Here is a 43582-nt window from a genome sequence, read left to right as displayed (position 1 = left end):
TCCTGGGCGTATCTGCCGCTGGTCGCCGCGGTGGGGCGGGTGCCGGTGCCCGCGCCGGGGAGACCGTGCACCGCGGGGGCCTCCTGCAGCGTGCCGACGACCTCCTCCGGCCGGCCGCCCGCGGAGGGGAGCCCGAAGGTGCGCACCACCACCGTGCGGACGACCCGTCCGTCCTCCCGGACCACGCGCAGCAGCGACTCCGACGCGGTGCCCTCGGCTATCGCCAGGGCGACCGCCGCCGCCATGTCCACGTAGTCGGAGGCGTGGTAACGGGCCCGGGTCACCCCCGAATGGACCTTCTGCGGCTGGGGCGGAAGCCCTATCAGCCCGGCGCTCACGGCGTCGAGCTCCACCATGTCGGTGGCGCTGTCCCAGCGCCAGACGCCCGTGCCCAGCGCGGCCAGCACGTCCTCGATGCGCATTCGCATAGTTTATGGTTTTCCGCGGCTTTCATACGAATGGGGTCGGGCGCGCGTACCCCCGTAGACTGGGGAGGCCTCATCCCCGAAATCAGACGACTTGGATGAACGATGCATCGGTACCGGTCCCACACCTGCGGTGAGCTGCGCGCCACCGACGTAGACGCGGAAGTGCGCCTGAGTGGTTGGCTGCACAATCGCCGGGATCTGGGCGGCATCCTGTTCGTCGATCTCCGGGACCACTACGGGGTGGTCCAGCTCGTCGCCCGTCCGGGCTCGCCCGCGTACGAGGCCCTGAGCCACCAGTCCAAGGAGTCGGTGCTCCGCGTCGACGGACGCGTCGTCGCCCGTTCGGGGGAGAACGTCAACCCCGACCTGCCCACCGGCGAGGTCGAGGTCGAGGTCACCGAGCTGGAGGTGCTCGGCGCCGCCGACCAGCTGCCGTTCCCGGTCTTCCCGGAGGACAACGCGAACGAGGAGATGCGGCTCACCAACCGCTTCCTCGACCTGCGCCGCGCCCGCATGCACCGCAACATCATGCTGCGCACCCAGGTGATCAGCTTCCTGCGCCGCGAGATGACGGCGCTGGGCTTCAACGAGCTGGCCACCCCCATCCTCTCCGCGACCTCGCCCGAGGGCGCCCGCGACTTCCTCGTGCCCTCCCGCGTGCACCCCGGCACGTTCTACGCGCTGCCGCAGGCCCCGCAGCAGTTCAAGCAGCTGCTGATGATCGCGGGCTTCGACCGCTACTTCCAGATCGCGCCCTGCTTCCGCGACGAGGACAGCCGCGCCGACCGCTCGCCCGGCGAGTTCTACCAGCTCGACGTCGAGATGAGCTTCGTCGAGCAGGAGGACGTCTTCGGGGTCATCGAGAAGGTCATGACCGACCTCTTCGAGGAGTTCGGCGGCGGCCGCCACGTGACCTCGCCCTTCCCGCGGATCCCGTTCCGCGAGTCGATGGTCAAGTACGGCAACGACAAGCCGGACCTGCGCGCCCGCCTGGAGTTGGTCGACGTCTCGTCGGTCTTCGCGGACTCCGGCTTCAAGGCCTTCGCCGGCAAGCACGTCCGCGCCCTGCCGGTGCCGGACACCGCCGAGCAGCCGCGCAAGTTCTTCGACAACCTCGGCGACTACGCCGTCGAGCAGGGCGCCAAGGGCCTGGCCTGGGTCCGGGTCGGCGACGACCTCACCCTCACCGGCCCGATCGCCAAGTTCCTCACCGAGGACGACGTCAAGGCGCTGCTCGCCGCCGTCGACGCCAAGCCCGGCCACGCGGTCTTCTTCGGCGCGGGCGAGTTCGACGAGGTCTCCAAGATCATGGGCGCCGTCCGGGTCGAGGCCGCGAAGCGGGCCGGCCAGTTCGAGGAGGACGTCTTCCGCTTCTGCTGGATCGTCGACTTCCCGATGTTCGAGAAGAACGAGGACACCGGCCAGGTCGAGTTCTCCCACAACCCGTTCTCCATGCCGCAGGGCGGCCTGGAGGCGCTGGAGACCAAGGACCCGCTGGACATCCTCGCCTGGCAGTACGACATCGTCTGCAACGGTGTCGAGCTGTCCTCCGGCGCCATCCGGAACCACGAGCCCGCGATCATGTACAAGGCCTTCGAGATCGCCGGCTACGACCGCGACACCGTCGAGCACGAGTTCGGCGGCATGCTCCGCGCCTTCCACTTCGGCGCCCCGCCGCACGGCGGCATCGCCCCGGGCGTCGACCGCATGGTCATGCTGCTCGCGGACGAGCCCAACATCCGCGAGACCATCGCCTTCCCGCTCAACCAGAACGCCCAGGACCTCCTGATGGGCGCTCCGAGCACGGTCGACGAGGCGCGGCTGAAGGAGCTCCACCTCGCGCTGCGGCTGCCGCCGGAGAAGAAGGCCTGACGGCCCGCACCACGCCGTGACGCCGGAGGGCCCGGAACCGTACGGTTCCGGGCCCTCCGGCGTGCTCGGTCGGTACGGGCCCCTTCGTGCGTCCGCCGAAGGAGGCGGCGCGCGGCCGGACGCTCAGCCGTCCAGGGCGACGAGGGCGACCACCGGGTGGGCCGGGTCGCTGTCGTCGACGGCGACACCGCGGCTGTAGGCGCCGTGGTCCGCGCCGGCTGGCACGTGGTCGCCGGCGTAGCGGGCGTGCGTGAGGCCACCGGCGGCGCGGCGGCAGGGGTCGGCGGGGGGCTCGCCGACCCGCAGGGCCTGCACGTCGGGGCCGAGCGCGCCGAAGCCGGAGGCGGACAGGAACCGCTCCAGGCCTGTGGCGGTGGTGCGGAAGCTCAGTTCGAGGTCGTGCGCGCCGGACAGCCCGCCGCCCTGCGCGAGGTAGTGCACGTCCTGCGGGTCGTCGGGCAGTCGCAGGCCGAAGCGCCCGGCGGCCTCCGCCAGCGTGACGTTGCTGCCGCGGCACGCCCCGTCCCGGCCCGGGGCGGCACCGGAGCGGCGGTCGCCCGAGCCGGTCAGCGAGACCGCGAGGATCACCCCGGCCACCACCAGCACCAGGGTCAGGCCCACCGCCAGGATCAGCACCAGCGGGGACCTGTCCCTGACCGTGGTCGGCATCAGACCGCCTCCGGCTCCCCGCCGAAGCGCTCGCGGTAGGCGTCCAGGTCCTCCTCGGTGATCTTCGCGAAGAGCACCGGCGGGACGGTGAAGGCCGTCCCGGCCGGGACGGCGGCCAGCGCGCGGGCCTCCTCGGGGGCGACCCAGGCCGCGGTGTCGTCCGTCAGGGCGAAGGCACCGCGCATGGCGGCGGCCGTGGCCGGGATGAAGGGCTCGGAGACGACCGCGTAGAGGTGGATCAGGTTCATCGCGGTGCGCAGGGTCAGGGCGGCGCCGTCGGCGTCCGTCTTGATCTCCAGCCAGGGGGCCTTCTCCTCCAGGTAGGAGTTTCCGGCGCTCCACAGGGCGCGCAGCGCCTGCGCGGCCTTGCGGAACTGCAGGTCCTCCATGTGCCGCTCGTACTCGGCGAGGAGCTCGGCGATCTGCGCGCCCAGGCGCTCCTCGGCCTCCCCGGCCTCCCTGCCCGCGGGCACCTCGTCGCCGAAGCGCTTGCGGGAGAAGGACAGCACGCGGTTGACGAAGTTGCCGAGGGTGTCGGCGAGGTCCTTGTTGACCGAGGCCGCGAAGTGCTCCCAGGTGAAGGAGGTGTCGTCGGACTCCGGCGCGTTCGCGATCAGGAAGTAGCGCCAGTAGTCGGCGGGCAGGATCTCCAGGGCGGCGTCGGTGAAGATGCCGCGCCGCTGCGAGGTGGAGAACTTGCCGCCGTAGTAGGTCAGCCAGTTGAAGGCCTTGACGTAGTCGACCTTCTTCCACTTGTCGCGGGTGCCCAGCAGGGTCGCCGGGAACATCACCGTGTGGAAGGGGACGTTGTCCTTGGCCATGAACTCGGTGTAGCGCACGTCGGTGTCGACGTCGTACCACCAGGAGCGCCAGTCGCGGGTCTCGCCGTCGCCCGCGGCGTCCGACCACTCCTTGGTGGCGCCGATGTACTCGATCGGCGCGTCGAACCAGACGTAGAAGACCTTGCCCTCGGCCGCCAGGTCCGGCCAGGTGTCGGCCGGCACCGGCACGCCCCAGTCGAGGTCGCGGGTGATGGCGCGGTCCTGCAGGCCCTCGGTCAGCCACTTGCGGGCGATGGAGGAGGCGAGCGTCGGCCAGTCCTTGCCGTGCTCGTCGACCCAGGCCTCGACCTCGTGGGAGAGCTTGGACTGCAGCAGGAAGAGGTGCTTGGTCTCGCGGACCTCCAGCCGGCTGCTGCCGCTGATCGCGGAGCGCGGCTCGATCAGGTCGGTCGGGTCCAGCACACGGGTGCAGTTCTCGCACTGGTCGCCGCGTGCCTTGTCGTAGCCGCAGTGCGGGCAGGTGCCGACGATGTAGCGGTCGGGCAGGAAGCGCTCGTCGTCCAGGGAGTAGACCTGGCGGATGGCGCGCTCCTCGATGAAGCCGTTCTCCTTCAGCTCCCGCGCGATGGCCTGGGTGATCTCGCGGTTCTGCTGCGAGGAGCTGCGGCCGAAGTAGTCGAAGGAGAGCGCGAAGCCGTCGTAGACCGCCTTCTGCGCGTCGTGCTGCTGCGCGCAGAACGCGTCGACCGGCAGGCCGGCCTCCTGCGCTGCGAGCTCGGCCGGGGTGCCGTGCTCGTCGGTGGCGCAGATGTAGAGCACCTCGTGGCCGCGCTGGCGCAGGTACCGGGAGTAGACGTCGGCCGGGAGCATGGACCCCACCATGTTGCCCAGGTGCTTGATCCCGTTGATGTACGGAAGGGCGCTGGTGATGAGGTGTCGAGCCATTGCCGGCTGCTCCCAAGTCGCTACTGTGGGTGAGGATTTCCTCTACGGACCGTCAATATCGTATCCGACCGGGAAGGTCCACCCGTTCGCCCTTTCCGGCATGCGGACACGGCCGGGGCCGTGATCGGCTGGCCGGGTGGACGCGCCCCTTCTGCCGGCCTCCGCGCGACGGACGGCCGCGTGGTGCGGCGTCGTGCTGCTGGTGGCCGGTGTGGGCGCGCTCGTCGTCTGGCTGGTCGTCACCTTCGCGGCGGTCGTCACCCCCGTCCTGCTGGCCCTGCTGGGCAGCGCCCTGCTGGGCCCGCTGTACCGGCGGCTGCGGGCCGTCAAGGTGCAGCGGTCTGCGGCGGCGGCGCTGACCTGCGTGGCGCTGGTGGTCTTCGTCGCGGCCGCGGGGTTCGTGGTCGTCCACAGCCTGGTGGAGACCGGGGACGAGATCGTGGCCTCGCTCAAGGACGCGGCCCGGAAACTGCTGCCACGCCTGGGCGCGTCGGGGACCTCGCTGAACGACACCATCGACAGCCTCAAGTCCTTCGCCACCAAGTACGGCGCCCGCGCCGCCTCCGGGGTGGTGTCCGGCATCAGCATCGTGGGACAGCTCATCGCGACCGCCGTGCTGGCGCTGCTGCTGACCTTCTTCTTCCTGCGCGACGGCGCCCGGTTCCCCGTGCTGCTGCGCGAGGCCGCCCCGCGCGGCACCGGTCCCCTGCTGGAGCGGATCGCCCACCGCGCCTTCGCGGCGGTCCAGGGCTTCATGCGGGGCACGACGGTGATCGCGCTGATCGACGCCACGCTCATCGGCATCGGCCTGCTGATCCTGCGGGTGCCGGGGGCGCCGGGCTTGGCCGCGCTGGTCTTCATCGGCGCCTACATCCCGTACCTGGGGGCGTTCATCTCCGGCGCGGTGGCGGTGCTCGTCGCCCTCGCCGACCGGGGGTGGGTGATCGGCGTGTGGGCCCTGGGGGTGGTGCTGGCGGTGCAGGTGCTGGAGGGGCACGTACTGCAGCCGATCGTGCAGAGCCGCACGGTGCACATGCACCCCGCGCTGGTGCTGCTGGCGATCACCGCGGGGGCGAGCCTGGCGGGCATCCTCGGGATGCTGCTGGCGGTGCCGATCGCGGCCGCCGCCTTCGGGGCCCTGGACGAACTCCGGCGCCATGAGCCGGACGTTCCTCCAGAAGTCGAAGGCCCTCCGTCACATCCGACCGGATAGGGGTTGTTTTTATTACCCGCGGGTAGCATCATTACCGACTGGTAAGTGATAAAGCTGCGAGGACTGCGAACCCTTCCCGCCGTCCGACCGACCCCGACGGAGCCGTCGCCATGGGCCACTACAAGTCAAACCTTCGCGACATCGAGTTCAACCTCTTCGAGGTCCTCGGACGCGACAAGCTGTACGGGACCGGCCCGTTCGCCGAGATGGACGTCGAGACCGCCAAGGACATCCTGTCCGAGGTCGCACGCCTCGCGGAGAACGAGCTCGCCGACTCCTTCGCCGACGCCGACCGCAACCCGCCGGTCTTCGACCCGGAGACCAACACCGCCCCCGTGCCGGACTCCTTCAAGAAGAGCTACAAGACCTTCATGGACTCCGAGTACTGGCGCCTGGGCCTGCCGGAGGGCATCGGCGGCACCACCGCCCCGCCGTCCCTGATCTGGTCGTACGCGGAGCTGATCCTCGGCTCCAACCCGGCGATATGGATGTACTCCTCCGGCCCGGCCTTCGCCCGCATCCTCTTCGAGGAGGGCAACGAGGTCCAGAAGAAGATCGCCGGGATCGCGGTCGAGAAGACCTGGGGCTCCACGATGGTCCTCACCGAGCCGGACGCAGGATCGGACGTGGGCGCCGGCCGCACGAAGGCCGTCGAGCAGGAGGACGGCTCCTGGCACATCGAGGGCGTGAAGCGCTTCATCACCTCCGGCGAGCACGACATGGAGGAGAACATCCTCCACTACGTCCTCGCCCGCCCCGAGGGCGCCGGCCCCGGCACCAAGGGCCTGTCCCTCTTCCTCGTCCCGAAGTACCTCTTCGACTTCGAGACCGGCGAGCTGGGCGAGCGCAACGGCGTCTACGCCACGAACGTCGAGCACAAGATGGGCCTGAAGGCCTCCAACACCTGCGAGATGACCTTCGGCGACCAGCACCCCGCCAAGGGCTGGCTCATCGGCGACAAGCACGACGGCATCCGCCAGATGTTCCGCATCATCGAGTTCGCCCGCATGATGGTCGGCACGAAGGCGATCTCCACCCTCTCCACCGGCTACCTCAACGCGCTGGAGTACGCCAAGGAGCGCGTGCAGGGCCCGGACCTCGCGCAGTTCATGGACAAGAGCGCGCCCAAGGTCACCATCACCCACCACCCCGACGTGCGCCGCTCCCTGCTGACGCAGAAGGCCTACGCCGAGGGCATGCGCGCCCTGGTCCTCCACACCGCCTCCGTCCAGGACGCGATCGCCGTCGCCGAGGCGGCCGGCGAGGAGGCCAAGGCCCTCGAGGCGCTCAACGACCTGCTCCTGCCGATCGTCAAGGGCTACGGCTCCGAGAAGGGCTACGAGCAGCTCGCCCAGTCCCTGCAGATCTTCGGCGGCTCCGGCTTCCTGCAGGAGTACCCGATCGAGCAGTACATCCGCGACGCCAAGATCGACACCCTCTACGAGGGCACCACGGCGATCCAGGGCCAGGACTACTTCTTCCGGAAGATCGTCCGCAACCAGGGCGCCGCGCTGACCACCCTCTCCGAGGAGATCAAGAAGTTCCTCGCCGAGGCCACCGGTGGCGACGAGCTGGCCGCCGCCCGCGAGCAGCTCGCCAAGGCCGCCGTGGACCTGGAGGCCATCGTCGGCAAGATGCTCACCGACCTCGCCGCCACCGAGCAGGACGTGAAGTCCATCTACAAGGTGGGCCTGAACACCACCCGCCTGCTGCTCGCCTCCGGCGACGTCGTCGTCGGCTACCTGCTGCTCAAGGGCGCCGCCGTCGCCGCCGGGAAGCTGGCCGCCGGCGCCTCCGCCAAGGACACCGCCTTCTACACCGGCAAGATCGCCGCCGCGAAGCACTTCGCCGCCGAAATCCTGCCGCAGGTCTCCGTCGCGCGGTCCGTCGCCGACGGCGTCACCCTCGACGTCATGGACCTGCCGGAAGAGGCGTTCTGACCCGGTCCTGACCGGTTCCGGCCGGGACCGATACGGCAACGACGGCCCGCTCCTCCCACGAGGAGCGGGCCGTCGCGCCTCCTTATGCTTGAAGCATGAACCCTCAGCCCCACTTCGGCCGCGGCCACACCGACGACCTCGCAGCCTTCCTCACCGCCAGCCCGTCCCAGTACCACGCGGTCGCGAGCGCCGCCGAGCGCCTGGAGAAGGCCGGATTCCAGCAGGTGGCCGAGACCGAGGCGTGGGGCGCCGGGGCGGGCGGCAAGTACGTGCTGCGGGGTGGCGCGATCATCGCCTGGTACGTGCCCGAGGGGGCCGGACCCGCCACCCCCTACCGGGTGGTCGGCACCCACACCGACTCCACCAACCTGCGCGTCAAGCCCCGTCCCGACTCGGGCTCCTTCGGGTGGCGCCAGATCGCCGTCGAGATCTACGGCGGCGCCCTACTCAACACCTGGCTCGACCGCGACCTGGGCCTGTCCGGCCGGCTGGTGCTGCGCGACGGCACGACGACGCTGGTCCACGTCGACCGGCCGCTGCTGCGGGTGCCGCAGCTCGCCGTCCACCTCGACCGCGCCGTCAACACCGAGGGCCTCAAGCTCGACAAGCAGCGCCACATGCAGCCCGTCTGGGGCCTCGGCGAGGTCGACGAGGGCGCCCTGATCGCGTTCCTCGCGGAGGAGAGCGGCGTGGCCGCCGCCGACGTCGTCGGCTGGGACCTGATGACCCACGACGTCCAGCCGCCCGCCTACCTCGGCCGCGACCGCGAGTTCCTGGCCGCGGGCCGGCTCGACAACCTGCTCTCCGTGCACGCCGGCACCGCCGCCCTGGCGGCCGTCGCCGGGGCCGACCTGCCGTACATCCCCGTGCTGGCCGCCTTCGACCACGAGGAGACCGGCAGCGAGTCCGACACCGGCGCCGTCGGCCCGCTGCTCGGCAACGTCCTGGAGCGCTCCGTCTTCGCCCGCGGCGGCAGCTACGAGGACCGCGCCCGCGCCTTCGCCGGCACCGTGTGCGCCTCCTCCGACACCGGCCACGCCGTCCACCCCAACTACGCGGAGAAGCACGACCCGACGCACCGCCCGATGCCCAACGGCGGCCCGATCCTCAAGGTCAACGTCAGCCAGCGCTACGCCACCGACGGCACCGGCCGCGGCATCTTCGCCGCCGCCTGCGAGCGGGCCGGCGTGCCCTGGCAGGCCTTCGTCTCCAACAACGCCATGCCCTGCGGCACCACCATCGGCCCCATCACCGCCGCCCGGCACGGCATCACGACCGTGGACGTCGGCGTGCCGATCCTCTCGATGCACTCCGCGCGCGAACTGTGCGGCGCCGACGACCCGTACCTGCTGGCCAGCGCCCTGAAGGCGTTCCTGGAGGGCTGATCCGCGGCCCCGCCGGTGAAGTCCGCCCGCCGGGAGCGGACTTCACCGGCGGGGACCGGTCATGAGACGTCCGCCCCGGGGTACACGGGTTCTACGAGTCCGTAGTGCCAACCCAGTTCGGAGGCGGACATCATGGGCATCGGCGGTTGCATCGGTCTGATCGCGGTGGGGGCCATCCTCACCTTCGCGACCGACTGGCACATGGCGGGGGTCAACCTTGACCTGGTCGGACTGATCATGATGGCGGTCGGCGTCATCGGCCTGGCCGCGTACGTCAGCATCTTCAAGAAGCGCCGGGTCGTGGAACCGATGCCGGTGATGGACGAGCGCGCCCGCAACTACCCGCACGTGTGACGGACGTGCGGGGGCGTCAGGCGTCCATCCCCGCGAGCACCAGGGCGAGCCGGGTGTCCCCCTCGGCCGTCAGCCGGACGGGGACACCCCAGTCCTGCTGGTGCACGTGGCAGGCCGGGAACTCGTTGTCCGGGTCGTCGTCGCACGACGCGGCCATCGCCGACACGTGGAGCACCCCCTCGCCGACGTCCCCGTTCAGGACGACGTCCCGGAAGAGGTCCGTGCCCTTGCCGGCCCCCTCCAGCAGCAGCTCCGGCGGCGTCGCGCTGACCAGCAGCCGCGTCGAGGGGCCGTAGCGCTCGTCGAGCTTCTGGCCGGCCGGGGCGGAGAACACCACGTCCAGCCGCAGCGGCCCCGGCGCCACGTCCGTCGCGGGCCGCTGCGTACGGTGCGCCGCACCCTCGACCCGCGCCGCCTCCTCCGGCAGGCGCAGCCGCGTCAGCCGGTGACGGGCGGACTCCACCACCACGATCTCCGCGCCGTCCACCACCGCGCCCGACGGCTCCCGCAGGTCCGTCGCGAGCGTGCCGACCTCACCGGTCGCCGGATCGAAGCGGCGCAGCGCGTGGTTGTACGTGTCGCTGACCGCGACCGACCCGTCCGGCAGCGCGGTCACCCCCAGCGGATGCTGCAGCAGCGCCTGCTCCGCGGCACCGTCCCGGTGACCGAAGTCGAACAGCCCCGTGCCGACGGCGGTGCGCACCACGTACCCCGCGCCGTCACCGGCCCGCTCCACCCAGCGCAGCGCGCTCGTCTCGGAGTCCGCGACCCACAGCCGCTCGCCGGCCGCCGCCAGGCCCGACGGCTGCGCGAACCACGCCTGCTCCGCCGGCCCGTCGACCAGCCCCTCGTTCGTCGTCCCGGCCGCCACGGCGACCGTCCCGTCCGCCGGGTCGTACGTCCACAGCTGGTGGACGCCCGCCATGGCGATCCACACCTTGCCGTCCCACCACGCCACGTCCCACGGCGAGGACAGGTCGGTCCCCAGCGCCGGGCCCGAGGTCGCCGACCCCTGCCACCACTGCCTCCCGGTGCCGGCCACCGTCTCCAGGGCCCCGCCCGCCGGGTCGAACGTCCGCAGCCGGTGGTTCACGGTGTCCGCGACGACCACCGTGCCGTCCGGCAGCAGCGTCAGCCCCTGCGGCTCGCTCAAGTCCCCCGGCCCGCCGATCCGCCGCACGACGGTCTCCCCGTCCGGCTCCATCTCCACCAGCTGGTGCCGGGTCGAGTCCGACACCAGCAGGTTCCCCGACGGCAGCCGCAGCGCCTTCCCCGGGAACCGCAGGTCCGTCGCCACCGGCTCCGGCGGCACGTACGGCCCGTCCCCGCGGCGCAGCGTCCCCTTCGCCGCGTGCTCCGCCTCCAGCTCGGTGACCAGCGCCTCCAGCGCGTGGGCGTGCCCCTCCCCGGAGTGCTGGGCCACGACGTAGCCCTCCGGGTCGATCACGGTCAGCGTCGGCCACGCCCGCACGGCGTACTGCTTCCAGGTGGCCAGCTCCGGATCGTCCAGCACCGGGTGGTGCACCCCGTAGCGCTCCACGGCGTCCACGACCGACTGGTGTTCCGCCTCGTGCACGAACTTCGGCGAGTGGACGCCGACGATCACCACGGTGTCGCGGTGCTTCTCCTCCAGCTCGCGCAGCTCGTCGAGGACGTGCAGGCAGTTGATGCAGCAGAAGGTCCAGAAATCGAGGATCACGATCGATCCCCGCAGGTCGGAAAGATCCAGCTGCTTGCCGCCGGTGTTGAGCCAGCCGCCCTTCCCGACCAGCTCGGGGGCACGGACACGGGCACGGCGGGGCTTGGGGGAGGAGGCGGAGGCCGAATCGTTCATGCTGCAAGGGTGCCACCCCGCGCGAGGGGCGATCACGGCCGTGGGCCCGGTACAACCTTTTCCCGTGGTGGACCGTCTCTCCTGTACCGACCGTCCCTCGTGCCACGGCACGACCAGGGGCACCGCAGCGTTCGGCCGCGTCGTGCTCCCCCGTCCGGACGGCCGATCCAGACCGGCGCGGGCCGCCGAAAGGCCCCGCACGCAGCAGGAGCTCGTATGCCCACGCGCAAGAACCTCCGCCTGGTCGCCGCGACGGCCGCAGCCGTCGCACTGACCGGAGGGCTGCTCACCGTCTCGGCGGGGACCGCAGCCGCCGCACCCGCCAAGTACGCCGACGACTTCAACGGCGACGGCTACCGCGACTTCGCCACCGGCGGCAGCGGTTCGGTCACCGTCACGTACGGGACCGCCAGCGGTCCCGGAACCAAGGTCAAGACCTTCACCCAGAGCAGCGCCGGCATCCCCGGCACGGCGGGCGACAGCGGAGGCTACGCCGACATGTTCGGCGACTCCCTGGCGACCGCCGACTTCAACCGCGACGGGTACGCCGACCTCGCGGTCGGCGACGGCTCCGAGAAGGTGGGCAGCCGCGCCGCCGCGGGCGCGGTCACCGTCGTCTGGGGCTCCAAGTCGGGGCTGTCGTCCACCGCCACCCGCATACCGCTCAAGTCCCCCCACGCCGGGTACGAGTTCGGCGCCTCACTCGCGACCGGCGACTTCAACGGCGACGGCAAGATCGATCTGGCCGTCACGGACGTCGAGTCCGTGTACATCTACCGGGGCGGCTTCGCCAAGTCCGGCACCACGGGCAAGGTCACCCGCCACACCCCGGCCCCGGGCGCGGGCAACATGCTCGAACCTGCCGGGCTCGTCGCCGGGAAGGTCACCAAGGACGCCGCCACCGACCTGTACGTCCTCGGCCAGGGCTACCGGAACAACCGGGCCACCTCGGTCGCCTGGTTCCTGCGCGGCGGTTCCACCGTCAAGGCGGGCAAGTTCACCACGTACAACACCTCGTCCCCGAACTACGGCCCCTCGGGCGTGATCGCGGACTTCGACAAGAACGGCTACGGCGACCTCGCGGTCGGCGACCACCCGTACAACAAGGGCGCCGGGGCCGTCTTCGTGCTGCGCGGCGGCTCCAGCGGCCCCACCACCGGCTACCGCCTCACCCAGGCCACCGCCGGTGTCGTCACCGGCGCCACCGGCGGCGACGCGTTCGGCTCCACGGTCTCCGCGGGTGACACGAACCGCGACGGCTACCCGGACCTCGCGGTCGGTGTGCCCGGGGAGAAGATCGGCACCGCCAAGCACGCGGGCGGCGTGCACGTCCTGCGCGGCGGCAAGAAGGGTCTGACGGGTACCGGCTCCCAGTGGTTCAACCTGCAGACCGCGGGCGTCCCCGGCGATGCCACGGAGTACTCCGGGTTCGGCTGGTTCATCCGTCTGCGCGACCTCGACCGGGACGGCGACGCCGACCTCCTGGCCTCCGGGGGCAGCTACGAACAGTCGGGCGTGCTGCTGCCCGGCGGCACCAAGGGCATCACCGCGGCCTCCGCCCGGGTGATCCCGCTGCTCGCCGCGTTCCCGCAGTAGCGGGGGCGGGTTCGACGGCGGAAGGGCCCGGGCAGCCGCTTGCCCGGGCCCTTCCCCGTGACGCCCGCCCCGGACGGCGGGGTCCGCCGCGAGGTCCGGCGGTGCGGGGCTCAGGGGCGCAGGTCGCTCACGACGTCCGTGGTGGCGACGAGGCCGGAGTGGATGGTGGGGGCGAGACTGGAGCCGGCGAGGCAGAAGCCGAGGAGGACGCAGAGGATCGCGTGGGAGACCTTCAGCGACTTCGCCCGGAGCAGGATGAGCGTGATCACGATCAGGAGCAGGACCACGGAGATGGATACCGCCATGGCCGTATGACGTCACAGATCGCCACCGGGGTGGGGGCGACACGCGCGGGAAGGGCCCGGACGCACAAATGTCCGGGCCCTTCCCGTTGCCGTGCCCGGGGCCGATCAGGCCCAGGTGATCAGGCGCTTGGGGTACTCCAGGACCGCCGCGACGTCGGCGAGGACCTTGGAGCCGAGCTCGCCGTCGACCAGGCGGTGGTCGAAGGAGAGCGCGAGCGTGGTGACCTGGCGGGGCTTGACCTTGCCCTTGTGGACCCAGGGCAGCTCCTTGACCGCGCCGAAGGCGAGGATCGCGGACTCCCCGGGGTTGAGGATGGGCGTGCCGGTGTCGATGCCGAAGACGCCGACGTTGGTGATGGTGACCGTGCCGCCCTGCATGTCGGCCGGTGAGGTCTTGCCCTCACGGGCCGTGGCGACCAGGTCACCGAGGGCGGACGCCAGTTCGGGCAGGGTCTTGCCCTGGGCGTCCTTGATGTTGGGGACGATCAGCCCGCGCGGGGTGGCGGCGGCGATGCCCAGGTTGACGTAGCCCTTGTGGACGATCTCCTGGTTGGCCTCGTCCCAGGCGGCGTTGACCTCCGGGTTGCGGCGGATCGCGACCAGCAGGGCCTTGGCGACCAGCAGGAGCGGGCTGACCTTGAGCCCGGCGAAGGCCGGGTCGGTCTTGAGCTCCTGCACGAGCCGCATGGTCCGGGTGATGTCGAAGGTGACGAACTCGGTCACGTGCGGCGCGGTGAAGGCGCTGGCGACCATGGCCGCGGCCGTCGCCTTCCGGACGCCCTTGATCGGGACGCGGGTCTCCAGCGCGCCCGCGGCGGGTGCCAGGGCGGGAGCCGGTACCGCCACCGGGGCGGCGGTGACCTGCGCGGGGGCGACCGGCGCGGCGGTGGGGGCCGCCGCCTTCTGGACGTCCTCACGGGTGATCGTGCCCTGCGGCCCGGTCGGGGTGACCGCGGCCAGGTCCACGCCCAGGTCCTTGGCGAGCTTGCGCACCGGCGGCTTGGCCAGCGGGCGGACCTCGGCGGGGGCGAACCCGGCGTGAGCCGCCGGGGCCGGGGCTGCGGCGGCCGGCGCCGGGGCGTGGCCGTTGAGCTCGCCCTGGACGGCCTGTTGCGCCCCGGTCTGCGCCGGCACGGCGGGCTGCTTGCGCGCCCGGCGCTTGGTCGACGAGGCGGCGACGCCGTAGCCGACCAGCACGGGCTGGCGCTTCTGCGCCGGCTCCGCGGCGGGGGCCGGCGCGGCGGCCGGCTCCGGTGCGGCCACGGCGGCCGGTTCGCCGCCCTCGCCCTCACCGGTGTCGACGGCGATGATCACGGTGCCGACGTCGACGGTCTCGCCCTCGGGGAAGCGCAGCTCGTGCACCACCCCGTCGAACGGGATCGGAAGCTCGACCGCGGCCTTGGCGGTCTCCACCTCGCAGACCACCTGGCCGTCGGTGACGGTGTCGCCGGGCTTGACGTACCACTTGAGGATCTCGGCCTCGGTGAGTCCCTCGCCGACGTCCGGCATCTTGAACTCACGGAAGCGCTGCGGTGCTGCCACTGTCGTCACAACCCTCTCCTCAGAACGCCAGCGATCGGTCGACGGCGTCCAGCACCCGGTCCAGGCCGGGCAGGTACTCCTCCTCCACCCGGGCCGGCGGGTACGGGGCGTGGAAGCCGCCGACCCTCAGCACCGGGGCCTCCAGGTGGTAGAAGCACCGCTCGGTGATGCGGGCCGCGATCTCCGCGCCCATGCCGAGCTGCACCGGCGCCTCGTGCACGACGACCAGGCGGCGGGTCTTCTCCACCGACGCCTGGACGGCGTCGAAGTCGAGCGGGGACAGCGACCGCAGGTCCACGACCTCCAGGCTACGGCCCTCCTCGGCGGCCGCGGCGGCCGCCTCCAGGCAGACCTTCACCATGGGGCCGTACGCGGCCAGGGTGAGGTCGGTGCCCTCCCGGGCGGTACGGGCCTTGTGCAGCGGCGCGGGGATGCCGTCGGTGTCGACCTCGCCCTTGTCCCAGTAACGGCGCTTGGGCTCGAGGAAGATCACCGGGTCGTCGGAGTCGATCGCCTGCTGCAGCATCCAGTAGGCGTCCTGCGGGGTCGACGGGGAGACGACCTTGAGCCCGGCGGTGTGCGCGAAGTACGCCTCGGGCGACTCGCTGTGGTGCTCGACGGCGCCGATGCCACCGCCGTAGGGGATGCGGATGACGACCGGGAGCTTGATCTTGCCCAGGGCGCGCGCGTGCATCTTGGCGAGCTGGGTGACGATCTGGTCGTACGCGGGGAAGACGAAGCCGTCGAACTGGATCTCCACGACGGGGCGGTAGCCGCGCAGGGCCAGGCCGATCGCGGTGCCGACGATGCCGGACTCCGCGAGCGGGGTGTCGATCACCCGCTGCTCGCCGAAGTCCTTGTGCAGACCGTCGGTGATCCGGAAGACACCGCCGAGCTTGCCGATGTCCTCACCCATGAGGACGACCTTGGGGTCGGTCTCCAGGGACTTGCGCAGTGCCTCGTTGAGGGCCTTGGCGATGGTCATCGTTGCCATGGTCAGTGACCCTCCGTGCTGTCGGCGAAGGACGCCTGGTACTCCGCGAACTGGGCGCGCTCCTCGTCGACGAGGGCGTGGCCGTCGGCGTAGATGTTCTCGAAGATCGACATGGGGTCGGGGTCGGGCATGGCGCGCACGGCCTCGCGGACCCGCTTGCCGAGCGCCTCGCTCTCCTCCTCGACACCGGCGAAGAAGGCCTCGTCGGCGATGCCGTCCTTCTCCAGGTAGCTGCGCAGCCGCAGGATCGGGTCCTTGTGCTCCCACTGCTCCCGCTCCTCGTCGAGGCGGTAGCGGGTGGGGTCGTCGGACGTGGTGTGGGCGCCCATGCGGTAGGTGAAGGCCTCGACGAGCATCGGTCCCTGGCCGGAGCGGGCGTGCTCCAGGGCGGCACGGGTGACCGCGAGGACCGCGAGGACGTCGTTGCCGTCGACCCGCACGCCGGGGAAGCCGAAGCCGGCGGCGCGCTGGTAGATCGGGACGCGGCTCTGCTTCTCGGTGGGCTCGGAGATCGCCCACTGGTTGTTCTGGCAGAAGAAGACCACGGGGGCGTTGTAGACGGCGGCGAAGGTGAAGGCCTCCGCGACGTCGCCCTGGCTGGAGGCACCGTCGCCGAAGTAGGCGATGACGGCGGAATCCGCGCCGTCCTTGCTGATGCCCATCGCGTAGCCGGTCGCGTGCAGCGTCTGGGAGCCGATCACGATCGTGTACAGGTGGAAGTTGTTCTCGTTCGGGTCCCAGCCGCCGTGGTTCACCCCGCGGAACATGCCGAGCAGGTTGACCGGGTCCACCCCGCGGCACCAGGCGACGCCGTGCTCGCGGTAGGTGGGGAAGACGTAGTCGTCCGGCCTGGTGGCCCGCCCGGAGCCGATCTGTGCGGCCTCCTGGCCCAGCAGCGACGCCCACAGACCCAGCTCGCCCTGCCGCTGCAGGGAGGTGGCCTCCGCGTCGAACCGGCGGGTCAGGACCATGTCCCGGTACAGACCGCGCAGCTCTTCGGGGCTCAGGTCGATGGAGTACTCACTGTGCTGGACGCGCTCGCCCTCGGGGGTCAGGAGCTGCACCAGCTCCGGCTCGCCCTCACGGCGCTTCGCTCCACCGCGCGTGCCCGTACGGGGCGTACGGGGCTTCGCGGCAGTGCTCTTCACGCTCACGCTTGCTCCTCCGTCTGTCCGGCCCCCGGGATCCGCCGGCGGCCAGTGCGGCTCCTGCCCGACTCGTCGCGGCGCACGGGGTGTGTGCGGCACGGCCGAGCCGGGAGTGTTGGTCGACCCGGCAGGCAGCCCTGCGAAGTGAACGTTACCCACACCTCCCGCTTTCGCGCGAAGGGTGTTCTACCTGCGGTTTTGTTTGGATTTCCTAGTAAATGGGCGTTCTCGCAGGCCACCGGGACAACGGCACGGTATCCCGAGGATCGATTCTTCGTAAGAGGTCGGCGCGGGTCGCGTGTGCAACGCTGAAGTTGTGACCGAAAAGTCGGTAATCACGGTGTTCCTACTGGACGACCACGAAGTCGTCCGGCGCGGGGTGCACGAGCTCCTCGCCGCCGAGGACGGGATCGAGGTCGTCGGCGAGGCCGGCACGGCCGCCGAGGCGCTGGCCAGGATCCCGGCCGTGCGGCCCGACGTGGCGGTGCTGGACGTCCGGCTGCCGGACGGCAGCGGCGTCGAGGTGTGCCGGGAGATCCGCTCCTCGCAGCCCGGCGTCGCGTGCCTGATGCTCACCTCCTACGCGGACGACGAGGCGCTCTTCGACGCGATCATGGCGGGCGCGTCGGGCTACGTGCTGAAGGACATCCGCGCCACCGACCTGGTCGGCGCCGTACGGGACGTCGCCGCCGGCCGGTCACTGCTGGACCCGGTCGCCACCGCCCGCGTCCTGGAGCGCCTGCGCGGCGGCGGGGAACGCCAGGAGGGCCGCCTCGCCGACCTGACCGACCAGGAGAAGCGGATCCTCGACCTCATCGGCGAGGGCCTCACCAACCGGCAGATCGGCGACCGGCTGCACCTCGCGGAGAAGACGGTCAAGAACTACGTCTCCTCCCTGCTCGCCAAGCTCGGGATGCAACGGCGCACCCAGGCCGCCGCCTACGTCGCCCGGCTGCGCAGCGGCGGCTCGCCGGGGCCGGACACGGGAGCGGGGACGGGCCCGGGTCGGTCCGGATCCTGACGGTCCGGATCCGGGCCCCGGCGACCCACGTACCAGTCCGTATGCCGGACGTGGGCTGCTGGCGCATACGTCTTGTATCTATGATGTGCGCATCATGACCCGGAGCCCCGTCGCGACCGCCGGCACCACCGCCGAGCCGGCCGCCAAGCAGCCGCCCGCCGCCGAGCGGGTCTACACGCACGTCAAACAGGCGGTCCTCGACCGCCGCTACGAGGGCGGCACCCTCCTGAGCGAGGGCGAGCTGGCCGAGGCCGTGGGCGTCTCGCGCACCCCGGTCCGCGAGGCGCTGCTGCGCCTGGAGGCCGAGGGCCTGCTGAAGCTCTACCCGAAGAAGGGCGCCCTGGTGCTGCCGGTCTCCGCGCAGGAGATCGCGGACGTCGTGGAGACCCGGCTGCTCGTGGAGCGCCACGCGGTGATGAAGGTGGTGCCTGCCCCACAGCGGCTGCTGACCCGCCTGGAGGAGCTGCTGGACGAGCAGCGCGGGCACGCAGCGACGGGCGACCTGGCCGCCTTCGCGGCGGCCGACCGCTGCTTCCACGCCGAGATCGTGCGCGCCGCGGGCAACCGCATCCTGGCGCACCTGTACGACCAGTTGAGGGACCGTCAACTGCGCATGGGGGTGGCGACGATGCACGCGGAGCCGGGCCGGATCGCCAAGAACGTCGCCGAACACACCGAGATCCTCCACGCGTTGCGCGCGGGGGACGCCGCCCTGGCGGCCACGCTGGTCGAACGGCACGTCAGCTGGGTGAAGCACCTGGCCAGGGGCGAGTGATGGCAGCGAGCGCCACCCCGGCCGGCGAACCGCCCGGCGGCACCAAGGCGGTCGCGGTCTGGAGCATCGGCACCCTCGTCTACACGGTCGCGGTCGTGCACCGCACCAGCCTCGGCGTCGCCGGGATCGACGCCGCGGAGCGCTTCCACATCGGCGCCTCGGCGCTGTCCACCTTCTCCATCCTGCAGGTGCTGGTCTACGCGGGCATGCAGATACCCGTGGGCCTGATGGTCGACCGCCTCGGCACCAAGAGGGTGCTGAGCATCGGCATCGTCCTGTTCACCCTGGGCCAGCTCGGCTTCGCCCTCTCCCACACCTACGGCACGGCCCTGGCCGCCCGCGCCGTGCTGGGCTGCGGCGACGCCATGACCTTCGTGAGCGTGCTGCGGCTGGGCTCGCGCTGGTTCCCGGCCCGCCGCGGGCCGATGATCGCGCAGGGTGCCGCGCTGTTCGGCGTGGCGGGCAACCTGCTGAGCACCGTGCTGCTCGCGCGGCTGCTGCACTCCGCGGGCTGGACCCCCACCTTCGTCGGCACGGCGCTGGGCGGCGCGCTCGTCCTCGTCCTGGTGCTGGCCTTCATGAAGGACCACCCCGAGGGCTTCGCGCCGGCGCCCGCGGAGCACCCCGGACGCGGTTACGTGAAGCGGCAGATCGCCGCCGCCTGGCGGGAGCCCGGCACCCGGCTGGGGATGTGGACGCACTTCACCACCCAGTTCTCCGGGATGGTCTTCCTGCTGCTGTGGGGCCTGCCGTACCTCGTCGAGGCCCAGGGACTGTCCCGCGAGACGGCCGGCACCCTGCTGACGGTCGTCGTGATCGCCAACATGGTCTTCGGGATGCTCTTCGGGCAGATCATCGGCCGCCACCACGGTGCCCGGATGCCGCTCACCCTGGGCGTCGTCGGGGCGACCGCGGTGATGTGGGCGGTGGTCCTGGTCTGGCCCGCGGACCACGCCCCGCTGTGGCTGCTCGTGCTGCTCTGCGTCGTGCTGGGCACCTGCGGCCCGGCGTCGATGATCGGCTTCGACTTCGCGCGCCCGGCAAACCCGCCCGAGCGCTTCGGCACGGCCTCCGGCATCGTCAACATCGGCGGGTTCACCGCCTCGATGGCCGCGCTGCTGGCCATCGGCGTCCTGCTGGACGCCAGCGGCGACGACTACCGGGTGGCGTGGAGCAGCGTGTTCGTCCTGCAGGCGCTGGGCCTGGTCCAGATCCTGCGGCTGCGCGGCCGGGCGGCGCGGCTGGAGCGGCAGCGCATCGCCGTCAGCCGCGTCGAGAGCGTCCACGTCCCCGCGGGGACATGAACGCTCCCCCCGGCGTCACTGTGTGACGGCGATGTTCGCCAGGATCGCGGCGGCCAGCGCCTGGTCGCCCTCGGTCTTCAGCCGGCCCTCCACCGCGTGCGCGCGCGTACGCCCGCAGCTCAGCCGGACGAAGGTCTCCCAGTCCAGGGTCAGCGTGACCGCGGGGCCGAGCGAGACGCTGCCGTCGATCGTGCCCTGGCCGTCGGTGTCGACCCGGACCGTCCGCATGAACTCCAGCTCGCCGTGGACGTCGAACACCACGGCGGAACCCGCCGGGGCGCCCGCGCGCTCGGCGACCACCTTGGGCAGCTCGGAGAGGATGTGGTCCCGGGCGACGACCGCGCCCGGGGAGTCGAGGTTGCCGGGCTCGCCCAGCGCCCGGCGCAGGTCCTGCTCGTGCACCCACACGTCGAAGACCCGCCACTGCAGCAGCCCCTCGAGGGTCATCTCCCTGCCCATGGGGCCGCGGACGGTGTCCTGCGCGCCACGGGTCTCGTTCCGCAGCTGCCGGGACCGGCGGATGATCGTGTAGTCGAGCTCGCCGACGACCTCGGGCGCGGTGTGGTGCCGTCGCTTGTCGACCGGCACCTCCACGTAACGGGCGTGCTCCGTGGTCATGTGCCGCAGGTCGCTGGGGAGCGTGTGGATCGGCCGGGGATCGCCGAGCAGCTCGCACTCGAACCCGATCACGTGCGACACGATGTCGCGCACGGACCAGTACGGGCACTCGGTCGGCCGGTTCCAGGCGCCCGCCGGAACGGGGCGGACCAACTCGGCTATGGATTCTATGGAGTGGGTCCAGGCGTCGATGTACGGCTGGATCTGGCTGTGGACGGTGCCGGTCACGGGACCCCTCGACGGTCGGGCGCGGTCGTGGTGTGCGCCTTAAATTACGCTGCGCAGTGACACCACGGGAGTGCTTTCGTGTGACGATCGTAGGCCCGCAAGAACATGCCGAACTCATGGGCGGTGGTACTGTGCGCGTTTCCCTGCTCCAGATCGACGTCGACCCCGGCGAAGCGGTGGACGCCCGGCGTGAACGGGTCGCGTCGCTCGTCCGCGGACAAGCCGGGTCGGACCTGGTCGTCCTGCCCGAACTGTGGCCGGTCGGCGCCTTCGCCGCCGATCTTTTCCAGCCAGAGGCCGAGCCGCTCCAGGGCCCCACCGCGCAGGTGATGAGCGCCGCCGCGCTCGACGCGGGCGTGTGGCTGCACGCGGGCTCGATCGTCGAGCGCGCCCCCGACGGCGCGCTGTACAACACCTCGCTGCTCTTCTCCCCCGACGGCGAACTGCGCGAGACCTACCGCAAGATCCACCGCTTCGGCTTCGACCAGGGCGAGGCCGTGCTCATGCACGGCGGCGACCGCGTCGTCACCACCGACGTCCAGGGCGTCCCCGTGGGCCTGGCCACCTGCTACGACCTGCGTTTCCCCGAGCAGTTCCGGCTGCTCGTCGACGCGGGCGCCACCGTCGTCCTGCTCCCGGCCGGCTGGCCCGCGCGGCGCCGCGAGCACTGGACCCTGCTGGCCCGTGCCCGCGCGATCGAGTCGCAGGCCTACGTGGTGGCCTGCGGCACCGCGGGCACCCACGCCGGGGTGGAGCTGGCCGGGCACAGCCTCGTCGTCGACCCCTGGGGCGCCGTCCTCGCCGAGGCCGGACCGGGCGAAGAGGTCATCACCGCCGACCTCGACCCCGGCCTGGTGGCCAAGACCCGGACGGACTTCCCGGTGCTGCGCGACCGCGTGCTCGGGCTGCCGGTGCCGGATTCGGCCGGTTGAGGCGGTATGGCCCCATCAGGGACCATCGGCCCCGGAGGTGGGGGCGGAGTGCTCTGCGCCTGCGGGGGGCCGGCCCGGCAAGGTGGTTCCCATGGAACTCGAGGGGCGCGCTGCGCTGGCGCTGCTGGGAAAGGTCCGGTACGGGCGGCTGGCGCTGACGCGGGGGGCCCTGCCGTACATCGCCGTGGCCCGGCACGTCGTCGCCGACGGCTCCGTGCTGATCCGCACCGACCGCTCATGGGGCGTGGACGGCACGGTCGTGGCCTACCAGGCGGACGACGTCGAAGCGGGCTGGGCGGTGCAGTTCCTCGGGACGGCACGCGCCTTCCATCCTTCGACGGCGCAGCGGGCGCTCTTCGGCACAGATCGTCAAAACGATACAAGCCGGGAGCCGGGCCATGTGTACGTACGTCTCGACCCGCGAGTCCACCACCGGAATGATCTAGCATCTGCCTGGTGATCGGGAGTTCGGCGACGGCGCCGCCCTCCGCCGGGACACTGGACACCCTGCTGCGCCGATACACGGACGCCGGCGCCCCGCTGTCCTGCGAACCCGTTGCCCAGGGCCTACTGAACCGGGGATTCCGGCTGGCCACCACCAGCGGCCGCTACTTCCTCAAGCTGTACGTCGACGGCGCCACCGCCGACTCCGCCGTCATCGCCCGCCAGCACCGGACGACTCAGCGGCTGGACGAGGTGGGCCTGCCCGTCGCCTCCCCGGTGCCCGACGCCGACGGCCGTACCGTCGCCGTGGTCGGCGGCCGCTGCTTCGCGCTCTACCCGTGGGTGGAGGGGCGGCACCGCGAGGGCGGCGAACTCACCACCGCCGACTCCCGCCGCCTGGGCGCCTTGCTCGGTCTCGTCCACACCACCCTGGCCCAGGTGCAGCCCGCCCCCGAGCCGGGCCGGCACGCCAGCGCCGACCCCGAACTGACCTACGCGCTGATCACCGCGCTGCTGCGGCGGGTGCGCGCCAGCGCCCCGCGCGAGACCTTCGACGAACTGGCCGAGCACCGGCTGCTGGAGCGCCGCGCCCTGCTGGAACGTCACGCCCACCGCCGCCCGCCCGACGCGGCCGGCCCGGTGTCCGGCTGGGTGCACGGCGACTTCCACCCGCTCAACCTGCTCTACCGCGAGGACGAACCCGTCGCCATCGTCGACTGGGACCGGCTCGGCGTGCAGCCGCGCGCCGAGGAGGCGGTACGGGCCGCCGTGATCTTCTTCGTGCAGCCCGGCGGCGCCCTGGACCTCGACAAGATCCGCGCGTACGCCCGGGCCTACCGCGCCGCCGCGGGCGTATCCGGGGACGAACTGGCCGCGGCCGTGCACCGGGTGTGGTGGGAACGGCTCAACGACTTCTGGATGCTGCGCTGGCGCTACGTCCTCGACGACCGCAGGACCGACCCCCTCTTCCCGGCCTCGTCCGCCCTGGTCGTCTGGTGGACCGCGGCGTACGAGGCCGTGCTGGAGGCCTTCACGGGCTGACCCGGCGGTGGGCGGCCGGTCAGCCGCCCGTGAGGCCGCCGTCCGCGGCGCCCTCGGTGCCGGCCGTGCCGCCGGACACGTCCCCCGAGGTCCCCTCGGTGCCGCCGGTCTCGGACGCGGTCGGCGTCGGCGTGGGCGGCGCGGAGGTGGCCGGGGTGCTCGGCTTCTGCGTCGGCGTCACGGGGGTCGAGGGGGCCTGCGAGGTCGGCCGCGTGTAGGAGGGGCTCGGGGTGTACGAGGGCTGCTCCGAGACGCTGCCGCTGCTGTCCTGCGTACCGCCCGTCGAGTCGTCCTGGGTCGGCTGCGACGTCGGCTTCTCCGGCTGTGACCGAGTGGGTGTCACCTTCTCCGCCGGGGGCGTCTTGTCGCCGGTCTTGGAGACGGCAAAGTAGATGCCGAGCGCGACCGCGAGCACCGCCGCGATCACGAACAGCACGGGCTTCACCCACCGCCCGCCGCCGTGCGGGGGCCGTCCGTCGTCGTAGCCGTGGCCGCCGCCGTCACCGCCGGGCGGGCCGAGCAGCAGGGGCGGCTGCAACTCCGCGGTGGTGTGCGGGTGCTGCTGCCCGTACTGCGGGGGGACGCCCATCGGCGCGGTCGGGGCGGCGTTCGCCACGGGCACGTAACCGGTGTTCCAGGTGCCGGTGTGACCGCCGCGCTCGCTCAGCATGGCCAGCGCGTACTGGACGACGCCGCGCATCTCCTCGGCGGTCTGGAAGCGGTCGTCCGGTTGCTTGGCCAGCGCGTGCAGCACCAGCCCGTCCAGCTCCGGCGGCACCCGGTCGCTGAGCTCGGAGGGCGGGCGCGCCTCGTCCTGGACGTGCTGGTAGACCACCGACAGCGGGGTCTCACCGGTGAACGGCGGCCTCAGCGCCAGGAGTTCGTAGAGCAGGCAGCCCGTCGCGTACAGGTCGGAGCGGGTGTCGACCGTCTTGCCGAGCGCCTGTTCCGGCGACAGGTACTGCGGGGTGCCCATGACCATGCCGGTCTGCGTCATCGTGGTCGAGGCGCCGTGCAGCGCCCGCGCGATGCCGAAGTCCATCACCTTCACCGCGCCGGTGTTGGTGATGATCACGTTCGCCGGCTTGATGTCCCGGTGGACGATGCCGTGCGCGTGGCTGTAGGCCAGCGCCTCCAGCACGCCCGAGACGATGATGAGCGCCTGGTCGACCGGCGGCGGCTCGTCGGAACCCACCAGCAGGTCGCGGATCGTGCGGCCCTCCACGAGTTCCATCACGATGTAGGGCACGGTGCCGCCCGGCGTGACGTCCTCGCCCGAGTCGTACACCGCCACCACCGCATGGTGGTTGAGCCCGGCGACCGACTGCGCCTCGCGCGTGAAGCGGGCCTTGGACACCGGGTCCTCGGCGAGGTCGGAGCGGAGCAGCTTGACGGCCACCGTCCGCCCCAGGCGCACGTCCTCCGCCGCGAAGACCTCGGCCATGCCGCCGCGTCCGAGACGCCCGGTCAGCCGGTAGCGGCCGTCGCCCACCAGGCCCGCGGCGCCCCACAGCTCGGGCGAGTCGGGCACGCCCCGGCCGTCGGCAGAGGGCTCGTCAGGGCCCCCGGCGGCTGTCGTCTGTGCCATCAGTCCTCGCCGTCGATCGTCGCCGTACAGGGTCCTCCAGCGCACCACGCTACCGCGTTCCAGGACGGACGCGCTCCCGTGGCACCCGTGCCCCCGATGAAGGGATTCATACGCATCCGGTGACGAACAGGTCAACGAACTTGACCTGTCCAGGCCGTCCGGCAGACTGGGCGGTCAGGATCGGGGCAACTGTCTTGTGCGTACGCGCGGTGCGCCCAGGGGGATCGTCAAGGGGACGGGTACGGATGAGCGGGGACGGCACGCGGGGCACTCATTCGGGGCGTTCGGTCGGCAACGGTCGCTACGTCCTCCGCGACCTGCTGGGCCAGGGCGGCATGGCGGCCGTGCACCTGGCACACGACACGGTGCTGGACCGGCCGGTGGCCGTCAAGACGCTCCACACCGACCTCGGCAGGGAACAGTCGTTCCGCGAGCGGTTCCGGCGCGAGGCGCAGGCCGTCGCCAAGCTCAACCACACCAACATCGTCTCGGTCTTCGACTCCGGCGAGGACACCGTCGACGGCGCGCTCGTGCCGTACATCGTCATGGAGTACGTCGAGGGCAAGCCGCTGCGCGAGGTGCTCGACGAGGACATCGCGCAGTTCGGGGCCATGCCCACCGAGAAGGCCCTGAAGATCACCGCGGACGTGCTCGCGGCGCTCTCCGAGAGCCACAGCATGGGCCTGGTCCACCGCGACATCAAGCCGGGCAACGTGATGCTCACCAAGCGCGGCGTGGTGAAGGTGATGGACTTCGGCATCGCCCGCGCGATGCAGTCCGGCGTCTCGTCGATGACGCAGACCGGCATGGTGGTCGGCACCCCGCAGTACCTGTCGCCGGAACAGGCACTGGGACGCGGCGTGGACGAGCGCTCCGACCTGTACTCAGTGGGCTGTCTGCTCTTCGAGCTGCTCACCGGACGGCTGCCCTTCGACGGCGACTCCCCGCTGTCCATCGCCTACCAGCACGTCCAGGAGCTCCCGCCGGCCCCGTCGGCGCTCAACCGGGCGGTGCAGCCGGGCGTCGACGCGCTCGTCGCGCGGGCCCTGAAGAAGAACCCCGCCGAGCGCTTCCCCACCGCCGACACCATGCGCGACGAGGCGGAGCGGGTCGCCGCGCCGGCGCGCGGCGCCGGGACCACACCGCTGATCATCGGCGGCGGACCGCGCCCGCGCGGCCGCGGCGAGGAGGTCTCCTCCGCGGTCTTCCCGCCGGTGCAGGGGGACCTGCGCACCCCGCCGCCGAACGTGCAGACCCCGTACCAGGCCCCGGCCCCGGCTCCTTACCCGCGGCCCCAGCCGCAACCGCAGCCGCAGCCGCAGCAGCGCTGGGGCACAGCAGGTCAGGGCGGTCCCGCGCACACCCCGCCGCCCGGCCCGGGCCCGGCCTACGGCTATCCGCAGAACGCCCCGCACGCGCCCCATCAGACCCACCAGCCCCATCCACAGGCCGTGCAGCAGCACGCCACCCCGCCCTACACGATGCGCCCGGGCACCCCGGCGGGCGGCGGCCGCAGGGGCGGCGGCGCCTCGACGGCGGTCGTCGCCATCGGCGCCACGGTCGCCGTGATCGCGGTGGTCGTGGTCGTCGTCATCGCGATGTCGATGGGCGGCAAGGGCGATACGGGGGACACCGGCGGCACCCCCACCTACGACTCCCGGGGCAACGCCTCCGCCACCGCCCGCGAGGAGACCCCCTCGCAGCCGGCGGGTGACGAACCCGCGCCGGGCGTCAGCCAGGCCGACCAGACCCGCACCATCGACGCCTCGCGCTGCACCGAGGCCACCAAGAGCTACCTGGGCGACGACCCGGACGCCGTGGTGATGCCGGACTTCTTCACCAAGTACGTCGACTCCGTCAAGTCCTGCATGGACGCGGCCGGTTGGGAGTACGAGGTCAAGTACCGCAACGAGCAGATCTACGGGAAGGGCGCGGTCGTCGACCAGAAGCCCAAGACCTACACCGCGCTCAAGCCGGAGAAGGACAAGATCACCATCTGGGTCTCCACCGGCCAGGGCGGCTGACCCGCCCCGGGCGGGCCCTCGCGGCGACGACGGAGGGGCAACGACGGACGGCGGGTGACCCCTTGGGTCCCCGCCGTCTGTACCTACGCGTACGTACCGTCCGGATGCCGACCGCTCACAGATAAGGGCCGGTGCGCGCCCCGCCCGGGGCGTGCCCCTCCTCGTCGCCCTCGTGGCCCACACCGGGCGGCAGCGCACGGCGCATCTGCTCCAGCTGGGCGCGGGCGGCCATCTGCTGCGCGAACAGGGCGGTCTGGATGCCGTGGAAGAGGCCCTCCAGCCATCCCACCAGCTGCGCCTGGGCGATCCGCAGCTCGGCGTCGCTCGGCACGCCGTCCTCGGCGAAGGGCAGCGAGAGCCGCTCCAACTCCTCGACGAGCTCGGGGGCGAGCCCCGCCTCCAGCTCCTTCACGGAGCTGTGGTGGATCTCCTTCAGGCGCGCCCGGCTCGCCTCGTCCAGCGGCGCCGCCTTGACCTCTTCCAGGAGCTGCTTGATCATGCTGCCGATCCGCATGACCTTCGCGGGCTGTTCGACCATCTCCGTCACGGGCACCTCGCGCTGCTCGTCTCCTTCTCCGGCGCGGCCGGCGTGTCCGCCGCCGCCGAGGGCCATCCCGTCCGGGCCGACGACCAGGACCTGCGGGCTCTCCTGCGACCGTTCGTTCATCGGCATCTCCATGCCGCCATTGTCGCGCACCGTCGCCCCTCCGGGATTTGTGCCCCCCGCCGCCCCGCGCTACCCCTCCCGCGCGGCACTCGTCCGCCTCGGCCGGGCCTGACCGGTGCGCGACCCGGACGTGTGCGCGGCCGGTGGACGTGCCGGGGACCCGTGTGCGGGGGGCGGGCGACGTCAGCGGCCACGGCGCAGCCGCAGGCCGAGGAAGCCCAGACCCAGCCCGATCAGCACCAGCCCCGCACCGAGCGGCAGCACCTCCAGCACCCGTCCCACGGGCGCCCGGACGGCGGCCGGGCCCTGGTCCTGCGGTTCCTCGACGTGGACGGGGAGCGTCGCGGAGGGCCGGCCGTCACCGTCGCCCGGGGTCGCGGGCGGCTCCGCCCGCCCCGGGTGCCTGCGCCCCTCGCCGGCCTCGCTGCCGGCCGGCCCGGAGGACGCCGCCGGATGGGGCGGGGGCGGCGCGGCCGCGCCGGTGACCAGGAGGGCGACCCCGGTCACCGTCGCCGCCACGACCACCTTCCGCAACTCCATGCCTTCAGCGTCACACGGAGCGTCATGGGCGGCCAGTCGTGCCCACCGGGCCCGTACCGGCCGTCCGGCGGCGGCTCAGACCGTGAGCAGCACCTTGCCGACGTGGGTGCTGGCCTCGACCAGCCGGTGCGCCTGCGCCGCCTCGCTCATCGGCAGGGCGCGATCCACCACCGGGCGCACCACGCCGGACTCCAGCAGCGGCCAGACGTGCTCCCGCACCGCCGCCACGATGGCCGCCTTCTCCTCCAGTGGCCGTCCACGCAGTGACGTCGCGGTGATCGCGGCCCGCTTGGCCAGCATCTTGCCGAGGTCGAGCTCGCCCTTGACGCCGCCCTGGAGCCCGATGACGGCCAGCCTGCCGTTGACCGCGAGGGCGTCGACGTTCCGGCCCAGGTACTTCGCGCCCATGATGTCGAGGATGACGTCGGCGCCGCCGAACGCCTCCCGCACCTCGGCCGTGAAGTCCTGCTCGCGGTAGTTGATCCCGAGGTCCGCGCCCAGCTCGCGGCACTTCGCGAGCTTGTCCTCGCTGCCCGCGGTGACCGCGACCTTGGCGCCGACCGCCTTGGCCAGCTGGATCGCCATCGTGCCGATGCCGCTGGAACCGCCGTGGACCAGCAAGGTCTCGCCGGGGCGCAGGTGGGCGACCATGAAGACGTTGGACCAGACGGTGCAGACGACCTCGGGCAGGGCCGCGGCCTCGACGAGCCCCACGCCCTTGGGCACCGGCAGCAGCTGACCGGCGGGGACGGCCACCTTCCCGGCGTAGCCGCCGCCCGCGAGCAGCGCGCACACCTCCTCGCCCACGGTCCAGCCGCTCACCCCCGGGCCGAGGGCGGCGACGCGACCCGAGCACTCCAGGCCCGGGTAAGGGGACGCACCGGGTGGCGGGTCGTAGAAGCCCTGCCGCTGCAGCAGGTCGGCACGGTTGACGGCGGTCGCGGCGACCTCGACCAGCACCTCGCCCTCGGCGGGTACGGGATCGGGGACCTCGGCCCAGACGAGCGCGTCCGGGCCGCCGGGTTCGGGGATGGTGATCGCATGCATGGGGCCGACGCTACCCCTGCGGGACGTGCGACGGGTCGTCCTGACTCGTCCTGTGGATGACGATGAGCCGATCGGTCAACTGCAGGGGGCTCGCCTCGGGGTTGTCGTGGTCGAGCATCCGGTGGCCGCGCTTGACGACCACCACCAGGTCGGCGACCTCCCGCGGATCGAGCCCGGCCTCTGCCTTGGTGACGGGACGCTCGATCAGGTCCAGCCCGCTGCCGTAGGTGATCAGCTCCTCCATCACCTCGCCGGCGCTCGGGCTGAGCATCGACATCCCGAGCAGCCGGCCCGCCGCGCCGGAGCTGGTGACGACGGCGTTGGCACCGGACTGGCGGAGCAGCGGGGCGTTCTCCTCCTCGCGCACGGACGCGACGATGTTGATCCGCTTGCTCAACTGGCGGGCCGTGAGCGCCACCAGGACGGCGGTGTCGTCCCGTTGCGCGGCGATGATCAGCTCCTTGGCCCGCTGGATCTCCGCACGCAGCAGGACGGCGTTGCGGGTCGCGTCACCGGTGACGCCCGCGAACCCGGCGGCGACCGCGGACTCCACCGCCTTGGGGTCGGGGTCGACCACCACGATCTGCTGGGCGGGCACGCCGTGCCCGGTCAGCGTCCTGGCCGCGGAACGTCCCTTGGTGCCGTATCCGACGATGACGGTGTGGTCGCGCACGGTGGACCTCCAGCGCTGCTGCCGATACTGCTCGCGGGTGCGCTCGGTGAGCACCTCCAGAGTGGTGCCGACGAGGATGATCAGGAAGAGCACGCGAAGCGGCGTCACCAGGAGCACATTGGTCAGCCGCGCGCTCGGGCTGTACGGGACGACGTCGCCGTAGCCGGTGGTGGAGAGGGTGACGGTGGCGTAGTAGACGCAGTCCAGCAGCGACATCGAACCGCCGGCGTTGTCGTGGTAGCCGCCCCGATCCAGGTACACGATCAGCACGGTGAGCACCAGGACGAACAGCGCCATCAGCAGCCGCCGGACGACCTGGCGCAGTGGGCCGACGGGGCTCTTGTGGGGCAGGTGGACGACGTCGCCGTCCGCCCACCCGGTGGTGCGTCCGCGGCCCGCGTCCCTCACAGCCGCCCCCAGCCCGTCTCCAGGACGGCCGTACGGTCGCCCTTGACGGCTCCGCCGGGCGGGATGACGGCCATGCCGTCGGCCGTCGCGATGCCGCGCAGCATGGCGGGACCGCTGAAGTGCAGCGGGGCCGCCTGCGACTCCTCGTCCACGACCACCGGCACCAGGCGGGTGTCGGTGGGGTGGCCGTGCACGTCGCCGGTCAGCCGCGCCTCGTACGCCACAGGGGCGGGGCGGCCCGCGAGCGCGCGCAGCAGGGGGACGGCCAGGGTCAGCACCCCGGAGACCGCCGCGAGCGGGTTGCCCGGCAGGCCCACCAGGCGGCCGCCACCGGGCAGTTCGGCCAGCAGCATGGGGTGACCGGGGCGGACCGCAACGCCGTCGACGAGCAACCGCGCGCCGATGCGCTCCAGCACGGGGTGGACGAAGTCCACCGGGCCGCCCGCCGTGCCGCCTGTGGTGACGACGAGATCGGCGGTGGACGCGGTGACGGCGTCCTGCAGCAGGCCGGCGTCGTCCTTGAGCCGCCGCGCGCGAACCGTGCCGGCCCCGAGCGCGGTGAGCCATGCGGGCAGCAGCGGGCCGAGCGCGTCCCGCACCCGTCCGCCGCCGGGGGCGCCGGCGTCCAGCAGCTCGTCGCCCAGGACGAGGACCTTCACCGAGGGCCGCGCGGTGACGGTCAGTTCGTCGTAGCCCGCCGCCGCGGCCAAGCCGAGCACCGCGGGCGTGACCAGCACGCCGGCCGTCAGCAACTCGTCGCCGCCACGGCACTCCTGGCCGCGGGGCCGCACGTCCTGCCCGGGCCCGGGACCGCCCCGCGTGGCGTGCAGGTGCCCGTCGGCGGTGACGCGTCCGTGCTCCCGGCGCAGCACCGCCGTCGTGCCGGGGGGCAGTGCGGCCCCGGTGGCGATGACGGTCGCGTGGCCGTCGAGCAGCGGGGCCGCGGAACGCTGCCCGGCCAGGACGCTGCCTTCGGTGCGCCACGGGCCGGGGCCCGCGACGGCCCAGCCGTCCATCGCGGAGGTGTCGAAGGCGGGCAGGTCCGTGAGCGCGGTCAACGGCTCGGCCAGCGCGTGCCCCAGAGCGGCGCCGAGCGGCACGGACAGCCGTCCCAGCGGTCCCGCGGCGGAGCCTGCGATGTGCCGCGCCCGCGGCCACGGCAGGTCGTGGTGCCCGCCGTGGGCGCCGGCCCGGGTCCCGCCGTGGGTCCCGTGGGGACGGGGGAGGGACGACCGGGAGCCGTCGGCGCCGGTGCCGCCGGATGATGGCTGCACGGGGTCGTACCGCCCGGTGGCCCGCCCGTTGGCCAGGGCGAGCGCCGCGGCCAACTCGTCGTCGGCGGCGTCCCCGGCACCGGTGTCGCGGGCACCGCCCGCCGCACCCGGCAGGTTCATGCGCCCGGGTCCCCGCTCTCCGCTTCCTTCGCCCACCGCTCGGCCAGCGCGGCGGCGCGCCTGACGGCCTCCGCGACGGCCTGCTCGCCGCCGCCCGCCGTGGCCGCCGCGTAGCCCACCAGGAAGGTGGTCAGCGGCGCGGCAGGGCGGTCGACGCCGTGCGCGGCGTCCCGGGCGAGATCGAGGAGCATACGGATGTCGACGTCGAGGTCGATGCCGAGTTCGGCCTTGGCTGCGGTGATCCATTCATCCAACACGCCCCCATGCTCCCTGATGCGGGCCCGGGCTGTGGAGAGGTCGTCCCAGGTGTCGCAGTCGAAGGAGGCCTGCCCGGTGGGGTCGGGCAGCCTCCGCAGGGCCAGTTCACCGGTGAGCAGACGCAACGGCAGCCCGGCGAGGGTCCCGTGCTCGGCGGCGATCAGCGCCAGGTGCTGGCGCAGCGCCTCCGTGCGGTAGGCGGCCGCCAGCGTCTGGTCACGGCCGTCGGGATCGGTGAGCACGACCCCGTCCTCGCCCTGCCCGCCGCGCAGCGAGGTGAGCAGCGCGCCCACCGTCGCACGGGAGAGGAACGGCAGGTCGGCGGCGAGCACCAGCACGACGTCCGCGGTGACCTCGCGCAGCCCGGCGGAGAGCGCGGGCAGCGGGCCCCCGCCCGGTGGTTCCTCGCGGGCCCAGGCCACCGGGCGGACGGTGGGGCGGCGCGGGCCGACGACCACCGTGGTGGCCGCGCCCGCGCACGCGTCCAGGACACGGTCGATCAGCGCGCGCCCGGCGACCGGCAGTCCCGGCTTGTCGGCCCCGCCGAGGCGCCTCGCGGCGCCGCCGGCGAGGACGACCGCGTCGTAGGGCTGCTCGTGCGGCGAACGCGGCGAGGGGTGGTCACGCGGCTCACCTGGCTCCGGAGTCATGCCCGGAGTATCGCCCACCGTGACGCGTTCACACCGCCCGGAGCAGCACCGCCGGTTGTTCCACGCAGTCCGCGACGAAGCGGAGGAAGCCGCCCGCCGTGCCGCCGTCGCACACCCGGTGGTCGAAGGTGAACGACAGCTGGACCACCTGACGCACCGCCAGCTCGCCTTGGTGCACCCACGGCTTGGGGGTGATCCGGCCGACGCCGAGCATCGCGGCCTCGGGGTGGTTGATGATCGGCGTGGATCCGTCGACACCGAACACGCCGTAGTTGTTGAGCGTGAAGGTGCCACCGGTCAGCTGGGCCGGGGTCAGGCCGCCGGCGCGGGCCGCCTCGGTGAGCCGGCCGATCTCCGCCGACAGCTCCTCGGTGCTGCGCCCGTGGGCGTCCCGGACGACCGGCACGACCAGGCCGCGATCGGTCTGCGCCGCGAAGCCGATGTGCACCTGCGGCAGCACGACGATCTCACCGCGCTCGGTGTCCACCGTGGAGTTGAGCTCCGGGTAGCGGGCCAGGGCCGCCGCGCAGATCCGCGCGAACAGCGCGAGCACCGAGACCTTGGGACCTCCCGCGGCGTTCATCGCCGCCCGTGCCGCGAGCAGCTCCGTCGCGTCGGCGTCCACCCAGCAGGTGGCGTCGGGGATCTCCCGCCTGCTGCGGCCGAGCTTCTCGGCCACGGCGCCGCGGATGCCGCGCAGCGGGATGCGGGTGCCCTCGGCGGCGGGGGCCGCGGGCGCCGCGGGGGCGGCCACGGTGACCGGCGCCGCGGACCCGGTCGTGATGGCCCGTTCCACGTCGGAACGCAGGATCAGCCCGTCGGGGCCGGAGCCCGTCAGCGCGCGCAGATCGAGGCCGTGCTCACGGGCCCTGCGCCGCACCAGGGGGGAGATGACGGCGACGGGACCCTCGTGCCGGACCGGCGCGGCGACCGCGGCCACCGGGACCGGGACGGGCACCGGGACCGGGGCGGCGGGGGCCGGCGCGGGACGCACCCGGCGGCGCCGGGCCGCGGGGCCGCTGGTTCCGTAGCCGACCAGCACGTTGCCGGATCCGGAGTCGCCGTCGGCCGCGGCGGCCGGGGCGGCGGGTGCGGGTGCGGGTGCGCCGGTGGCGTGCCCGTCGGGGGAGCCGACCGCGACCGTCAGCAGCGGCCGTCCGACGTCGAGGGTCTGGCCCTCCTCGCCAAAGCGCGCGGTGACCACGCCGCCGTAGGGGCAGGGCACCTCGACCACGGCCTTGGCCGTCTCGACCTCGACGACCGGCTGGTCGATGGCGACGACATCGCCGACCTGCACCAGCCAGCGCACGATCTCGGCCTCGGTCAGCCCCTCACCCAGGTCGGGGAGGGCGAACTCGCGGACGACGGCCATCACGCCTCCTCCCACTGCAGGCGCCCGACCGCGTCGAGGATGCGGTCGACGCCGGGCAGGTGGTGCCGCTCCAGCATCGGCGGCGGGTAGGGGATGTCGAAGCCGGCGACCCGCAGGACCGGGGCCTCCAGGTGGTGGAAGCAGCGCTCGCTCACCCGGGCGGCGATCTCGGCGCCCACACCGCCGAAGCCCGAGGACTCGTGGACGACGACCGCGCGGCCGGTACGGCGCACCGACGCGGTGACCGTCTCGTCGTCGAAGGGCACCAGGCTGCGCAGGTCGACGACCTCCAGGTCCCAGCCTTCCTGCACCGCGGCCTCGGCCGCCTCCATGCAGACCGTGAGCGACGGGCCGTAGGTGATGAGCGTCGCGGAGCGGCCGCTGCGGCGGACGACGGCCCGTCCGATGGGGGCCACCTCCTCCGGCGCGTCCGCCGACCAGTCGGCCTTGGACCAGTACAGCCGCTTCGGCTCGAGGAAGATCACCGGGTCGTCGGAGGCGATCGAGGCTCTCAGCAGCCCGTAGGCGTCCGCCACCGTGGCGGGGGTGACGACGTGCAGACCGGGGGTGTGCGCGTAGTACGCCTCGGAGGCGTCGCTGTGGTGCTCGACGCCGCCGATGCCGCCGCCGTACGGCACCCGGATGGTCAGGGGCAGCGGCATGGTGCCGCGCGTACGGTTGCGCATCTTGGCGACGTGGCTGACGAGCTGCTCGAACGCCGGGTAAGCGAAGGCGTCGAACTGCATCTCGACCACGGGGCGCATGCCGTACATCGCCATGCCCACGGCCGTGCCGAGGATGCCGGCCTCGGCGAGCGGGGTGTCGGTGCAGCGGCTGTCGCCGAACTCCTTGGCGAGGCCGTCGGTGATCCGGAAGACGCCGCCGAGGGTGCCGATGTCCTCGCCGAAGAGGTGGACCGACGGGTCCTCGGCGAGGGAGTCGCGCAGCGCGCGGTTGAGCGCCTGGGCCATGGTGGCCGGCTTGCGTCCGGTGGCCACGGGGGTCGCGGTGGTGGCGGTGCTCATGACTGTGCCTCGGCCTCCAGCTCGGCCCTCAGCATCGCGGCCTGCTCGCGCAGCTGCGGGGTGGGCTCGGCGTAGACGTGTGCGAACAGTTCCATCGGGTCGAGGACCGGGTCCTCGTTGATCCGTTCCCGCAGCGCGGCGGCCATCCGCTCCGCGTCCTCCTCGGCGGCGCGGACCATCGCGTCGTCGAGCAGGTCGCGCTCGCGCAGGGCGCGCTCGAGCACGGCGATCGGGTCGTGCTCGCGCCAGGCCTCGACCTCGGCGTCCTCCCGGTAGCGGGTGGCGTCGTCGGCGTTGGTGTGGGCGTCCACGCGGTAGGTGATCGCCTCCACCAGGGTCGGGCCGCCGCCCTCGCGGGCGCGGGCCACGGCCTCGGTGAGCACGGCGTGGACGGCCGCGACGTCGTTGCCGTCGACGAGCCGCCCGGGCATCCCGTAGCCGACGGCCTTGTGGGCCAGCGACGGGGCGGCGGTCTGCTTGGCGAGCGGCACCGAGATGGCGAAGCCGTTGTTCTGCACGAGGAAGACGACGGGGGAGTGCCACACGGCGGCGAAGTTCAGCGCCTCGTGGAAGTCGCCCTCGCTGGTGCCTCCGTCGCCGACCATGGCCAGGGCGACGACGTCGTCGCCCTTGAGCCTGGCGGCGTGCGCGAGGCCCACGGCGTGCGGCAGCTGGGTGGCCAGCGGCGTGCTGAGCGGGGCTACCCGGTGCTCGCGCGGGTCGTAGCCGGTGTGCCAGTCACCGCGCAGCAGCGTCAGCGCCTCGACGGGGTCGACGCCGCGGGCGACGGCGGCCAGGGTGTCGCGATAGCTCGGGAACAGCCAGTCCTGGGGCTCCAGGGCGAGTGCCGCGGCGACCTCGCACGCCTCCTGACCGGTGCTGGAGGGGTAGACGGCCAGTCTGCCCTGCTTGGTGAGCGCGGTGGCCTGCCGGTTGTAACGGCGGCCGCGCACCAGCTGTCCGTACATCGTGGTCAGCACTCCGGCGTCGAGCGCGCCTGCCTCGGGGGTGCCGAGCAGTCGGTACGGCTCAGGGTCGGGCAGCAGCGGCGCCGGGTCGGTGCGGGGTTGCCAGACGTGCTGGTCCAGGACGGTCATCGCGAGCACCTCCTCGTGGGCGTGTTCGGTGGGGGGAGCGGGTATCGCTCCCCTACCGATTGTTCGGTCGCCGGAGGCATTTTGGCTACAGGTGTGTCCCGCCTGTGGACAAACGGTTCTCCACACCCTGAGATGGAGCCAGTACGTCCATGCTAGGGAGGCTCGGGGGCGTGACGGATTCCCAAATTTCTCGGGGCGGTGCCCCGGGACCGCAGGCAGCGGCGCCGGACACCGGTCCTGCGGCGGTGCGTCCGCTGGACGCGATCGACCGCGCGATCCTGCGCTACCTGCAGGAGGACGGGCGGGCGTCCATACGATCGGTGGCCGAGCACGTCCACGTGTCCCGCGCCAACGCCTACGCCCGGATCAACCGCCTCATCGAGGACGGGGTCATCCGCGGCTTCACGGCCCGGGTCGACCACGAACGCGCAGGTCACGGCGCGTCCGCCTACATCACCTTGAAGATCGTGCAGAACTCCTGGCGCACCGTGCGGGAGAAGCTGCTGGAACTGCCGGGGGTGGCGCACATCGCCCTGGTGAGCGGGGACTTCGACGTGCTGCTGCTCGTCCACACCCCCGACAACCGCAGCCTGCGCGAACTGGTGCTCACCCGCATCCAGGCGGTGCCCGAGGTGCTCAGCAGCCGCACGCTGCTGGTCTTCGAGGAGACCGACCGGGTGCTGACCGACTGACCCACCGGCGCCGCCCGCGGGCTCCCCCGGCGCGGCTATCCGGCGTACTTCTGCAGGAAGGCCGTCACGGTGGCCCAGTTGGGGTCGTAGGTGAGCATGCCCACGCCGTGCTGGGGTCCGCTGACGATGTCGAGCCGGTTCTCGGCCGCCTTCTTCGTGGCCTTGCTCAGCGCCTCGGTCGACTCCGCGAACGCGGTGTCGCCCGCGGCCGCCATGTAGAGCACGGGCGCGGTCAGCCGCGGCACCGCGGAGCCCGCGTCCATGGTCCCGTAGGTCTCGGGCGCGGAGAGCGAGACCACGGCGTCGACCGGCGGGTCCACCGATGCGGCGCCCTCCAGGACCGCCGTGCCGCCCTTGGACGCGCCCATCAGCAGGACGTGCCGCGCGCCCTTGGCGCGCAGGAACGCCACCCCGCCCACGACCTCGGGCACCTCGCTGCCGTTGGAATCGACGACCAGGACGCGGTAGCCGTCCTTGAGCAGGAGGTCGGCCTGCGGCAGCCACTGGCACATGTCGCCGTCCGCCTGGTGCATCAGCAGGACGGAGGTGTCGCCCTTGCCGGCGAACCAGGCGTCCACGGGGTTGTCGTCGGTGTCGTCGTAGCTGACGGACCCGGACTTCGCCTGCGCGGCCGTGAGGCAGCCGAAGTCCTCCGGCGGTGTGGCGTCGGCGGCCTGACCGCCGCCGTCACCCCCTCCGCACCCGGCGAGCAGCAGGACAGCGGCTGAGGCGGCGCACAGGCGGGCACGGAGGGTGAAGGACATGGCCCTGATCGTGAGGGTTGGTCTGGACCAGCGTCAAGAGACGCGCAAGCCGTCGAAGGCCAGTCGCACGACGGCGTCCACGACCGCGGCGTCGTCGTGCTCCCGGGTACCGGCCGTGTGCGGCTGGTACCACTCGACTATGGAATTGATCATTCCGAAGAGCAGCCTGGTCGCGAGCCTGGGCTCCACGTCACCGCGCAGGTCCCCCTCCGCGACGGCCGACTTCAGCAGGTCGGCGACCCGGTGGTCGAACTCCCTGCGGCGCTCCAGGGCGGCGCGCTCGGTCCTGGTGTTCCCTCGTACCCGCAGCAGCAGCGTGACGTAGGGCAGCTCCGCCATCAGCACCTCCGTGGTGCGGCGCGTGACGTACTCCAGCCGCTCCACGGCGCGCCCACCGCGCGCTCCGGGCTCCTCCAGGATGCCGAAGAGACCGTCCAGGGCACGGCCGACGGCGCGCTCCAGGAGCTCCTCCTTGCCCCGCACATGGTGGTAGATCGAGGACTTGGAGATGCCGGCGGCCCGCGACAGGTGCTCCATGGACGTGCCGTCGTAACCGCGCTCGATGAAGACCGTCACGGCCACGGCCAGCAGCGAGTCCGGGGTGTAGGTGTCCCTCTTGGGGGCGGAGTTGTCGCGCTGTGCCATGGTCATGATTACAGCAGTCTCCCCTCGGCCGCCGCGCGGCGGTTCAGCGGACGGGACGGCGCGTAGCGCCCGCCGGGGTACGCCTGGTGCAGGTTGCGCAGCACCTCGCGGACCCACTCCGGGCCGAGTTCGGCCCCCCAGGCGAGCGGACCGCGCGGGTAGTTCACGCCGAGCCGCATCGCGGCGTCGACGTCCTCCGGTGAGGCCACCCCCCGGGCGACGGCGTCGGTGGCGAAGTCCACCAGCATCGCCACGGTACGGGCGACGATCATGCCCGGGACGTCCTCGATGACGCTGACCTTCTTGCCCAGCGCCTGGAACAGCCCGATCGCCGCCTGCACGGTCTCCGGGCGTGCCGAGTCGGACGGCGCGATCGCGACCCGGGTGGCCACCCGGTAGTCCAGCGCGAGGTCGAACTGCACGTAGTCGAGGGCCGGGCCCGTGGTGGCCGGGCCGCCGTCCGCCAGGTAGAGCCGGCCGCCGCCGGGCAGCTCGAGGTACCCGTCGTCCGGGTCGGCGACCTCGCCGTCCAGCACCTCGATGCCCGCCTCGGCGATCAGCCGGGGCAGCACCGCGGCCGGGCCGCGGCCGCCCATGCACACGGTGACCTCGGCGGGCGGCTTCTCCGGCCCCGCGGTGTGGGGGGCCGGGGCGGCGGCGCCCTCGGCGTGGTCGTACCAGCCGTGCCCGCTCTTGCGGCCGAGCCGCCCGGACTCCACCAGCCGCCGCTGGGCGAGGGAGGGGGTGAACTTGGGGTCCTGGAAGAAGGAGTCCCACACCGAGCGCGTGACGGCCTCGTTGACGTCCTGGCCGATCAGGTCGGTGAGCTCGAACGGGCCCATCCGGAAGCCGCCGCTCTCCCGCAGCACCGCGTCGATGGTGGCGGGGTCGGCCACGCGCTCCTCGTGGAGCCGGAAGGCCTCGGCGTAGAAGGGGCGGGCGACCCGGTTGACGATGAAGCCGGGGGTGTCGGTGCAGCGCACCGGCGTCTTGCCCCAGGCGGCGGCGGTGTCGTACACGGCCTGGGCGGCGGCCTCGTCGGTGGCGGCGCCGGAGACCACCTCGACCAGCGGCAGCAGGGGGGCGGGGTTGAAGAAGTGGAGGCCGACGAAACGGCACGGGCGCCGCAGCGCGCCGCCCACGGCGGTGACCGACAGGGAGGAGGTGTTGGTGGCCAGCAGGCAGTCCTCGGCGACCACCGACTCCAGGGCCGTGAAGAGCTGCTGCTTGGCGCCCAGGTCCTCCAGGATCGCCTCGACGACGAGCGACACGCCCGCCAGTTCCTCGATCTCCCGGACGGCCGAGAGCCGACCGCGGGCCGCGTCACGCTCGGCGGCGGGCAGCCGGCCCTTCTCCACCAGGCGGTCCAGCCGTTCCGCCAGGGCCCGCTCGGCCTGCTCGGCCCGGCCGGGGCCCGCGTCGTAGAGCCGTACGGAATGGCCCGCCACCAGCGCGACCTGGGCGATCCCCTGGCCCATCGTCCCCGTGCCCACCACCGCGACCGTGCTGGATCGGTCAAGAGCGCTCATCGCCGCCACTGCTCCTCGCCAGTTGTCCACAGCTTCGGTCGGCCCCCTTGTCCCGACCGAACATTCGGTTAATCTAGCGGGGAAGCCAGCACCCTGCCCACCCCAATCCAGCTCGACGAGGAGTTGGCCCCATGGCTGCCGAACCCACCGCTGTCCCGTCGGTCGCACAGCACCGCGAGACGCTCGACAAGGCGCTCGAGGCGATCCGTACCCGCGAGTACTGGTCTCCGTACCCCGAGCACCCGAAGGCATACGCGGACGGCGAGACCGCCCAGGCCGCGTTCGACGCCCTGCGCGGCACCCGCTTCGACCTGGACCAGCCCGGCACCGACGGCTGGACCGGCGGCGAGGTGTCCCCGTACGGCATCGAGCTGGGTGTGGAGTACCCGCACCCGGACGTCGACGTGCTCCTCCCCGCGATGAAGGCCGCGATGCCCGCCTGGCGCGAGGCCGGCCCGGAGAACCGGGCCCTGGTCTGCCTGGAGATCCTGGCCCGGATCAACGCGCGCACCACGGAGATGGCCCACACGGTCATGCACACCTCCGGCCAGGCCTTCATGATGGCCTTCCAGGCCGGCGGCCCGCACGCGCAGGACCGCGGCCTCGAAGCGGTCGCGTACGCCTACGTGGAGCAGGTGCGCACCCCCGGCACGGCCGAGTGGGTCAAGCCGCAGGGCAAGCGCGACCCGCTGACCCTGCGCAAGGACTTCACGACGGTGCCGCGCGGCATCGCGCTCGTGATCGGCTGCAACACCTTCCCCACCTGGAACGGGTACCCGGGCCTCTTCGCCTCCCTGGCCACCGGCAACGCGGTCGTGGTCAAGCCGCACCCGCGCGCCGTGCTCCCGCTCGCGCTGACGGTCAGGATCGCCCGCGAGGTGCTCGCCGAGACCGGCTTCGACCCGAACCTGGTCTGCCTGGCGGCCGAGCGCCCCGGCGAGGGCCTGGCCAAGACGCTGGCGCTGCGCCCCGAGGTCCGCGTCATCGACTACACGGGCTCCACCGCCTTCGGCGACTGGCTGGAGGACAACGCCCGCCAGGCCCAGGTCTTCACCGAGAAGGCCGGCGTCAACACCGTCGTCGTCGACTCCACGGACGACTACAAGGGCATGCTGTCCAACCTGGCCTTCTCCCTGTCCCTGTACAGCGGCCAGATGTGCACCACCCCGCAGAACCTGCTGATCCCGCGTGACGGCATCGCCACCGACGACGGCCACAAGGGCTTCGACGAGGTGGTGGGCGATCTGTCGGCCGCCGTGGGCGGGCTGCTCGGCGACGACGCCCGGGCCAACGCCCTGCTGGGCGCCCTGGTCAACCCCGATGTGAAGGCACGCCTGGAGGCCGCCGCCTCCCTCGGCGAGGTCGCGCTCGCCTCCCGCGAGGTCGCGCACCCCGACTTCCCGGACGCCGTGGTCCGCACCCCGGTGATCGTGAAGCTGGACGGCGCGAAGCCGGACGACGAGGCCGCCTACATGTCGGAGTGCTTCGGCCCGGTCGCCTTCGCGGTCGCCATGGACTCCTCCAAGGACTCGGTCGACCTGCTGCGCCGCACCGTGCGGGAGAAGGGCGCCATGACGGTCGGCGCCTACACCACCTCCGGCGAGGTGGAACGGCAGATCGAGGAGGTCTGCCTGGAGGAGGCCGCCCAGCTCTCCCTCAACCTGACCGGCGGGGTGTACGTCAACCAGACGGCCGCCTTCTCCGACTTCCACGGCTCCGGCGGCAACCCGGCCGCCAACGCGGCCCTGTGCGACGGCGCCTTCGTCGCGAGCCGCTTCCGGGTCATCGAGGTCCGCCGCCAGGCCTGATCCGGCCCGCCCGCACCACCGACAGCCCCGTCCGGAGCAGCCCTGTCACTCCGGACGGGGCTGCTCCGTACCCACCTGCGCGTAGCGCTGGATCCAGGCGTGCATGGCGATGGCCGCCGCGGCGCCCGCATTGATCGAGCGCGTGGAGCCGAACTGGGCGATCGAGCAGACCGCCGCCGCGTGCTTCCACGCCTCGTCGGTCAGCCCGGGCCCCTCCTGCCCGAAGAGCAGCACGCAGCGCCGTGGCAGCTCGGTGGTCTCCAGCGGCACGGCACCGGGGAGGTTGTCGATCCCGATGATCGGCAGGTCCTCCGCGGCCGCCCACGTGGCCAGCGCCGCGACGTCCAGGTGGTGGCGCACGTGCTGGTAGCGGTCGGTCACCATGGCGCCGCGCCGGTTCCAGCGGCGCCGCCCCACGATGTGCACCTCCTTGGCCAGGAAGGCGTTGGCGGTGCGCACCACGGACCCGATGTTGAAGTCGTGCTGCCAGTTCTCGACGGCGACGTGGAAGTCGTGGCGCCGGGTGTCGAGGTCGGCGACGATCGCCTCCCGCGTCCAGTAGCGGTACTCGTCCACCACGTTGCGGCGGTCGCCCTGCGCGAGCAGCTCGGCGTCGTAGCGCGGGTCCTCCGGCCAGGGCCGCGGGTGCGGCCCGACCCCGACCTCGGGGCCGAAGCCGTCGTCGTACTGCAGCGGCTCGGCCGCGTCGTCCTGGCTGGTGCTCACACCACGAGATTAGAGGGGGCGGGCTCGCCGGCCGGTCCCGGCCCTCGCTGCCCCGCGACCGCCCGCGCCTGCACGTCCCCCGCTCCTTCCCCGCCTTCCCCGCCTTCCGCGTCCTGCGGCCGGGCGTCCTCCGGCTCCCCGGCGGAGCCGCGCCGCAGCGGACGCGTCACCCGGTCGCCCGCCCAGCGCAGGAAGCCGGTGGGCAGGAAGACCGCGTCGGCGGCGATCATCGCCAGCGAGAAGAACGGCAGTCCGAGGACGACCGCGATCGAGGCGTGCTCCAGCATCATCAACGCGAGGAGCACGTTCTTCACCCGGCGGTTGAAGAGGGTGAAGGGGAAGGCGACCTGGACGATCACCGTGCCGTAGGTGATCACCATGACCATCAGTCCGCTGGCGGCCATCGCGTGGGACAGCCCCGGCCAGGGGCTGAAGTCGTCCAGGTGGAGCGGGTAGTACACCGCGGTGCCGTCCTGCCAGCGCGAGCCCTGGACCTTGTACCAGCCCGCCGTGGCGTAGATCAGGCACACCTCGACGACGATCACCAGCAGACCGGCGGCGTGCAGGATGTTGGCGAGGATCCCGAGGACCGCCTGCGGCTCGCCCGGCGCGTACCGCCGCACCGCCCACCACACGGCCTGCAGCAGCAGGAAGCCCCACAGGAACGGGGTCCAGCCGAGCCAGGGCAGCAGGCCGTCGGTCCAGTGCAGGCCGGTACGGCCGAGCAGCTGCGCCACGGTGAGCACGAGCCCGAGGACGATCCACAGCGCGATCCCCGCGCCGTCGCCGTCCCGCCCCTTGGCGCGGCGGCGGGCGTCGAGCGACCATACCTGCCCGCACCGGGTGAGGACGAGGTAGATCGCCATCAGGTGGATCACGTTGTCGCCGCCGTCACCGACGAACACGCTGCGGTTCTGCAGGGAGAGCACGCCGATCATGAACAGCAGCGAGGCCGTGCGGGTCCGCCAGCCGAGCAGCAGCATCGCGCTCGTCACGATCGCACCCGCGTACACGACCTCGAACCACGCGTCGGCCCTGCCCCACAGCAGCAGGGTGAAGGCGTGGTTGTCGGCTACGAGCCGGTTCGCCAGGTCCCAGCTCCACGCCCCGTCCGGCCCGTAGAGCTCGTGGCGGTGCGGCCACTCGCGCAGCAGGAACAGCAGCCAGGCCAGTGAGATGCCGATCCGCACCACGGCGGTCTGGTACGGGCCGACGGTGGTGCCGGTGATCCGGGCCAGGCCACGCGACAGACCGCCCGCGGCGGAGTCGAGCAGTCCGGCGAAGGGGGACGGGACGGGGGCCGGG

38 protein-coding genes and 1 pseudogene are annotated in these 43582 nt (G+C 72.6%); 15 read left to right on the top strand and 24 right to left on the bottom strand.

All coding sequences use genetic code 11. The features are described 5' to 3' along the window. Positions 1 to 422: pseudogene (locus tag PV350_RS16300) on the bottom strand (phosphatase); the annotation flags it as partial. A 108-nt stretch (positions 423 to 530) separates the two neighbouring features. On the opposite strand from PV350_RS16300, the gene aspS reads away from it, so the two are divergent. Then, a complete protein-coding gene (gene aspS / locus PV350_RS16295; RefSeq protein ID WP_499512819.1) occupies positions 531 to 2300 on the top strand; it encodes an aspartate--tRNA ligase family protein in 1770 nt (589 codons plus the stop codon). A gap of 123 nt (positions 2301 to 2423) precedes the next feature. Here the strand turns inward: aspS and PV350_RS16290 are convergent, their stop codons facing one another. Together PV350_RS16290 and metG are read right to left on the bottom strand one after the other, a co-directional pair. Further along, positions 2424 to 2969, bottom strand: a complete 546-nt coding sequence (locus PV350_RS16290; protein ID WP_499512820.1) for a hypothetical protein — start codon at positions 2967 to 2969, stop codon at positions 2424 to 2426. Further along, complete coding sequence (metG, locus tag PV350_RS16285) at positions 2969 to 4696, bottom strand: methionine--tRNA ligase (RefSeq protein ID WP_500334481.1); 1728 nt, start codon at positions 4694 to 4696, stop codon at positions 2969 to 2971. The genes PV350_RS16290 and metG overlap by 1 nt, the downstream gene beginning before the upstream one ends. Positions 4697 to 4832: 136 nt before the next feature. Here metG and PV350_RS16280 point away from each other — a divergent pair, with 136 nt between their 5' ends. The 4 genes from PV350_RS16280 (at position 4833) to PV350_RS16265 (ending at position 9588) form a co-directional block, all read left to right on the top strand. Further along, positions 4833 to 5909, top strand: coding sequence for an AI-2E family transporter (locus PV350_RS16280; protein WP_500334479.1), 1077 nt, complete (start codon positions 4833 to 4835; stop codon positions 5907 to 5909). A 110-nt stretch (positions 5910 to 6019) separates the two neighbouring features. Further along, a complete protein-coding gene (locus PV350_RS16275; RefSeq protein WP_499512823.1) occupies positions 6020 to 7849 on the top strand; it encodes an acyl-CoA dehydrogenase in 1830 nt (609 codons plus the stop codon). Between the two features lie 95 nt (positions 7850 to 7944). After that, positions 7945 to 9234 (top strand): M18 family aminopeptidase, encoded by a 1290-nt coding sequence (locus PV350_RS16270; protein WP_500334477.1) that lies wholly within the window; start codon positions 7945 to 7947, stop codon positions 9232 to 9234. Positions 9235 to 9366: 132 nt separating this feature from the next. Beyond that, positions 9367 to 9588: a hypothetical protein gene (locus PV350_RS16265; RefSeq protein WP_499512825.1), complete on the top strand. Its 222-nt coding sequence runs from the start codon at positions 9367 to 9369 to the stop codon at positions 9586 to 9588. A gap of 16 nt (positions 9589 to 9604) precedes the next feature. Here PV350_RS16265 and PV350_RS16260 read toward each other — a convergent pair whose 3' ends face one another. Next, positions 9605 to 11422, bottom strand: a complete 1818-nt coding sequence (locus PV350_RS16260) for an NHL domain-containing thioredoxin family protein (protein ID WP_500334475.1) — start codon at positions 11420 to 11422, stop codon at positions 9605 to 9607. A gap of 216 nt (positions 11423 to 11638) precedes the next feature. On the opposite strand from PV350_RS16260, the gene PV350_RS16255 reads away from it, so the two are divergent. Continuing rightward, positions 11639 to 13018 (top strand): FG-GAP and VCBS repeat-containing protein, encoded by a 1380-nt coding sequence (locus PV350_RS16255; RefSeq protein WP_499512827.1) that lies wholly within the window; start codon positions 11639 to 11641, stop codon positions 13016 to 13018. Between the two features lie 110 nt (positions 13019 to 13128). On the opposite strand, the gene PV350_RS16250 is transcribed toward PV350_RS16255, so the two are convergent. The 4 genes from PV350_RS16250 to pdhA (PV350_RS16235) all read right to left on the bottom strand — a co-directional run bounded on the left by PV350_RS16250 (position 13129) and on the right by pdhA (PV350_RS16235) (position 17013). After that, positions 13129 to 13323, bottom strand: a complete 195-nt coding sequence (locus PV350_RS16250) for a hypothetical protein (protein ID WP_499512828.1) — start codon at positions 13321 to 13323, stop codon at positions 13129 to 13131. Positions 13324 to 13428: 105 nt separating this feature from the next. Next, a complete protein-coding gene (locus PV350_RS16245) occupies positions 13429 to 14832 on the bottom strand; it encodes a dihydrolipoamide acetyltransferase family protein (RefSeq protein WP_499516886.1) in 1404 nt (467 codons plus the stop codon). A gap of 52 nt (positions 14833 to 14884) precedes the next feature. After that, complete coding sequence (locus PV350_RS16240) at positions 14885 to 15859, bottom strand: alpha-ketoacid dehydrogenase subunit beta (protein WP_499512829.1); 975 nt, start codon at positions 15857 to 15859, stop codon at positions 14885 to 14887. Between the two features lie 2 nt (positions 15860 to 15861). Beyond that, positions 15862 to 17013 (bottom strand): pyruvate dehydrogenase (acetyl-transferring) E1 component subunit alpha, encoded by a 1152-nt coding sequence (gene pdhA / locus PV350_RS16235; RefSeq protein ID WP_499512830.1) that lies wholly within the window; start codon positions 17011 to 17013, stop codon positions 15862 to 15864. Positions 17014 to 17323: 310 nt separating this feature from the next. Between pdhA (PV350_RS16235) and PV350_RS16230 the strand changes: the two genes are divergently transcribed. From PV350_RS16230 to PV350_RS16220, 3 genes are all read left to right on the top strand, one after another. Further along, positions 17324 to 18028, top strand: coding sequence for a response regulator (locus PV350_RS16230; RefSeq protein ID WP_499512831.1), 705 nt, complete (start codon positions 17324 to 17326; stop codon positions 18026 to 18028). A gap of 94 nt (positions 18029 to 18122) precedes the next feature. Next, positions 18123 to 18803 (top strand): GntR family transcriptional regulator, encoded by a 681-nt coding sequence (locus PV350_RS16225; RefSeq protein WP_500334472.1) that lies wholly within the window; start codon positions 18123 to 18125, stop codon positions 18801 to 18803. After that, the gene (locus PV350_RS16220) at positions 18803 to 20107 is read left to right on the top strand and encodes an MFS transporter (RefSeq protein ID WP_500334470.1); all 1305 of its coding nucleotides are present in this window, start codon (positions 18803 to 18805) and stop codon (positions 20105 to 20107) included. Before PV350_RS16225 ends, PV350_RS16220 begins: the two co-directional genes overlap by 1 nt. A 15-nt stretch (positions 20108 to 20122) precedes the next feature. On the opposite strand, the gene PV350_RS16215 is transcribed toward PV350_RS16220, so the two are convergent. Continuing rightward, complete coding sequence (locus PV350_RS16215; protein ID WP_499512834.1) at positions 20123 to 20953, bottom strand: maleylpyruvate isomerase family mycothiol-dependent enzyme; 831 nt, start codon at positions 20951 to 20953, stop codon at positions 20123 to 20125. Between the two features lie 131 nt (positions 20954 to 21084). Here PV350_RS16215 and PV350_RS16210 point away from each other — a divergent pair, with 131 nt between their 5' ends. The 3 genes from PV350_RS16210 (at position 21085) to PV350_RS16200 (ending at position 23370) form a co-directional block, all read left to right on the top strand. Further along, entirely contained in the window at positions 21085 to 21885 is an 801-nt protein-coding gene (locus tag PV350_RS16210) for a carbon-nitrogen family hydrolase (protein WP_499516887.1), read from the top strand. A gap of 91 nt (positions 21886 to 21976) precedes the next feature. Then, a complete protein-coding gene (locus PV350_RS16205; protein WP_499512835.1) occupies positions 21977 to 22345 on the top strand; it encodes a PNPOx family protein in 369 nt (122 codons plus the stop codon). Continuing rightward, complete coding sequence (locus PV350_RS16200) at positions 22342 to 23370, top strand: phosphotransferase (RefSeq protein ID WP_499512836.1); 1029 nt, start codon at positions 22342 to 22344, stop codon at positions 23368 to 23370. The genes PV350_RS16205 and PV350_RS16200 overlap by 4 nt, the downstream gene beginning before the upstream one ends. A 19-nt stretch (positions 23371 to 23389) precedes the next feature. On the opposite strand, the gene PV350_RS16195 is transcribed toward PV350_RS16200, so the two are convergent. After that, positions 23390 to 24958, bottom strand: a complete 1569-nt coding sequence (locus tag PV350_RS16195) for a protein kinase domain-containing protein (RefSeq protein ID WP_500334467.1) — start codon at positions 24956 to 24958, stop codon at positions 23390 to 23392. A 245-nt stretch (positions 24959 to 25203) separates the two neighbouring features. Here PV350_RS16195 and PV350_RS16190 point away from each other — a divergent pair, with 245 nt between their 5' ends. Continuing rightward, the gene (locus tag PV350_RS16190) at positions 25204 to 26982 is read left to right on the top strand and encodes a Stk1 family PASTA domain-containing Ser/Thr kinase (RefSeq protein WP_500334465.1); all 1779 of its coding nucleotides are present in this window, start codon (positions 25204 to 25206) and stop codon (positions 26980 to 26982) included. Positions 26983 to 27097: 115 nt separating this feature from the next. On the opposite strand, the gene PV350_RS16185 is transcribed toward PV350_RS16190, so the two are convergent. The 9 genes from PV350_RS16185 to pdhA (PV350_RS16145) form a co-directional block, all read right to left on the bottom strand. Further along, on the bottom strand, positions 27098 to 27661 hold the full coding sequence (locus tag PV350_RS16185) for a bacterial proteasome activator family protein (protein WP_499512839.1): 564 nt from the start codon (positions 27659 to 27661) through the stop codon (positions 27098 to 27100). A 171-nt stretch (positions 27662 to 27832) separates the two neighbouring features. After that, positions 27833 to 28189 carry a hypothetical protein gene (locus PV350_RS16180; RefSeq protein ID WP_499512840.1) on the bottom strand — a complete coding sequence of 119 codons (357 nt, stop codon included), beginning with the start codon at positions 28187 to 28189 and terminating at the stop codon, positions 27833 to 27835. Between the two features lie 75 nt (positions 28190 to 28264). Next, positions 28265 to 29236, bottom strand: coding sequence for an NAD(P)H-quinone oxidoreductase (locus PV350_RS16175; protein ID WP_499512841.1), 972 nt, complete (start codon positions 29234 to 29236; stop codon positions 28265 to 28267). 10 nt (positions 29237 to 29246) lie between these two features. Next, positions 29247 to 30317 carry a potassium channel family protein gene (locus PV350_RS16170; protein ID WP_499512842.1) on the bottom strand — a complete coding sequence of 357 codons (1071 nt, stop codon included), beginning with the start codon at positions 30315 to 30317 and terminating at the stop codon, positions 29247 to 29249. Beyond that, positions 30314 to 31711, bottom strand: coding sequence for a molybdopterin molybdotransferase MoeA (locus tag PV350_RS16165; protein ID WP_500334462.1), 1398 nt, complete (start codon positions 31709 to 31711; stop codon positions 30314 to 30316). The genes PV350_RS16170 and PV350_RS16165 overlap by 4 nt, the downstream gene beginning before the upstream one ends. Next, the gene (locus tag PV350_RS16160) at positions 31708 to 32619 is read right to left on the bottom strand and encodes an NTP transferase domain-containing protein (RefSeq protein ID WP_499512844.1); all 912 of its coding nucleotides are present in this window, start codon (positions 32617 to 32619) and stop codon (positions 31708 to 31710) included. The genes PV350_RS16165 and PV350_RS16160 overlap by 4 nt, the downstream gene beginning before the upstream one ends. A 28-nt stretch (positions 32620 to 32647) precedes the next feature. Beyond that, positions 32648 to 33991, bottom strand: a complete 1344-nt coding sequence (locus tag PV350_RS16155; RefSeq protein WP_500334459.1) for a dihydrolipoamide acetyltransferase family protein — start codon at positions 33989 to 33991, stop codon at positions 32648 to 32650. Continuing rightward, on the bottom strand, positions 33991 to 35016 hold the full coding sequence (locus PV350_RS16150; RefSeq protein ID WP_500334457.1) for an alpha-ketoacid dehydrogenase subunit beta: 1026 nt from the start codon (positions 35014 to 35016) through the stop codon (positions 33991 to 33993). The genes PV350_RS16155 and PV350_RS16150 overlap by 1 nt, the downstream gene beginning before the upstream one ends. After that, on the bottom strand, positions 35013 to 36113 hold the full coding sequence (gene pdhA / locus PV350_RS16145; RefSeq protein WP_500334455.1) for a pyruvate dehydrogenase (acetyl-transferring) E1 component subunit alpha: 1101 nt from the start codon (positions 36111 to 36113) through the stop codon (positions 35013 to 35015). Before pdhA (PV350_RS16145) ends, PV350_RS16150 begins: the two co-directional genes overlap by 4 nt. Before the next feature lie 149 nt (positions 36114 to 36262). On the opposite strand from pdhA (PV350_RS16145), the gene PV350_RS16140 reads away from it, so the two are divergent. After that, positions 36263 to 36805 carry an Lrp/AsnC family transcriptional regulator gene (locus tag PV350_RS16140; RefSeq protein WP_078619887.1) on the top strand — a complete coding sequence of 181 codons (543 nt, stop codon included), beginning with the start codon at positions 36263 to 36265 and terminating at the stop codon, positions 36803 to 36805. A 35-nt stretch (positions 36806 to 36840) separates the two neighbouring features. Here PV350_RS16140 and PV350_RS16135 read toward each other — a convergent pair whose 3' ends face one another. From PV350_RS16135 to PV350_RS16125, 3 genes are read right to left on the bottom strand one after another with little or no spacing between them, the layout of a single operon-like run. After that, complete coding sequence (locus PV350_RS16135) at positions 36841 to 37569, bottom strand: alpha/beta hydrolase family protein (protein ID WP_499512848.1); 729 nt, start codon at positions 37567 to 37569, stop codon at positions 36841 to 36843. 33 nt (positions 37570 to 37602) lie between these two features. Next, positions 37603 to 38220: a TetR/AcrR family transcriptional regulator gene (locus PV350_RS16130; protein WP_499512849.1), complete on the bottom strand. Its 618-nt coding sequence runs from the start codon at positions 38218 to 38220 to the stop codon at positions 37603 to 37605. A 2-nt stretch (positions 38221 to 38222) separates the two neighbouring features. Continuing rightward, on the bottom strand, positions 38223 to 39743 hold the full coding sequence (locus PV350_RS16125; RefSeq protein WP_500334453.1) for a 3-hydroxyacyl-CoA dehydrogenase: 1521 nt from the start codon (positions 39741 to 39743) through the stop codon (positions 38223 to 38225). 131 nt (positions 39744 to 39874) lie between these two features. Between PV350_RS16125 and paaN the strand changes: the two genes are divergently transcribed. After that, complete coding sequence (gene paaN, locus PV350_RS16120) at positions 39875 to 41551, top strand: phenylacetic acid degradation protein PaaN (protein ID WP_500334451.1); 1677 nt, start codon at positions 39875 to 39877, stop codon at positions 41549 to 41551. 45 nt (positions 41552 to 41596) lie between these two features. Here the strand turns inward: paaN and PV350_RS16115 are convergent, their stop codons facing one another. Then, positions 41597 to 42277, bottom strand: a complete 681-nt coding sequence (locus tag PV350_RS16115) for a TrmH family RNA methyltransferase (RefSeq protein ID WP_499512852.1) — start codon at positions 42275 to 42277, stop codon at positions 41597 to 41599. Further along, a partial coding sequence (locus tag PV350_RS16110) for an HTTM domain-containing protein (protein WP_500334449.1) occupies positions 42274 to 43582 on the bottom strand: 1309 nt, incomplete at its 5' end. The genes PV350_RS16110 and PV350_RS16115, both read right to left, overlap by 4 nt.

Origin of the sequence: Streptomyces sp. PA03-6a, assembly GCF_033792765.1 — a bacterium.
Classification (GTDB): domain Bacteria; phylum Actinomycetota; class Actinomycetes; order Streptomycetales; family Streptomycetaceae; genus Actinacidiphila.
The sequence above is the reverse complement of the archived record's forward strand: the minus strand, read 5'-3'. Positions and strand labels throughout refer to the sequence as shown.

Excerpts from the sequence above, each read along its gene's own strand:
- aspS (WP_499512819.1), top strand. The coding sequence starts at position 531 with ATGCATCGGTACCGGTCCCACACCTGCGGTGAGCTGCGCGCCACCGAC.
- PV350_RS16290 (WP_499512820.1), bottom strand. The coding sequence starts at position 2,969 with ATGCCGACCACGGTCAGGGACAGGTCCCCGCTGGTGCTGATCCTGGCG.
- metG (WP_500334481.1), bottom strand. The coding sequence starts at position 4,696 with ATGGCTCGACACCTCATCACCAGCGCCCTTCCGTACATCAACGGGATC.
- PV350_RS16275 (WP_499512823.1), top strand. The coding sequence starts at position 6,020 with ATGGGCCACTACAAGTCAAACCTTCGCGACATCGAGTTCAACCTCTTC.
- PV350_RS16270 (WP_500334477.1), top strand. The coding sequence starts at position 7,945 with ATGAACCCTCAGCCCCACTTCGGCCGCGGCCACACCGACGACCTCGCA.
- PV350_RS16265 (WP_499512825.1), top strand. The coding sequence starts at position 9,367 with ATGGGCATCGGCGGTTGCATCGGTCTGATCGCGGTGGGGGCCATCCTC.
- PV350_RS16260 (WP_500334475.1), bottom strand. The coding sequence starts at position 11,422 with ATGAACGATTCGGCCTCCGCCTCCTCCCCCAAGCCCCGCCGTGCCCGT.
- PV350_RS16255 (WP_499512827.1), top strand. The coding sequence starts at position 11,639 with ATGCCCACGCGCAAGAACCTCCGCCTGGTCGCCGCGACGGCCGCAGCC.
- PV350_RS16250 (WP_499512828.1), bottom strand. The coding sequence starts at position 13,323 with ATGGCGGTATCCATCTCCGTGGTCCTGCTCCTGATCGTGATCACGCTC.
- PV350_RS16245 (WP_499516886.1), bottom strand. The coding sequence starts at position 14,832 with ATGCCGGACGTCGGCGAGGGACTCACCGAGGCCGAGATCCTCAAGTGG.
- PV350_RS16240 (WP_499512829.1), bottom strand. The coding sequence starts at position 15,859 with ATGGCAACGATGACCATCGCCAAGGCCCTCAACGAGGCACTGCGCAAG.
- PV350_RS16225 (WP_500334472.1), top strand. The coding sequence starts at position 18,123 with ATGACCCGGAGCCCCGTCGCGACCGCCGGCACCACCGCCGAGCCGGCC.
- PV350_RS16220 (WP_500334470.1), top strand. The coding sequence starts at position 18,803 with ATGGCAGCGAGCGCCACCCCGGCCGGCGAACCGCCCGGCGGCACCAAG.
- PV350_RS16205 (WP_499512835.1), top strand. The coding sequence starts at position 21,977 with ATGGAACTCGAGGGGCGCGCTGCGCTGGCGCTGCTGGGAAAGGTCCGG.
- PV350_RS16195 (WP_500334467.1), bottom strand. The coding sequence starts at position 24,958 with ATGGCACAGACGACAGCCGCCGGGGGCCCTGACGAGCCCTCTGCCGAC.
- PV350_RS16190 (WP_500334465.1), top strand. The coding sequence starts at position 25,204 with ATGAGCGGGGACGGCACGCGGGGCACTCATTCGGGGCGTTCGGTCGGC.
- PV350_RS16185 (WP_499512839.1), bottom strand. The coding sequence starts at position 27,661 with ATGGAGATGCCGATGAACGAACGGTCGCAGGAGAGCCCGCAGGTCCTG.
- PV350_RS16180 (WP_499512840.1), bottom strand. The coding sequence starts at position 28,189 with ATGGAGTTGCGGAAGGTGGTCGTGGCGGCGACGGTGACCGGGGTCGCC.
- PV350_RS16175 (WP_499512841.1), bottom strand. The coding sequence starts at position 29,236 with ATGCATGCGATCACCATCCCCGAACCCGGCGGCCCGGACGCGCTCGTC.
- PV350_RS16165 (WP_500334462.1), bottom strand. The coding sequence starts at position 31,711 with ATGAACCTGCCGGGTGCGGCGGGCGGTGCCCGCGACACCGGTGCCGGG.
- PV350_RS16160 (WP_499512844.1), bottom strand. The coding sequence starts at position 32,619 with ATGACTCCGGAGCCAGGTGAGCCGCGTGACCACCCCTCGCCGCGTTCG.
- PV350_RS16155 (WP_500334459.1), bottom strand. The coding sequence starts at position 33,991 with ATGGCCGTCGTCCGCGAGTTCGCCCTCCCCGACCTGGGTGAGGGGCTG.
- PV350_RS16150 (WP_500334457.1), bottom strand. The coding sequence starts at position 35,016 with ATGAGCACCGCCACCACCGCGACCCCCGTGGCCACCGGACGCAAGCCG.
- pdhA (WP_500334455.1), bottom strand. The coding sequence starts at position 36,113 with ATGACCGTCCTGGACCAGCACGTCTGGCAACCCCGCACCGACCCGGCG.
- PV350_RS16140 (WP_078619887.1), top strand. The coding sequence starts at position 36,263 with ATGCTAGGGAGGCTCGGGGGCGTGACGGATTCCCAAATTTCTCGGGGC.
- PV350_RS16135 (WP_499512848.1), bottom strand. The coding sequence starts at position 37,569 with ATGTCCTTCACCCTCCGTGCCCGCCTGTGCGCCGCCTCAGCCGCTGTC.
- PV350_RS16130 (WP_499512849.1), bottom strand. The coding sequence starts at position 38,220 with ATGACCATGGCACAGCGCGACAACTCCGCCCCCAAGAGGGACACCTAC.
- PV350_RS16125 (WP_500334453.1), bottom strand. The coding sequence starts at position 39,743 with ATGAGCGCTCTTGACCGATCCAGCACGGTCGCGGTGGTGGGCACGGGG.
- paaN (WP_500334451.1), top strand. The coding sequence starts at position 39,875 with ATGGCTGCCGAACCCACCGCTGTCCCGTCGGTCGCACAGCACCGCGAG.